Consider the following 57671-nt stretch of genomic DNA (forward strand, 5'->3'; position numbering starts at 1 on the left):
GGCGGCGGAGTAGTCCGGCTCGGGGTTCATCGCGTCCGAGCCGTCCAGATGCTCGGACGTCGGGAAACGGACGTCCAGAACATCCAACGCCGTGATACGGGCGGACGGGGGCAGGGCTGAGGGCATGGGGGCAACTCCTGTGAGGGCACCGAGCGTGGTCGGGCAGGTGACGAGAACGCGGGTCGTCCGGTCGGCGGAGGCAGACGCGGGGGTCTACTCCTGGACCTTGCCGCCGGTGATGCGGGAGATGGTGAGGGCGACCAGGATGATCAGGCCGTTGAGGGCGCCGATCCACTGCGCGGGCACGCCGGCGAGGGTGAGGACGTTCTGGATCATGAAGAGCAGCAGGATGCCGCTGAAGGCCCCGAACATGGTGCCCTTGCCGCCGTTGAGGCTGATCCCGCCGATCACGGCGGCCGCGAAGACGGTGAAGATGTAGCCGTTGCCCTGCGCGGAGGCGACGGACGCGAGCCGCCCGGAGAGCAGCAGTCCGGCGAGGGCGGCGAGCAGGCTTCCGGTGACGATGACGATCCACAGCACCCGGTCGGTGCGGATGCCTGCGGCCTTGGCGGCGTCGACGTTGCCGCCGATGGCGTACAGCGAGCGGCCGAAGCTGGTCCAGCCGAGGACGACGACGGCGACGGCGAACAGGACCAGGCAGAGCCAGATGGAGGCGGGCATCCCGAACCACTGGGCGGTGCCGAGGTAGAGCATCGACTCCGGCAGCTGGAAGAAGGTCTGGCCGCCGGAGATACCGGTGAGGACACCGCGCAGCACGATCAGCATGCCGAGGGTGACGATGAAGCCGTTGAGGCCGAAGCGGATGATCAGCAGGGCGTTGATCACGCCCACGAGCACGCCCACGGCGAGTGTGACCGGGATCGACCAGGCGCCGGGGAGGAGCCCGAGGCCGTGCCCGGCACCGGTCGGCACGACCAGCCACGCCGCCACCCCGGGCGCGAGGCCCATGGTGGACTCCAGTGAGAGGTCCATCTTCTTGACGATCAGGACCATCGTCTGGGCGAGGACCAGCAGGGCGATCTCGGACATGGTCTGCAGGACGTTCATGAGGTTGTCGGCCTGCAGGAAGACCGGGTTGACGATCTGTCCGACGATCGCGATGGCGATGATGGCCGGCACCAGGGCGAGGTCGCGCAGCCGGGCCAGGGGGATCCTCCCGCCCAGCAGGGCGGTCCGCTTCGCGGCCGGTTCCGTGGCGTCGGGCGCGGCGGTTCCCGACGTGTCCGCGAGGACGGTTTCAGGCATTGAGGTCCACTCCTTCCATCGCGGCCACCAGGTCGTGGTCGTGCCAGCCGCGGGCGATCTCCGAAGTCACACGGCCCTGGAACATCACCAGGACCCGGTCGCACATGCGCAGGTCGTCGAGTTCGTCGGAGGCGATGAGCACTCCGGTGCCGGTCTCCGCGGTCTCCTCGACCTTGCCGAGGAGGAACTCCTTGGACCGCACGTCGACGCCGGCGGTCGGGTTGATCAGGACCAGCAGCCGGGGATCGTCGGCCAGGGCGCGGGCCATGACGACCTTCTGCTGATTGCCTCCGGAGAGCCCGGAGACGGGCAGTTCGGGGCCGGGTGTCTTGATCGCGAGGTTCTCGATCATGCCCTCGGCCAGGCCGTCCCGTCGGCGGCCGCTGATGAATCCGCGTCGGCCGAGCCGCTGCGGTACGGACAGCGTCGCGTTGTCCGCGATCGACATCTCCGGCACGAACCCTTGGTGGTGCCGGTCCTGCGGGACGAAGCCGGCGCCGGCCGCGAGGGCGCTCGGCACGCTGCCCGGGCGGGGCCTCAGGCCGGCGATCTCGACCGCACCGGCATCGGCCGCCCGCAGCCCCACGACCGTCTCGGCCACCTCGGTGCGTCCGCTGCCCGCGGCTCCGGCGAGCCCGACGATCTCTCCCGCGCCCACCATGAACGTGACGCCGTCGTAGGCGCCGTCACTGCTCAGCTCATCGACGCTCAGAGCGGAAGGGGCCGTGACGTCGACGGAGCCGGCCCGCTGCTCCCGCTCCGCGGCCGCGGCCTCGCCGGTCATGGCGGCCACGAGTTCGGTGCGGGGGAGCCGCGCCACCGGGACGGTCACGATGTGCCGGGCGTCCCGGAACACGGTGACCGTGTCGCAGATGTCGTACACCTCTTGCAGGTGATGGCTGATGAACAGGAAGGTGACGCCCTGGCGTTGCAGGTCGCGGACGCGGTCGAAGAGCCGGTTGATGGCCGCGCCGTCGAGCTGGGCGGTCGGTTCGTCGAGGATGATGAACCGGGCGCCGAAGGACAGGGCGCGGGCGATCTCGACGAACTGCCGCTGCTCCACGTTCAGATCGCCGGCCGGTGTCTGCGGGTCCACGTCCACCGACCATGTCGACAGCAGATCCCGTGCCCGGGCGCGCACGCCCTGCCAGCTGATCAGCCGGTGACGGCCGTGATCGTGCCGGTTCAGGAAGAGGTTCTCGGCGACGGTCAGCGTGGGAATGATCGTCGACTTCTGGTAGACGCAGGCCACCCGTCGGCGCCAGGCGTCGCGGTCCGTGAGCCGGGGGGCCGGCTCGCCGCCGAAGGTGACCGTCCCCTCGTCGGGGGCCTGGAGTCCGGTCAGGACGGACACCAGGGTGGACTTGCCGGCGCCGTTGCGGCCGACGAGTGCGTGGGTCTCGCCGGGCCTGATGGTGATCCGGGCGCCGTTCAGGGCGACCGTCGGACCGTACCGTTTGACTATGCCCGTCGCCTCGACGACGGGCGGGCCCGCCGGGGCCCGTCCGTCGTTCGCCGGGACGGATGCGGGGGTGGGTGTTCGCTCCCCGTCTCTCATCTCAACCGCCTTGTGTACGTGGGTCGTCGAGCTGTCGGGCGGAGCCTCAGCCGAGGTTGTTGCCCCACAGGGACGAGTCGTCGCTCTTGAGGCTCGGCACGCCGCCGTAGGTGCCGCCGTCCGCCGTCACGAGCGGGGCGGAGAGCTGGTCCTCCAGCAGGCCGTCGCGCACCTGGACGATGGTGCTGTCGTGGTCGGTCTTGCCGGGCTTGAACGTCTTCCCGTCGATCGCGGCCTTGAGGTAGTACAGGGCGTACTTGGAGTAGAGGTCCGCGGGCTGGGAGACCGTGGCGTCGATCTTGCCGTCGGCTATGGACCTGAGCTCCTCCGGGATGCCGTCGTTGGACACGACGAAGACGTGCTTCTTGTCCTTGGGGTCGACCAGCAGGCCCTTCTGCTTCAGCACCTGGAGCGTGCCGGACAGGGCGAAACTGGACTGCATGTAGACGCCCTTGATGTCCGGGTGCTGGGTCAGCCGTGTCTGGAGCTTCTGCGCGGCGACGGCGCCGTCCCAGTTGGTGGCCTCACCGAAGACCTTGATCTTGGGGAAGTCGGTCTTCATGCACTCGTTGAACGCCTCTGTACGGTCACGGCCGTTGATGGAGTCCAGTCCACCCTGCAACATCACGACCTTGCCCTTGCCGCCGAGCTTGGCGCCGAGGTACTGGCAGGCCTTCTCGCCGTACGCGCGGTTGTCGGCCCGCACCACCATGTAGACCTTGCCGGTGTCGGGACGGGTGTCGACCGTGACCACCGGGATCTTCTTGGCCTCCATCTGGGCCAGGGTGGGGGCGATGGCGGCGGTGTCCTGCGGCGCCATCGCGACGCCCTTGACGCCCTGGCTGATGAACGTCTGCGCGTTGGCGGTGAGCTTGGCGACGTCGTTCTGCGAGTTGGTGGTCTTCAGGTCCAGGTCCAGCTCCTTGGCGTACTGCGGCGTGTACTTGATGTACGAGTTCCAGAAGTCGGTGTCAGAGCGCGGGTAGTCGACCCCGACCAAGGGCGTGTCGCCCCCGGCGGTGGTCGTGGCGCCGGAGTCCGTGCTGCCGCCGCAGGCGCTGACCAGAGTCAGTGCCGAGACGGCGGCCACGGCGGAGCAGAGGGCGGTTCTGAGTCTCATGAGTTCCTCGCGCTGATCCGGTGGGCGACGGCTGTCGCTCCCGACGGGGCGGTGTCGCACCATCACGATTGATGGGATGTATGTATACGGCCCTCCTGGCGATCCTGTCTAGCCTTCCAGGGTTTTCGCTGTAGTTCGCTGGCGAGGTGGTACTTCGTTACATGCTGTGGCGGTCCGGTCACCGAAAAGCATCCCATCAATGCCGGAGATGTGAGGATTGTCGGCTCGAAGAGGTGCCGCACAGCCTCCTGTGCGTCAAGACATGCCATGTTTGATGGGGGAGGAAAGGTGAAGAGGCGTCATCAATCGTCATATAAGGGATGCCAAAGTGCAGTTTTCATCCCTGCAAAGCTGTTGACATCAGAGGCGAACGTGACCGAACTTCATCCGAGCGGGTGCGCAGGTCACCGCACGGACGCCGACTGCTTCCGCTGAGCAGTCCGGCGACGACACACAGAACGACGACGGAGGTCCCCGCCATGCCAAGACCGATCAACAGACGCGCGTTCCTGGCGTGCGCCACAGGTGTCGCGGCCGCCGCCGTCGCGGGTGGTCTCCTCGGCTCCGGAAGCGCCTACGCGGCCCCGGCCACCTACACACCCTCATGGGACTCGGTCGACCAGCACCCGCCGGCCCCCGAGTGGTTCAAGGACGCCAAGTTCGGCATCTACTTCCACTGGGGTGTGTTCAGCGTGCCCGCGTTCGAGAGCGAGTGGTACCCGCGCCACATGTACCAGAACAACAGCACGGCGAAACAACACCACGTCGCCACGTACGGCAACCCGTCCTCGTGGCCGTACCACAACTTCATCAACGGGGCGAACGATCTGGCGGGCAACCACGCGGAGTTCGCACCGAAACTGAAGTCGGCCGGCGGCAACTTCGACCCCGACGAATGGGCACAGCTCTTCGTCGACGCCGGCGCGAAATTCGCCGGACCCGTCGCCGAGCACCACGACGGCTACTCGATGTGGGACAGCCAGGTCAACGAGTGGAACTCCGTCGACAAGGGCCCGCACCTGGACCTGCTGGAGCTGTTCACCGACGCCATCCGCGCCAGGAACCTCAAGCTCCTCGTGGCCATGCACCACGCCTACAACTACACGGGCTTCTTCGAGTTCGCGCCGGCGCAGTCCGACCCGAGCCTGAAGAAGCTCTACGGGCAACTGGGTTCAGCGCAGGAGAACCAGCTCTGGTACGACAAGCTCAAGGAGGTCGTCGACCGGGCCCGACCGGACATCCTGTGGCAGGACTTCAGACTGGACCACGTCGACGAGACCCAGCGCCTGAACTTCCTGTCGTACTACTACAACCAGGCCAACAGCTGGGGCAAGGAGGTCGTCGCCACCTACAAGGACGGCTTCAACAGCCACGGCGCGGTCTTCGACTACGAGCGGGGCGGACCGTCCGACCTCACCGCGCCCTACTGGCTGACGGACGACAGCATCTCCAGCAGCAGTTGGTGCTACACCGAGGGCATCGGCTACTACAGCGTCAAGCAGATGGTGCACTCGTTCATCGACCGGATCAGCAAGAACGGCAACGTCCTGCTCAACATCGCCCCGAAGGCCGACGGCACCATCCCCCAGGCCCAGCGCGACATCCTCCTCGGCATCGGCGACCACCTCGGGCGCTTCGGCGAGTCGATCTACTCGACGCGGGCGTGGACGGCGTACGGCGAGGGTCCGACGAAGATGGGCGGCGGCGCCTTCGTCCAGCCGACGACGGGTACGGCGCAGGACATCCGCTTCACCCGCAACAAGGCGAACACCGTCCTGTACGCCACCGTCCTCGGCTGGCCCGGCAGCTCACTCGAGATCAAGACCCTCAACTCCGGCCGGATCAACCTCGGTTCGCTGACCTCGGTGAAGCTGCTCGACTCCACGGCCGGTACCTACATCAGCCTCGCGAACCCCACACAGAACGCGTCGGGGCTGCAGGTGACCCTGCCCTCCTCGGCACCCTTCTCCGCCCACGCGTACGTGCTGAAGCTCAGCTTCTCCGGCGAGATACCCGGCCTCAAGCCCCTCGCCGGTGCCGTCGCCTACACGAACGTCGGCTACGCGGGTGACGCCGCGGTGCTCGCCCTCGGCAGCTACACGGCCGACCAGCTGACCCAGGCCGGGGTGCCCCCGCTCAGCGTGTCCTCGCTCAGGGTGGCTCCGGGGCACCAGGTCATCGGCTACTCCGCGGACGACTTCGGCGGCACCTCGTGGACGTTCGGCGCCGACAACAGCGATCTGCGCAACACCGGCAACAACGACAGGATCACCTCGCTGAAGGTGGTCCTCAACCCCTCGGCCTGGCTGCGCATCACCAATGTCACCAACGGCCTCGCCCTGGACAGCGGGGGCAACGTCGCCGGCGGCTCCAACCTCAAGCAGTGGACCTGGGACGGCAGTAACAACCTGCAGTGGCACGCGATCGACCTCGGCAACGGCTACTACAAGGTGGAGAACCGCGCCAACGGCATGGTCGCCGACGGCTGGGGCGCCACCACCAACGGCAGCGCGTGCAGGCAGCTGGAGTGGAACGGTCACACCAACCAGCAGTGGAAGATCACCTACCGTGGCGACGGCCGCTACTCCCTCACCAACCGCACCACGGGCATGGCACTGGACGGCGGGGGCGCCGTCGCCTCCGGGTCCAACGCCAAGCAGTGGCGCTTCGACAACAGCACCAACCTGCTGTGGACGTTCACCGCACTGTGACGCCTCCCGGTGCGGCGGCCCCCTGCTCCACCCAGCCGCCGCACCGGCCCTGCCCTTGACCGGGACCGGGGCCGCGCCGGCACACACCTGTAGCCTGCTGCCAGCTGTGTGCCGGGGGAGGGCGAGGGAGTCGGCGTGGTGAGCATCCTGTCCGTGGCCCTGGGGGCTGGTATCGGCCTCCTGGGGGTCGTGTTCGGGGCTTGGTTCACCGCGCGTCGGCAGGACCGCATGTGGTTGCGTGAACAGAAGCTGAAGGCCGGGATCGGCTTCAACACCGCCGTCGTCCAGCTCGTCGACCACCTCCGGGAGACACGGCTCAGCGACGACGGCGCCGGGGCCGACGAACTGGCGGGCCGGATGCAGGAAGCCCGGTCAGCCCTCTACCTCCTGTGCGCCGAGGACACCGTCGACCTCGCCGACGCCCTCGCCCGCCGGGTCTGGAACTCCCGGCCCAGCGAGGGCCGTGCCGATCGCAGGACCGAGCACAGGGAGACGGAGGAACTCCTGCGCCGCTTCACCCGACAGCTTCGGCAAGAGATCGCCAGGACATGACCGACCGGCTCCTGACCATGGCCGCCGAGCGATCTCCTGAACCCCGGGTCTTCGGCACCGGCCCGAGCCCCGGCCGACCTGCCCGGCCGGGGGCCCGGGCACCCCGCCTACCAGGAGGCCAATGAACCGTCCGTGTTGCGCCAGACCGGGTTGCGCCAACGGTGGCCGCGTTCGGCGGCCGCCCGGACCGCGTCCTCGTCGATGGTGATGCCGAGGCCGGGTGCGGTGGGCCGGTCGATGTAGCCGTCGCGGAACGTGAACGGCGTCGTGTCGGCGAGGTAGTCCAGCAGTCCGCTGCTGTCCCCGTAGCCGATGCCCAATGCCTGTTCCTGGATGAGGAAGTTGGGGATCGCGAAGTCGAGCTGAAGACTGGCCGCGAGGGCGATCGGGCCGAGCGGGCAGTGCGGTGCCACCATGACGTCGTACGCCTCGGCCATCGCGGCGATCCGGCGGCTCTCGGAGATGCCGCCTGCGTGGCTGATGTCGGGCTGGGCCACGGCGATGCCGTCGGAGAGCACCGAGCGGAAGTCCCAGCGGGAGTACAGCCGTTCGCCCGTGGCGATGGGGATCGAGGTGGAGCGCACCACGGCGCCGAGGTCCTGGGAGAACTCCGGGAGCACGGGCTCCTCGACGAAGAGCGGCAGGAGGGGTTCGAGGTGGGGCAGCACGCGGCGGGACATCGCCCCGCTGAACCGGCCGTGGAAGTCCAGCGCCAGGTCGCGCTCCGGTCCGATGGCCTCGCGGACCGCGGCCACTCCGTCCACGATGGCGTTGATCGCGGCGGGGGGCGCGAGCGGCTCCAGCTGGCCGCAGGGGTTGAGCTTGACCGCCGTCATGCCCTTGGCGACCTGCTCGGCGGCCGACTCGGCCAGTTCCTCCGGGGTCTCGCCGCCGACCCAGCCGTAGACGCGGACCCGGTCGCGCACATGGCCGCCGAGGAGCTGATGGACCGGGACGCCGTGCGTCTTGCCCGCGATGTCCCACAACGCCTGGTCGATTCCGGCCAGGGCGCTGTTCAGGACGACTCCGCCGCGATAGAAGCCGCTCTTGGCGAGCACCTGCCAGTGCTCCTCGATGCGGGCGGGGTCCTGGCCGAGCAGGTAGTCGAACATCTCCTCGACGCAGCGGGCGACCGTGTGGGCCTTGCCCTCGACTATGGGCTCGCCCCAGCCGGAGATTCCCTCGTCGGTGTCGATGCGCAGGAAGAGCCAGCGAGGTTCGACGAGGAAGAGTTCGAATCCAGTGATCTTCATGGGGTGGACCTCCGGGTCCTGTGCTGTGTACGGCCCGGTGCGGGGCCGAGGCGCGGGGCGTGGTGGATGAGCGGGGTGTGGTGGACAGAGGGTGGGGCGGTAGGTGGTGGGGGCGTGCGTGGTGAGGGGGTACATGGATGGGGCGTTGCGGGGTGGCCGAGTGCGGGCGCGGGGGATCGACGCCCGTGGACACGGGAGTGCCGAGTCCGGCGGCAGGGTCGGGCTACTCCTGGGAGCTGATGCTGCGGCCGCCGTCCACGAGGAGGTTCTGGCCGGTGATGAAGGAGGCGTCGTCGGAGGCGAGGAAGGCCACGGCTGCCGCGATGTCCTCGGGGGCACCGAGCCTGCCGGCCGGTGTGCGCGCGATGGTCTGTGTCTTGTACTCCTGGGGTGTGTGGGCCCACAGCGCGGTCACCACGGCTCCGGGCAGGACGGAGTTGAACCTGATCAGCCCCCCGTACTCGACGGCCAACTGGCGTACGAGGGCGTCGATCCCGCCCTTGGCGGCCGCGTAGGCGGGGAAGCCCTTGAAGCCGAGGGCCGCGTGCACGGACGAGGTGATGACCACCGCGCCCGAGGCCGTCCCGAGGAGCGGCACCCCGGCTCGGACGCCGTAGAACACCGAGTCGAGGCAGAGCCGCAGCTGGTCGTGCCAGGAGTCGTCGTCGAGTTCGTGTGCCGCTCCGGGCACATTGCGCCCCACATTGAGGTGGAGCACGTCGAGGCGCCCGGTCCAGGACTCGGCCGCGGCGATGGCCGTGGCCCACTGACCCGGAGAGGTCACGTCGAGGGGCCGGTCCTGTGCCCGCCCACCGCCGGCGCGGATGTCCTCGGTCACGCGCCGGGCGGCCTCGGCGTCCACGTCGGTGACGAGGACGGACGCGCCCTCGGCGGCCAGCCGTCGGGCGGTGGCCGCCCCGATGCCGGAGCCGGCGCCGGTGAGCAGGGCCGTACGGCCGCTGAAACGGGCCGGTGCGGCGGCGACGGTCATGGTGTCTCTCCTGGTTCTGCCGGTCCGGCCGTGGAGCCGCGCAGCACCAGCCGCGGCTCGGTGGGCACGACGACGTCTCCCACCGGTCTGTTCTCGATGGTGGCCACCAAGGAGTCCACGGCAGCGGTCCCCAGCTCGTACAGCGGCATCGCGACGGTGGTCAGCGGGGGATGGAGGTGCGCGGCCACGGGCAGGTCGTCGTTGCCGACCACGGAGACGTCCTCCGGGATCCGCAGGCCGAGGTTCCTGATGGCGGCCATGGCGCCTATCGCCTGTGCGAGGGAGCTGGTGTAGACGGCGGTGACCGGCGGGCGCGCACTGCCGGCGGCGGGACGCAGCAGCTCCCGCGCGGCGGCGCCGCCCCCGTCCTCGGTGAAGTCCCCGGACGCGATCGGGGCCGCGTCCAGCCCCAAGGCGTCGGCGTGGCGCCGGAACGCCGCCTTGCGGACCTCGCTGGGGGTGATCCCGGGGGGACCCGCTATGTGGCCGATCCTGCGGTGACCGAGGCCGTGCAGGTGGTCGAGCGCGGTCACGCTCGAACGCGCTACGTCCATGGTGACGTTGCGGCCGGACCCCTCCACGGAGCGGTTGAGGAACACGTGGGGGACCGGGCTGTGGCTGAGGGTCTCCAGCAGGGGGTGGCCGGGGCGGGCCGAGGCGATGAGCAGCCCGTCGACCCTGCCCTCCTGCACCAGGTCGTTGAAGGAGTCGTCGGCCTCCTGCCCGTCGAAGTCCTCCGCCAGCAGGGAGAGGTAGCCCAGCTCGCGGGCACGTTGGTAGGCGCCGCGGGCGATGGTGACGTACGTGGGGTTGGCGAGGGCGGGGATCAGCAGGGCCAGCGCGTGGGTGCTGGCGCCGGCCAGGGCCCGGGCCCCGGAGTGGGGGCGGTAGCCGAGTGCCTCGGCGGCCTCGTGGACACGGCGGCGCGTCTCGGGCCGTACGGACAGGTCCTGTCGGCCGTTGAGCACCTTGGACACGGTGGCCTTGGAGACCCCGGCCGCGTGTGCCACATCCACGAGCCTGGCCCTGACGGGTTGTTCCGGCACGTGTTCCCCCTCTCCGGTGGGTATCGCCCTGCTCCGCTGCCGCGGACCGAGGGTGACTCGATACAACCTCTTGACACCTTCTGGCGACGCAACCTAACGTTCGCGAAAGTTTCAGTCAACCGGTTTCCTCAGACGGAAATAAGCGATAAGTCTGAGCAGAGCCCCAGGAACCGGTCATATCGCCACAGCTAGATGTCGGCCATGTTGACGTGCAGTCAACTGAGCCGAGGAGCCGTCCCCGGGCTCACCGCGGACGCGACCACCGTCGCGCCGGCGGTTCCCCGGCACCGGTCCCGCGCACCCGTCCACGCAGACGGTCGCGCCCGGTCCGGGCATCTCGCGCCACCACCGAGCGAGCCGGTGATCCGCCGGACGCCGTGCCCCGTTCGTCTCTCGCGGCAACCCCACGCGCCGCCTCGGCCCCGCAGTACGTTCCCGCAGCCGCCGTACGTCCCGCACCCGCGTACGTCACGCACGAAAGGCCCATTAGCATGCCCATGTCAAGGTCGACCTCTCTCGACAGACGGAGCTTCCTCGCCGTCTCCGCCGGCACCGCGCTCGCCGCGACCGGTCTGTCCGCCTGCGCCGGCTCTGTCAGCAACGGCACGAACGGATCCGGCGGCGGCAAGACGACGCTCACCGTGATGACGGTGGACAACGAGTGGGACAAGAAGGGCCTCAAGGCCGCCGAAGAGGCGCTGGGGATGAACCTCAACGTCATCATCTGGGACGCCACCAAGCTCAACGCCATGCTGGCCGCGAAGAACCCGCCGGACGTGGTCCGCGGCTTCGGCGCCACCGAGACCCCCTACTTCGCCGCCCGCGGCCTGATGACGGACCTCGACCCGTACTTCGCCAAGAGTTCGGTGCTCCAGCCCTCCGACCTCGACCCGGTCAACGACGTGTGGCGCTACGACGGCAAGAAGCAGGGCGCCGGACCGCGCTACGGCATGGCCAAGGACTACTCCCAGGACTCCATGTTCTGGTACCGCTCCGACCTCTTCGAGGCCGCCAAGCTGGACGCCCCGAGCGAGACGAAGCCGATCTCCTACGACGAGTGGCTCGACCTGGGCGAGAAGCTGGTCAAGCGCCGCCTCGGCAAGGTCAAGGTGTACGGCCTGAACGCCACCGGCATGGGCGTCTTCCCGCAGCTCATGGGCATGACCGCCTCCGCCGGCGGCAGCCTCTTCGCCGAGGACCTCGCCACCGTGGACTTCTCCTCCCCGGAGGCGCTGAAGGCCCTGCGGTGGTACCTGGACTACGCGAAGGCGGACATAGGTCCGAGCGTCGTCAACCCCAACCCGGACGGCTGGGACGGCCCCACCTACCAGGCCAACCGGATGGCGATGAGCTGCAACGGCTACTGGTTCGGCGGACTGATCGGCGGCGACCCCAAGCTCGCCGGCGTCTCCCGCTTCGCGCCCGCCCCGCAGCTCGGCGCCAACCGCGTCAGCTCCTGCTTCGGCGCCACCGGCTTCTGGATCCCCAGGGACGCCAAGAACAAGGACGCCGCCTGGAAGTTCTTCGAGTGGTACTTCGGAGGCAAGCCCGCCCAGGACCGGGCGGCCAGCGGCTGGGGCATACCGTCCCTGAAGTCGCTGCGGGCGAAGATGCCGCAGACCACCGACTTCCAGAAGCAGGCCTTCGCGGTGCAGGAACAGGAACTGCCGCACTTCTCCGTCATCGGCTTCACCCCCTACGCCCAGCAGGCCGCCCTGGAAGGCGTGCTGAACAAGGTGCTGCCGGGCGCCGTGAAGGCCGGGACCTCCGCCGGCAAGGTCGCCGACCAGCTCACCTCCCGTATGAACGAGCAGCTCGCCCAGGGCAAGGAGCTCGTGGGGTGAGCACCGAACAGATCACCGCGCCGGGCGCGCCGTCCCCCTCCGGGGAGACGGCCGCCCGGCCCGGGCCCCGCACCGGCGCGCACGCCGGTCGCGGACCCCGCTCGCTGACCACCCGCCGCGCCTGGTCCTTCTATGTGTTCGCAGGCCCCTGGTTGCTGGGATTCCTCGCCCTGACGGCCTTCCCGCTCGGGTACGCCCTGTGGCTGAGCCTGACCAACTCCGACGGTCTGTCGAACAACTCCCGCTTCGTCGGTCTGGACAACTACCGTCAGGTCCTCTCCGACCCGGAGACGCTGTCCTCCCTGGCCCGCACCGGCGTCTTCACCGCGATCACCGTGCCGCTCACCATCGTGGCCGGCATCCTGCTCGCGGTGCTGGTCAACCAGCCGATCCGGGCCCGCGGCTTGTTCCGCACCCTGCTGTACCTGCCGGCGATCGTCCCGCCGGTCGGCGCCGCCCTCACCTTCAAGCTGATCTTCGACCGGGACTCGGGCGCGGCCAACGGAGCCCTGGACGCCCTGAACATCGACGGCGTGAGCTGGCTGATGGACCCCTACGCACGCTGGGTCCTGGTCACCCTGACCCTGTGGGGCGCGGGCAACTGCATGATCATCTCGCTGGCGGGGCTCCAGGACATCCCCAAGGAGATGCACGAGGCCGCCCGAGTGGACGGCGCGAACGCCTGGCAGTCCTTCACCAGGATCACCCTGCCGCTGCTCTCCCCGGTGCTGTTCTTCCAGGTCATCACCGGCATCATCGCCGCCGTACAGAGCTTCCTGCCGCTGCTGATCTCCCTCGACCCCACTCCCCGGGGCGTCTCGGCCGTACCCGAGGGCAACTCCCTGTTCATGATCCAGGTGTTCGCCCAGTACTTCGCCAACGGCCGGTACGGATACGCCTCCGCGATGCTCTGGGTGCTCTTCCTGATCATCGTCGCGGTGACGTTCCTCGTCTTCAGACTCAGTAGGGGCGCGGTGTTCTACTCCGTCGCCCCGGAGGCGGCCAAGCCGTCCAAGCCGCGCACGATCGGAGGCAAGTGATGGTGTTCCCCCGCAGAAGTGCCGTATACATGCTGCTGGTCGGTGCCCTCGTCTTCTTCCTCGGCCCGTTCGGCTGGCTGCTGAACACCGCCCTGAAGGCCCCATCCGAACTGCGCGCGCTGCCCGTCCACTGGTGGCCGCACCACCCCAGCCTGAGCAACTTCCAAGAAGCGCTGACCCATTTCGACTACCTCGGCTACGCCCGCAACTCCCTGACGATCGCCACGCTCTACGCCGTGCTGGTCACCCTGGCCTCCGCATGGGCGGGCTACGGATTCGCCCGCCTCGACGCGCCCGGCAAGCGGGTGATCTTCTCCGTGCTGCTGTCGACGATGATGCTGCCGCAGGTCCTCACCCTCATCCCGACCTACCTGCTGTTCGCCAAGGCCCATCTGACCAACACCTACATGCCGTGGGTGCTGTGGGGCCTGTGCGGAGCGCCGTACCTGATCTTCCTCTTCCGGCAGTTCTTCTCGAACATGCCCAAGGAACTGGAGGAGGCCGCGATCGTCGACGGCTGCGGGCAGATCCGCATCTTCTGGCGGATCTTCCTGCCGCAGTCCTGGCCCGTCATCGCCACCAGCCTGATCCTGTCCTTCAGCTGGACCTGGGGCGACTGGATCGCGCCCGCCCTGCTGCTGGACGACGCCCACACCACCCTCGCGGTCAAACTCGCCTACGGCTATGTCAACCAGCAGGGCGCACAGCTGGGGAACCTGGTCGCCGCGGGCGCGGTGATCTACGTCGTCCCGGTGCTGGCGTTGTTCCTCATCGTGCAGCGGGGCTTCGTCGCCGGCGTCGCCACCTCCGGACTCAAGTGACCTTCGCACGTTCGCCAACTCGCTTTCGCCCAAAGGAACTTCGCATGACGCACACCAAGGGAATCCCCATGTGCCCCGCGGCGGTGGGGTCATGACGGAGCGCCCCGCACTCACCCCGCAGCTCGGCCGGACACGGGTCATGGCCATCCTCAGGTCGGCCGACGCCTCTGGACTGCCCGCCGTGGCTCGCGCCCTCGCCGCCGGTGGCGTCACCTGCCTGGAGGTCACCCTCACCACCGCCGGAGCGCTCGACGCGCTGGCCCGCATCCGGGCGGAACTCGGCCCCGACGTCGCGGTCGGCGCCGGCACCGTGATCACCGGCGACCAGGCCAGGGACGCCCTGGCGGCGGGAGCGGAGTTCCTGGTCGCCCCGGTCGTCGACACCGACGTCGTCCGGAACGCGGCCGACCGGGGTGTCGCCTGCTACCCGGGGGCCTGGACGCCGACCGAGGTGGCACAGGCGTGGCGGGCCGGCGCCGCCGCCGTCAAGCTGTTCCCCGCCGCCACGGGCGGCCCCGCGCATCTTCGCCGGCTGCGGGCCCCCCTGACGGACATCCCCCTGGTCGCCGTCGGCGGCGTCGGCATCGACCAGGCGCGGGACTACCTGGACGCGGGCGCCTGCGCGGTCGGCATCGGCTCCCCGCTGCTGCGCGGCGCGGACCGGGACCCGACTCCGCGGGCACTGGACGCCCTCACCGAGAGGGCGAGGACCCTGCTGGAGGCGGTACGGGCCGAGGAGGCAAGAACGTGAACACCTCCTCACCCCCGCCCGGCGAGCCCTACCTCGTCACCCTCGGCGACGTGCTCGCCGTCATGGCGGCCGGGAGCCCCGGCCCGTTCGCGCTCGGCACGGCACTGCGCCTGGGAATCGCCGGCGCGGAGTCCAACGTCGCCGTCGGTGTCAGCCGCCTCGGCGGATCCGCGACCTGGATCGGCCGGGTGGGCGACGACGAACTGGGCGACCTCGTCCTGCGCGAACTTCGGGCCGAAGGGGTCACCACCGTCGCCGCGCGCGACGCGGCTCCCACCGCCCTGCTGCTGAAGGAACGCCGTACCTCCACCCACAGCCGTACGCGCTACTACCGCACCCACACGGCCGGCTCCCGGCTCACCGCCGACGACGTCCCCGAGTACGTCGTCGCGGGGGCGGCGGTCCTCCACATCACCGGCATCACCCCGGCACTCGGGGAGGGCCCCGCCCAGGCCGTGCACCGGGCCGTGGACATCGCCGCCGACGCCGGCGTGACCATCTCCCTGGACGTCAACTTCCGCTCGCTGCTGTGGAACGAGGCCGAGGCCCGGCACGCCCTGCTGCCCCTGCTGCGCAGGAGCGACCTGGTCTTCGCCGGACCGCACGAGGCCGCTCTCGTGGTGCCCGGTGCGGACGGACCGGAGGAACTCGCCCGGGGCATCTGCGACCTCGGACCCGCCGCGGCCGTGATCAAGGTCGGTGCCGACGGGGCGTACGCCCTCATCGACGGAAAGCCCCACCGGCAGCCCGCCGTGGCGGTCCAGGTCCACGACTCGGTGGGCGCGGGAGACGCGTTCGCCGCCGGATACCTCGCCGAACTGCTCGCGGGAGAGCCCCCGGAGCGGCGCCTGCGGACGGCCGCCCTGCTCGGCGCCTTCGCGGTGAGCACCGCCGGCGACTGGGAGGGCCTGCCCCGGCGCTCCGAACTGGGACTGCTCGACCACCACGACGACATCGTCCGCTGACGGCTTCGTCCGCCGCACCCCATATCCGCCGACACCTCCATCCGCCCCGGCACAGCGACTTCCAGGACCACCCATGCCCACGACCAGCCCCTCCACCGGCGCGTTCGCCCTCCTCACCGGCTCCTACACACCGGACTCCGGCGGGGACGGCCCCGGACTCGCCGCGCTGCTCCTCGACCCCGCCACCGGCCGCACCACCTACGACGACCTGGTGAAGCCGCTGCCTGTCAGCGGGGCCTCCTTCCTGGCAGCGCACCCCTCGCTCGACGTCGTCTACAGCACCAACGAGACCGAGGCGGGAACCGTCAGCGCCGTCGCCCGCGACGGCGACGGCGCCCTCTCCCCGCTGGGAGACCCCATGAGCAGCGGCGGGGCGAACCCCTGCCACCTCACCGTCCACCCGGACGGAGAGTGGCTGCTGACCGCGAACTACGGCAGCGACACCGCGCCGGGCACCGTCGCGGTGCACAGGATCGGACCGGACGGACGCCTGCTGGAGCCGACCGACCTCGTCGTCCACCAGGGCTCGGGCCCCGTCACCGGACGCCAGGAGGGCAGCCACGCCCATCAGGTACTCGTCGACCCGGCGGGCCGTTTCGTGCTGGCCACCGACCTGGGGGCGGACGCGGTGTTCACCTACCGGCTGAGCACCCTCACCGGAACCCTTGAGCGGATCGCGGTGAATCCGACGGGCGCGGGAACCGGCCCCCGCCACCTCGCCTTCGCCCCCGGCGGCGACCTGGTGTTCAGCGCCGACGAGCTGTCCTCGACCGTCACCTGCCACCGCTACGACGCCACCGACGGCACCCTGACGGCCCTCTCCGCCACTCCCGCCACAGCCCACGACGTCGCCAACCAGCCCGCCGGCATCGTCGCCTCCCCCTGCGGCCGCTTCGTGTGGGTGACCAACCGGGGTGCGGACACGGTCGCCGCCTTCCGCGTCACCGGCACCACCCTGGAACCGCTCGGCGAGGTCCCCGCCGGCGGCACATGGCCCCGCGGCCTGACCCTCGCGGCCGGTCACCTGCTCGTCGCCAACCAGCACAGCGGCACGTTCGCCGCCCTGCGGATCCAGGACGACGGCACCCTCACCCGCCCCCACCCGCCGCTCCCGGCACCCTCGGTGGTCTGCGCACTGGCGCTCTGACCTCCCTGCTCCTCCGCCCCCTCCCGTCCTCCCTCCTCTCACATCCGAAAGGCAGTCATGTCCGAGCCCGGCACCACGCCCGCCGCCCGCTTCCCCCTCGATCAGGCCTTCGCGGTCGGCAGCGTCAACCCACGTCTGTACGGATCCTTCGTCGAGCACATGGGCCGCTGCGTCTACACCGGCATCTACGAGCCAGGCCACCCCGCAGCCGACGCCGACGGCCTGCGCCAGGACGTCCTGGAACTGGTCCGGGAGCTCGGCGTCACCACCGTCCGCTACCCCGGCGGCAACTTCGTCTCCGGCTACCGCTGGGAGGACAGCGTGGGCCCGCGCGAGGAGCGCCCGGCCCGGCTGGACCTGGCCTGGAAGTCCACCGAGACCAACGAGTTCGGCCTCGGCGAGTTCATGGACTTCTGCGGCAAGACCGGCATGGAGCCCATGATGGCCGTCAACCTCGGCACGCGGGGCGTCGAGGACGCGGTACGGCTGCTGGAGTACGCGAACCACCCCGGCGGCACCGAGCTGTCCGACCGTCGCGCCGACCACGGCGACAAGGAGCCGTACGGCATCCGGATGTGGTGCCTGGGCAACGAGATGGACGGCCCCTGGCAGACCGGGCACAAGACCCCCGAGGAGTACGGCCGCCTCGCCGCCGAGACAGCCCGCGCCATGCGGCAGGTCGACCCCGAGCTGGAACTGGTCGCCTGCGGCAGCTCCAGCTCCGCCATGCCGACCTTCGCCTCCTGGGAGGCGACCGTCCTCCAGGCCGCCTACGACCTCGTGGACTACGTCTCCCTGCACGCCTACTACGAGGAGATCGACGGCGACCGCGACTCCTTCCTGGCGTCCGCCGTGGACATGGAGCACTTCATCGAGTCGGTCGTCGCCACCTGCGACCACGTCCGCGCCCGCCTCAAGGCGGACAAGCGCATCAACCTCTCCTTCGACGAGTGGAACGTCTGGTACCAGAAGCGGCCCAACCCGCACCACGTCGAGGAGTGGCAGCAGGCGCCGCGCCTGCTGGAGGACGTCTACACCGTCACCGACGCCGTGGTCTTCGGCTCGCTGCTCATCGCCCTGCTGCGGCACGCCGACCGGGTCACCTCGGCCTCCCTCGCGCAGCTCGTCAACGTCATCGCGCCGATCATGACCGAGCCCGGCGGACCGGCGTGGCGGCAGACCACGTTCTACCCCTTCGCCCAGGCGTCGGCATACGGACGCGGCCGGGTGCTGCGCGTCGAGGTGGACAGCCCGACGTACCCGACGGCCCGCTTCGGCGACGTACCACTGCTGCACGCCACCGCGGTGATCGACGACGAGACGGGCGCCGTCACCGTCTTCGCGGTCAACCGCGGCCGGACGGAGGCCCTGCCGCTCGCGATCGATCTGCGCGGCGTCGACGCCCACACCCTCGTGGAGCACCTCGTGCTGGCGGACAGCGACCCGGAGGCCACCAACACCGCGGACCGGCCCGACCGCGTCACCCCGCACACCGCCACCGGCACCACCGTCACCGACGGCGTCCTGCACGCCGAACTCGAACCGCTGTCCTGGAACATGATCCGCCTGACGCCCCGTCAGGACTGAGGGGAGAAACCGATGACAGCCATTGCCCGCCCCCTGTTCCGCGACCCCGTTCACGACGGCGCGACCGACCCCACCCTCATCTTCAACCGGCACGCCGGCGAGTGGTGGATGTTCTACACGAGCCGACGCGCCGACGCGCCGCCGATGAACGACGTGAGCTGGGTGCACGGGAGCGACATCGGGATCGCGTCCTCCGCGGACGGCGGAGCCACCTGGCTGTACCGGGGCGTCGCCGACGGGCTCGACATCGAGCCCGGCCGCCACACGTACTGGGCGCCGGAGATCGTCGACGACGGCACCGAGTACCACATGTTCGTCAGCGTGATCCGCGGTGTGCCGACCCGGTGGGCGGGCCATGCGCGCGTCATCCGTCACTACACGAGCCACGACCTCTTCGCGTGGACCTACCGCTCCACGCTGTCGCTCTCCTCCGAGAGGGTGATCGACGCCTGCGTCCTGCGGCTCCCCACCGGCGGCTACCGCATGTGGTACAAGGACGAGGCCGATCACGCGCACACCTATGCGGCGGACAGCGACGACCTCGCGCGGTGGTCCGTCCGGGGACCCGCCGTCGAGTGCTCCGAGCACGAGGGCCCGAACGTCTTCGAACTCGGCGGCAGCCACTGGATGCTCGTCGACGAGTGGCGGGGACTGCGGGTCCTCCACTCACGGGACCTGGAGACCTGGGAACCGCGAGGACTCGTCCTCGACCGTTCCGGGCAGGGCCCCGACGACGGGGGACACGGCTACCACGCCGATGTCGTCACCAGTGAACTCGGCGCCTACGTCTTCTACTTCACGCACCCCGGGCGCTCCGACGACGGCACCGCACGCCACGGGGACGACGACCGCCGGAGCTCGATCCAGGTCGCCCGGCTGAGGGTGAGCGGAGAGACCCTCGTGTGCGACCGCGACGAAGCCCTTCAGGCCCCCGTCCTTCCGCTCGAAGGGCCGGTCCGGTGACCGGCATCCGACACGCGGCGATGGGAGCCCGCCGCACACCGGTGATCCCGTTCGTCGCCGCGCTCCTGCTCGTCCCCGTGCTCCTGCTCGTGACCGCGTGCCAGGCCGACGAACAACCGGCCGGCTCCGGGGTGACCCTGCTAGACGGCAACCGGATCGAGGTCTCCGGACCGACCCTCGTAGCCGCCCTCCCCGTCGACGACCAGGGAGACGTCGTCGCCGCGCACGCGCGGAGCCAGATCCCGTCGCTCAAGAGCGTGGCGCAGCAGTACCCCGGCGTCCGGGTCCTCATCTCCGACTCCGACGGTCACACGACCAACGGCGCGCTCAACAACTTCGCGGCGAACTGGGCCATCCCGCCCGGACTCGTCGTCGCCGCGGACTCGGCCTCGGCCGGCACCCGGCTGTCCAAGGACGGACAGCTCCACACACTCCTGATCGGCGCCGACGGACACGTGGCCGCCGATTGGGTGAACCAGCCCGCTCCGACGCAGGCGATCGTCGCCGCGCTCCGCACGAGCACGGCGAGCCCCACCACCCATCCCGACAATGTTGTGCGGGGAGAAGCACCATGAGACATGTCATCGACATAAGACGGTTCATCGCAGGCCTGGTCGTCACCATGCTGCTCGCCTGCGCCGCGGTCGTGCTCACGCCGGCCGTGCAGGCCCAGGCGGCGGGCACCTCCTACTACGTGGACTGCTCGGCGGCGGCGAACGGGACCGGCACCTCCGGCTCGCCGTGGAACTCGCTGGCCGGCCCCAATGCGAAGACCTTCGCGCCGGGGGACCAACTGCTGCTGAAGAGAGGGACGACCTGCACCGGCACCCTGCACCCGCTGGGCTCGGGCAGCGCGGCAGACGGGTCGATCTCCATCGACGCCTACGGCACCGGCGCCCTGCCGATCCTCGCCGGAGGCGGCGGCACGGACGCGATCTACCTCCACAACCAGGAGTACTGGGAGATCTCCAACCTGGAGGTGACCAACACCGGTGCCGTGAAGGGCGCGAACGCGCGGCGCGGTGTCTACGTGGTGCTCGAGAACTACGGCACCGGCAACCACTACAAGGTCAGCAACCTCAACATCCACGACGTGAACGGCAACAACTCGAAGGAGGTCGACGGCAGCGCCGGCATCCTCTTCGCCGTTCTCGGGACCACGACACCCAGCTCCTTCAACGACGTCGTCATCGACGGCAACACGGTCGCCGACATCGCCCGCAGCGGCATCAACATGTCGAGCACCTGGCTGTGCCGGCCGTCCATCGGCTGCAACAACCCCGCCTGGACCCCCTGGACGGGTGTCGTCGTCCGGAACAACACCGTCCATGACACCGACGGCGACGGCATCGTCGTGCAGATGTCGAAGGACGCCCTCATCGAGCACAACGTCGTCTACAACGCGGCGAAGGCCCCCAACGCGGCGAACGCCGGCATCTGGGCCTGGGACTCCGACGGGACCGTGATCCAGTACAACGAGGCCTACGGGACCAAGAAGCTCACCGGGAACCCCGACGGCCAGGGCTTCGACGTCGACTACGGGCAGGACGGCACGATCGTCCAGTACAACTACAGCCACGACAACGAGGGCGGGTTCCTCCTCTTCTGCGGCTGCGGCGGCGGGTCACGCCTCAGCAGCAACGCCGTGGCCCGCTACAACGTCAGCGAGGACGACCGGCTCCGCGTCGTCAACATGCTCGGGTCCCAGGACTCGATGTTCTACAACAACACCATCTACGTGCCCTCCGGATCCACCGCGAACATCTTCGAGGTCACCGGCGCCTGGAACGACCTGACGCTCGCCAACAACCTCATCTACAACCTGGGCAGCGGCGGCTACGTCTACACCAGCGGCCAGCCCGCCTCGAACTTCTCCTGGCGGAACAACCTCTTCTACGGCAACCATCCCTCCAGTGAGCCGACCGGCAACGGGAACATCACCGGCGATCCCCTGCTGACCTCGCCCGGCAGCGGCGGCACGGGCATCAACAGCGTCGCGGGCTACCAGATCAGCTCGTCGTCGTCCCCGGCCGTCGGCGCGGGAGTCGTCATCCCCGACAACGGCGGCAAGGACTACTGGGGCTCGACCGTTCCCGAGGTCTGCGCCCCCGACATCGGCGCCGACCAGTTCAGTACGCCGTCCGACACGACCTGCCTCGCGAACGAGAACCTCGGCTTCGAGAAGGGCTCGCTCACGGCGTGGAGCGCGTGGAACTCTGCCTCGGTGGTGAACTCGGGCGCCCACAGCGGGACCTACGCGGTCCGGGTCGGACCGTCGCCCGCCTCCGTGGAGAACTACGTCCCCGTGGCGCCCCGTACGACGTACCGGGTGTCGGGCTGGGTGAAGTCCGCCGTCGCCGGTGAGGTCATGAACGTGGGCGTCAAGAACACCGGCGGCCTCGAAACCGTGGCGAGCGCCAGCGGCACCGGATGGACCTTCGTCTCCGCCGACTTCACGACCGGGGCGGCGAACGGTACCGTGCGCCTGTACTGCTACAAGAGCTCGGGCAGCGGGAACGGTTACTGCGACGATCTCGCCGTCACCCCCGTCAAGAACCACGTGATCAACGGCAACTTCGAGTCCGGTCACACCGTGCCCTGGCGCAACGGTGACTTCTCGCTCTCGGGCACGTCGTCCAACGGCAACGCCGCCGGACTGACGAACGCGTCCCTGAGCAGCGGTTCCCTTTGGCAACTGATCTACACCCTCAAGCCGAACACCACCTACCGGCTGAGCGGCGCGATCGCTAGTCAGACCGCCGGAACCACTACGGCACTGGAGGCCAAGCTCTACAACGGCTCCGCCGTCACGAGTGCCTCGACCACGTCCAGCACCTACTCGAAGCAGTCGACGACCTTCACGACAGGGGCAGGCGTGACCACCGCCCGCGTCTACTGCCACCTCGTCTCCGGAACCGGCGACGGCTACTGCGACGAGGTCACTCTGACCGAACAGTGATCGACGACCCCGGCGGCCGGTGACACCGGCCACGGCAACCAGTGAGCGTGGGCCTCCCGCACGGACCCCGTCCGTGCGGGAGGCCCACGCTCTCCGCCTGATTCCCCACCCCAGTCCGCGCACGCGACTCACTCAGGGAGAGATGTACCGATCATGGAAATGTCACCACGTCAGGAACAGCCCGACCCGCACGGAACCGCCCGCCCGGGGACGCTGTCCCGGCGGGGAATCCTCAGGGGAGCGGCGGTCACCGTGGGGGCCGCCTCGCTGGGCCTCGTCGGCACGGGACAGGCCCACGCGGCCGACGCCACCATGACCGCCACCTCGCCGAACGGCAGCAACAAGATCACGGTGTCTCTGGTCGGCGGAGCGCTCACCTGGTCGGTCAAGCGCGCCGGCACGACGGTCGTCGACACCTCGGTGCTCGGACTCGCGATGAGCGACGGCACCACGCTGGGCACCGCGAACACCGTGATGACCAACTACCAGCACTGGACCAAGGACAGCACCTGGACCACGGTGTACGGGCGCAACGCGACGATCCGCGACCACTACCAGGAAATGCGCTGGAACCTTCAGGACAGCGGCAGCGGCCTCGCCTTCGGCATCCAGATACGCGCCTACGACACCGGGGTCGCACTGCGCCACACGCTGCTCGGCACGGGCAAGGCCATCATCTCCGACGAGCTGACCAGCTTCGTGTTCCCCGCCGGCACCCTGGTCCACAGCGCCCGGGACGAGAACGCGTACAGCGTGGTCGCACCGGACGCGATCCCGTCCACCGGCACGTCCGGCACGGACGTCGGCCCGCTGACCGACATGCCGCTGCTGGTCACCCTGCCCGGTGGGCTGCGCGCCGTCGTCTGTGAGTCCTCCCGGGTGAACTACCCCCGAGGGATGCTCACTTCGGTCTCCGGGCAGAGCAACACCCTGAAGACGTACCTGATGAAGAAGACCGCCCGGGGCAGCGGCACCGTACAGACCACCACGACCGTCACCACACCGTTCGCCACGCCGTGGCGGGTGCTCGTCCTCGGATCCTCCGACGCCGACCTGGTCGACAACGCCGAACTGGTCCTCAACCTGGCCCCGGCCAACGCCCTGACGGACACGACGTGGATCCGGCCCGGCAAGGTGTTCCGCTGCAACCTCACCACCGCCGCCGGGATCGCCGGCGTGGACTTCGCCGTCGCCCGCAACCTGGAGTACATCGAGTACGACGCGGGATGGTACGGGCCGGAGTTCACCACCACCGACGCGACCACCGCGATCGCGGACATCGACCTGCCCATGGTGATCGACCACGCGACGACGAACGGCGTCGGCGTCTTCCTCTACGTCAACCGGCTGGCCCTGACCGACCCCGACACCTTGTTCGCCCTCTACAAGAACTGGGGCGTCGCCGGTATCAAGCTCGGCTTCATCAACGACGGCACCCAGGCCATGACCAACCAGATCATCACCTGGGCCAAGACCGCCGCCAAGTACAACCTGTTGATCGACATGCACGACGACGTGCGGCCGTTCGGCTACGAGCGCACCTACCCCAACTGGATCAGCCTGGAGGGAGTCCGCGGCAACGAGCAGTTCCCCACGGCCACCCACAATGTGACCCTGCCCTTCGCCCGCAACGTGGGCGGACCGATGGACTACACCATCTGCTACGGGCAGTCCCGCAACCTGACGACCAACAACCACCAGATGGCGATGGCGGCGGTGTACTACCAGCCGCTCAACTTCCTCTACTGGTACTCCACCCCGTCGTCGTACGCCACCACCGCCAACTGGCCCGGACTGGCGTGGTTCGACGCCGTCCCCGCCACCTGGGACGAGAGCACCACCCTCACCGGTTCGATCGGCGAGTACATCGCGGTCGCCCGCCGCAGCGGCACCACCTGGTTCCTCGGCGCGATGACCAACGAGACCGCCCGCACCCTGTCGGTCCCGCTGGACTTCCTCGACAGCGGCGTCACCTACACCGCCACCGTATACGCCGACGGAACCGCGGGAACGGTCCCGCGCGCCACGCCCACGGTGGTCAGCACGAGGAGCGTGACCTCCTCGACGATCCTCAGCATGGCGATGACCAGCGCGGGAGGTCAGGCGGTCATCCTCAGACCCAGCTGACGCCGTAGAACGATTCAGTCGCGCGGCGGGGCCCGTTCACGCACGGAACATTTCGAGCGCAGATTCGCCAGTCCCATTGACGTGCTCTTGGCCGAAACTTATCTTCTGTCGAAGTTACGCACAGTGATCGAAATTTCGAACGTATGGTCAATCGATCAGGGCACCCGTAGCACGACAGGAGACGCACATGGCCAGGCTCATCGGCCGGCTCGCGGCGATAGTGATCGCCGCCTGCCTACTCTTCACGTCCCAAGCCTTGACCGCACCCGAGCGGGCCGCCGCCGCCGACCCCGGCTACCTGATGGTGCACTTCACGGGGGAGGGGTCGACCAACCAGCAGATGTACCTCTCGCACAGCACCGACGGCGTGAACTGGAACGACCTCAACGGCGGCGGCATGGTCCTGCGCTCCCCGGTCGGCACGAAGGGGGTGCGCGACCCCGCCCTGGTGAGATCCCCTGACGGGAGCAAGTACTGGATCATCGCGACCGACCTGTGCATCGACTGCGGGCAGACGTGGAGCCAGTCCATCAACAACGGCAGCCGCAACCTCGTGGTGTGGGAGTCGACCGACCTGACCACCTGGTCCCAGCCGTGGCTGCTCAACGTCGCCGGAGCGATCCCCGACGGCCGCAACGCATGGGCACCGGAGGCGATCTGGAACCCCGACACCAACGACTACGTCCTGTACTGGGCGACGAACGTGCCCCTCAACGGCGCGACGAAGCACCGCATCTACTACGCCCGCACCACGGACTTCCGTACGATCACCACTCCGCAGACCTACATCGAGCGTCCCGGCTCCCAGGAGATCATCGACACCCAGATCATCGAGGTGCCCTCCGGTGTCGGCAACTACCGCTATGTCCGGGCCTCCGGTGACGGCCAGATCACCCTCGAAGGCAGCAACTCGATCCTGGGTACGTGGACCAATCTCGGCAACCTCTCCGGCATCGGCCTCACCGGCTCCATGGTCGAGGGCCCGATGTGGATGAAGTTCAACGGCACCAACAAGTGGGCCCTCTACCTCGACCAGTACGCCTCCGGCGGCGGATACATGCCGGTCCTGACGACCGACCCGTCCAACCCCGCCGCCTACCAGAAGCAGACGTCGGGCAGCTACAACATGGGCGGCACGAAGAAGCGCCACGGCTGGATCCTGAACCTGACGGCCGCCGAGGAGAGCCGCGTCCTCGCCCGCTGGCCCAACACCGCTGTCAACCGGCTCCAGTCGTACAACTTCCAGGACCGGTACGTGCGTCACACCAACTTCGACGTGCGCATCGACCCGAACGTCAGCCCCGTCGACGACTCCCGGTTCCGGATGCGCACCGGACTGGCGGGCACCGGCACCGTCTCCTTCGAGTCGGTGAACTTCCCCGGCTACTTCCTGCGGCATTCCGGATTCGATTTCCAGCTGGCCTACAACGACGGCACCAGCGCGTTCGCCGCTGACGCCACGTTCCGCCAGGTCGCCGGACTCGCCGACGCGACATGGTCGTCGTTCCAGTCCTACAACTACCCCGACCGGTACATCCGCCACTACGCCTATCAACTCAGGCTCGACCCGATCACCACGGCGACGGGGCGCAGCGACGCCACCTTCCGCCTGACGAGCTGACGCGACCCGACAGGGATGCCGGCGACCGCCCACCCGCCACCGCCCCTCGGCCGGAGGCGGCGCCGGCGTCCCACCCGCGAATGGATTCCTGAGTGTTCGACATTTCGGACTTCGTCCACGAGCTGTTCTCTTCACGGGATGTGAACCCATGCACAGCGTGAGACCTCACGGTCGCCGAAGATTCCGGCTGGGCGCCCTGGCCGCCACCGCCGCGGCCTCGCTCCTGATGGGTGTCGTCGGCCCGGCGTCCCCGGCCCAGGCGGCGGACATCACCGACGGCCTGGCCCTCTGGTACAAACTCGACGCCACCTCGGGCACCGTGGCCGCGGACGCCTCGGGCAACGGCCGCGACGGAACCGTCAACGGCACCGCGAGCTGGGCGGGCGCCGGAGAGGGGCTCACCTTCAACGGCTCCGACACCTACATCAAGGTGCCGGACAACATCATGAGCGGCATGAACTCGATCACCGTCGCGATGGACGTGCGGATCGACGCGACCCAGGCCACCCCGTACTTCCTCTACGGCTTCGGCAACACCACCAACGGCGCCGGCAACGGGTACCTGTTCAGCACCGGCAACTCGCTGCGGACCGCCATCGCCCCCGGGAACTTCTCCACCGAGCAGAACACCTCGACCTCGGCCGCGCTGCCGCGCTCGGTCTGGAAGCACGTCACCTACACCCAGACCGGCACCACAGGCGTCCTCTACCAGGACGGTGTGGAGGTGGCCCGCAACACCTCGGTCACCATCACCCCCGGCTCCCTCGGATCCGGCACCACCACAGCCAACTACATCGGCAAGTCGCTCTACTCCAGCGACAAGCTCTTCAAGGGCAGGATCCGCGACTTCCGGGTCTACAACCGTGCGCTGGCCCCCGGTGAGGTACTCGAAGTCAGCGGCAACACCACGGGCATCGCGAAGGTCACCCTCCCCGCGCTGAAGACCGACGCCCTCATCGACGACGCCAACAGCACCATCACGCTGCCGGTGAAGGAGGGCACGGACCTCACCACGCTCGCCCCGCAGTTCACCCTCGCGCAAGACGCGTCCATCAGCCCCGCCTCCGGCACCCCGCGCGACTTCACCCAGCCCGTCACCTACGAGGTGACCGGCTCCGACGGCGCCAAGCGCACCTGGACCGTCACGGCGCAGATCATGAGGAGCCCGGTCCTCCCGGGACTCACCGCCGACCCGAACATCGTCCGGTTCGGCGACACCTACTACATCTACCCGACCACCGACGGCTTCGCGGGCTGGAGCGGCACGAAGTTCAAGGCGTACTCCTCCAAGGACCTGGTCCACTGGACGGACCACGGCGTCATCCTGGACCTCGGTCCCGACGTCAGCTGGGCCGACGGCCGAGCGTGGGCGCCGGCGATGACCGCGAAGAACGGGAAGTACTACTTCTACTACTCCGCCGACGCGAACATCGGAGTGGCGGTCTCCGACTCGCCCACCGGCCCGTTCACGGATCCCCTGGGCAAGCCGCTGATCGCGAGCGGCGCCTTCACCGGCCAGATGATCGACCCGGCGGTCTTCACCGACGACGACGGCCAGTCCTACCTCTACTGGGGCAACGGCCGGGCGTACGTCGTCCCGCTGGGCGACGACATGATCTCCTTCGACGCCTCGAAGGTCACCGACATCACCACCAGCGGCTTCCGCGAGGGTTCCTTCGTCGTCAAGCGCAACGGCACCTACTACTTCATGTGGTCGGAGAACGACACACGTGACGAGAACTACCGGGTCGCCTACGCCACCGGCTCCTCGCCCACCGGTCCCTGGACCAAGCGGAGTGTGATCCTGGAGAAGGACCTCACGCTCGGCATCAAGGGCCCCGGCCACCACTCCGTGATCCAGGTGCCGAACACCGACGACTGGTACATCGTCTACCACCGCTTCGCCATCCCCGGCGGAGACGGCACCCACCGCGAAACCACCCTCGACAAGATGGAGTTCGACTCGGGCGGCCTGATCAAGAAGGTCGTACCCACCCTGAGCAGCGTCGAGCCGGTCACCAACGGAACCTCCCTGCCGACGAACACCACCCGCTCGCTCCGGTCCGTCAACTTCCCCGGCCGCTACGCCGTCGTACGGTCCGACAGCCTCGGCTACCTCGACCCGGTGACGTCCTCCAGCACCACGGCGGTCAAGCAGAGCGCCACCTTCACCGTCATCCCGGGTCTGGCCGACGCCAACTGCTACTCCTTCCGCGACTCCTCCGGCCGCTACCTGCGGCACAAGGACTTCCGGGTCCGCTTCGACGCCGGCAACGGCACCACGCTCTTCAACAAGGACGCCACCTACTGCGCCCGGCCAGGTTCGACGTCCGGCTCGGTGAGCCTGGAGTCGTACAACTACCCCGGCCGCTACCTCCGCCACTACAACTACGAGCTGCGCATCGACGCCTACCAGGACACCGCCACCTTCCGCGCAGACAGTTCCTTCACGGCGGTCAGCCCGCTGACCTGATCGCACTCCCTCGATCGACGGACGACCCGCACGGCACCGCCGTGCGGGTCACCGCACGTCAGCACGCCTACGCCACCGCGCTCGCCTTCCGGTGACCGCGTGCCGAGCCGTGGGCGAAGGCGTTTTCATGGACCTCAGCGGCCGTCGGCGGCCGAACGAGGAGAGGGAGAAACCGGAATGGCAATTCAGCGGATGGACAACGTCGGCATCGTCGTCGAGGACATGGACGCCGCCGTCGCGTTCTTCGCGGAACTCGGTATGGAGCTGGAGGGCAGGGGACAGGTCGAGGGCCCCTTCGCCGACCGGTGCACCGGACTCGACGGTGTCCGCTGTGACATCGCGATGCTCCGGACCCCGGACGGTCACAGCCGGCTCGAACTGGCGAAGTACCGCAGCCCCGAGGCGATCAGCGCCGGACCGCACGACCGGCCGCACAACATCGTGGGCACGCACCGCGTCATGTTCGCCGTCGACGACCTGGAGGACACCGTGGCCCGCCTGCGCCCCCACGGCGCCGAACTCGTCGGCGGGATCGCCCGCTTCGAGGACAGCTATCTGCTCTGCTACGTCCGCGGCCCGGAGGGCATCATCGTCGGACTGGCCGAGCGACTGAGCTGAGCGGCACCGAACCCACCACGCACAGCGGCGCGGCACGGGGCACCGTGCTTCGCCTGCGGTTTATCCCCTGTCGTCCGGGAACCGTTCATGCATGATGACGGGATGAACCACAGTGACCAGCGCTTCCACGTCATCGTGCTGTCGAACTTCGCGAAGGGCTTCGACAAGTACGCCTTCGCCTACGGCAAGGCGGGCATCCCGGAGAGCACCTATCCCGACCGGTTCCACCTGCTGACCCGCGCGGAGCTGGGGATCGGCATCGGCAAGGCACGACGCCTCCTGGAGCGTCTGGCCCTACCGGGCGACCGGCTGCTGGTGCTGGAAACCACGGTGGACCCCGACACGCTGGTGCCCAACACGGCCACCGGCCTCGGCATGGAACTGCACGAGGCACGCATCCGTTTGTCGGCGGTCCACGAACTCGACCAAGCAGGCGACGAGTTCACCCTGCGCCCCACCACCGTCGAGGACGCGATGGCGGCCTCTCTGCACCTGCACCGTGCGGACCTGCGTCGCTACGCCGACACACGACCGCGCTCGGTCTCGCTCCTGCCGGTCGCCTCCGCCTGCCAGGCCCGCTGTTCGTTCTGCTTCTCCTCGGCCTCGATCTCCAGCGACCAGGCGCCGGCGCGGGTCCCGTGGGACGCGGTCGCCCACTGGCTGGAGCGCGCACGCTCGGCGGGCGCCGAGCGTGCGGTGATCACCGGCGGTGGGGAGCCCACGCTCATACCGTTCGAACAGCAGCTGCGACTGGTGTCCGCCTGCTCGGCGGCCTTCCCGAAGGTCGTCCTGATCACCAACGCGCACACCCTCGCCAAGGGCCCGCACGCCGACCGGGCCGACCGCCTCGCGGCTCTGGGCGCCGCGGGCCTGAGTGTGCTGGCCGTCTCCCGTCACCATCAGGACGACGACGCCAACGAGCGGCTCATGATGCTGCGCACGCCGGTGAACTCAGTGATCGACACCTGGCGCACGGGACGCGACCGCTGGCCGGGGCTGCGGATGCGGCTGATCTGCGTGCTCCAGCACGGGGGCGTCGCCGACGCGGCCGATGTCGCCGACTACCTCTCGTGGGCCGCGGCTCTCGGTGTCGAGGAGGTCTGCTTCAAGGAGCTCTACGTCTCGACCAGCACGGAGTCGCTCTACTTCGACCGCGCCGCCAACGTCTGGAGCCGGGAGCACCAGGTGTCACTGTCCGTCGTCACCGGGTTCGCCGAACGGCACGGCTTCGCCCTCGCGGACCGCCTGCCCTGGGGCGCACCGGTCTACCACGGCACCTGGGACGACCGCCCGATACGGATCGCCGCCTACACCGAGCCCAGCCTGCTCTGGGAACGCACCAACGGGATCGCACGCAGCTGGAACGTCATGGCCGACGGACGGTGCTACGCCTCCCTGGAGGACCGGGCCAGCGAGATCGTGCCGGAAGGCGCGACGGCATGAGGTACGACGATTTCCAGGACTTCCGCCGACGGCAACTCGGCGCGTCCGCACCGCTGTTGGACGCCGCCGAGACCAACGTGTACCGGGCGCTCGCCGCGCTGCGACCGGAGCCCCCGACCGACATCCGCACGGTGCACCGATGCGATCTCGCCCGAGCCTGGCTGCGGCGCTTCGACCTGCCGGAGGAATGGTCCGGCCGCGCCATGGTCTGCCGAGGCGTCCGGCACGGACTGGGGACGGTGTTCGACTGGCTGCGCACCGCGCAAGCGCGGTTGTGGTTGCCCCGCGACGTGTACCCGGTGTACTTCGAGCTGGCCCGCGCCGCCGGTCTGGAGCCCGAGTCCTACCCGACGCTACCGGCACCGGCGCTGCCCGGGGCCCCGGCGGACCACCGGCCCGAGTACCTGCTGCTCGCCAACCCCAGCAAGCCGCTCGGCCGGTACCTGACCGACGCCGAGTGCGCCGCGGTGGTCGCGTGGTTGAGCGCGTCACCACACCGCCGTGTGCTGATCGACAGCGTCTACGACCTGGGGGCCCCGTTCGCCGCCGGCACACGGCGACTGCTGGACACCGGTCGTACGGTCCTGCTGCATTCGGTCACCAAGGGATGGCTGTGGCCACGGACATTCGGCGTGGTCCTCCTGGGCCCGGCACAGGCAGAGCTGACGGACCTGACGGACCTGGCCGAGGCGTTCCGCGCGGACCCTCCGACACCGCCCCAACTGAGGCTGGCAGAAAGCCTGTTGACCGAACACGGCGACGCGCCCGAGCGGGTCGTCGACGAACTGGCCGTACGGGCTGAGCGCTTGTTCGCGCAGTTGCCGGACGAAGTGCTCAAGTCGATTCCCACGGCGAGCCGAACCAGCCCCGGCAACTACTTCTTCCCGGCCGAAGTACCGGCGGAGACACTCCGGCACGAGTACGGGGTGCTCGCCCTGCCGGTCGGTGTGTTCGGGGAGAGCGCTTGGCCCGGCTCCATCCTGACCAGCCTCGCGGACGCCTTCGGCCCGACCCCGACAGCGGCACACTGACATCACCTCCGCCGGCAGATCGAAACCGCCGGGGGGTCACGTCGTGCCGCGGACGTCCAAGGTCGGTGTCAGGACGATAGGAGGTGGCAGTTCGCCCGCGAGGAGTCGGTCGACCTGGTGGATGGCCAGTGCGCCCAGCCGCCGCTTGTCGAGGTGGAGGGTGGTCAGTGGCGGATCGATCAGATCGACGACGCTCAGCCCGTCGTAGCCGACCAGCGCGCAGTCGTCCGGCACGCGGACGCCGAGCCGGCGGGCGGCCCGGAGCGCGCCGATGGCCACCAGGTCGTTGAAGGCGACCACGGCGGTGAGATCCGGGTGCGCGGCGTGCAGCGCCTCGAACGCGGTGGCGCCCCCGGCCGGGGACTGCTCGCCCATGACGATCCAGTCCTCGTCGACGGGCAGCGCGTGTTCGTCGACGAGTTCGAGGAAGGCACGGCGCCGGACCATCGGGGCGCTCGCGCACTCGCAGTCGATCAGGCCGATCCGGCGGTGGCCCCGGTCGACGAGGTGCCGCATCCCGGCCCGGACTCCGGTCGCGGTGTCGACGTGGACCAACGCGTGCTGCGACGAGTCCAGCCCCCGATCGACCACCACCAGCGGCACGTTGCCCACGTACGGCTCCAGCTCCGCGTCGGGATGGCTGATGTAGCCGACGAGAGCGTCGACCTGCTGGCCGAGTGAGCGGACCAGGTCCAGCTCCCGGGACCGGTCGTTCTCGGCGCTGGCCACGAGCACCTGCCACTCGCGTTCGTCCGCGGCCGCGATCACCCCTGCCACGAACTCCGGGAAGAAGGGGTTGACCACGTCGGGAACGATGAGCCCGACGGACACGACGTCCGGGCTGACGAGCCCTCGGCCGAACCGGCTGGGCCGGTACCGCAACTGCCTGGCGACTTCGAGCACCCGCTGCTGCGTCGCCGGGTCGATCTCCCCCTTGCCGTTGATGGCGCGGGACACGGTCTGATGGGACACGCCCGCCGCCTGGGCGACATCGCGGAGCGTGACGCGCTTGCCGGCCCGCGCCCGCCGCGCCCGCTGGTCTTCCGTTTCCCGCTGTCCGGCCACTCTCTGCCCACTCACTTCTGATCCTGTGCCGCCGTATGGGCAAGTCAATCAGGTTCACCGACCGACAACGCCATCCCAGCCCGGTACCACCGCGAGAGCGGACGGCGCCGGACTGGGGGTGGCCGGTTCGGGAGCCGTTCGGTGGCGGGCGTTGACGGGATCCATCCTCCTGGGCAAGAATCTCGTTACCGGTCACGTTAACGGTAACGGCGAGAACGAGGGAGGAACACAGTGGCTTCGACGAGGGGCCCTCTGCCGCACGAGCCCCACCCGATGTTCTGCGGCGTGTTCGGCGCCTGGCATGCGAAGGCGGGCGTCTTCTCGGCACTGCCGGACGCGCCCGAGGAGCCGGACGATCCGCTGCCGTGGTGGCGCCGACTGGGAACCCGGTCGCGAAAGCCGAGCGACAATGGACCGTCGCTCAGTCGGCCGACGACGCGCCTGCGGAGCTGTCCTGCTCCCGGCGGGGAGGGCCGAAGCTGAACACATCGGCCCCCCGGCACCAAGTCATCGGTGCCGTCGACGCACGGGGCCGCGCGGAACCCGTCAGCTCCGGCGCCGTCAGGACGTCAGGACGTCAGGCCGAGTTGCGTGAGCAGTTCGAAGGAGTCGTAGTACAAGCGGTATTCGCTGACGCGACCCTCGCGCAGGCGCCGGAATTCTGCCAGCCCCATCCCATTGGACCGTCCCGTCGGGGGAATCGCGCCGCCGTCGGGTTGGGCGAGAGCCGGGTGTGGGTGCCGGTGACCTCGATCTCCCTGGCGACCTCTTCCCGGGCGGTCATGATGCGGTGCGGCCGGTGTACGAAGTCGAGGTAGGCGGCGAAGAACCCGGCCGCACAGGAGGCCGGCATCCCGGGCGGGGTCGTCAACGTCGTCACCGGTGGCCGTGAGACCGGTGCGCACCTGGTCGCTCACCCCGACGTCGACACCGTGCCTTCACCGGGGCCACCGAAGCCGGACGGGTCATCGGCGAGGTGTGCGTGCGGCTGCTGCGGCCCGCCACACTCGAACTCGGTGGCAAGAGCGCGGCCATCGTGCTGGACGACGCCGACCTCGGCCAGGCGGTACGCGGGCTCGCCGGGGCCTGCCTGCTCAACAGCGGACAGACCTGTTACACCAACTCCCGCATCCTCGCGCCCCGCAGCCGCTACTCCGAGGTCGACGACGTCGCCGCCCTCGCGACCTCCCTGCGGGTGGGAGACCCGTCCGACCCGGCCACCCGGTTGGGCCCGCTCACCTCGGCCCGACAGCGCGACCGCGTCGAGTCGTACATCGACGCCGGCCGGGCCGGCGGGCCTGGAGCGGGGTTGGTTCGTCGAGCCGACGGTCTTCGCCGACGTGGACAACTCCGCCGTCGTCGCCCGCGAGGAGATCTCCGGCCCGGTTCTGGTGGTCGTGCCGTACGGCGGCGACGTCGACCAGGCCGTGGCGATCGCCCGCAGGATGCGCACCGGCACGGTCGGGGCGAACTTCTACAACATCGATTTCGGCGCACCCTTCCGGGGGCGTCAAGGCCAGCGGACTGGGGCGTGAACGGGGCCCCGAGGGGTTGACGGCGTACGTCGAGTACAAGTCCGTCCATCTGCGCCGCTGAGCGTCTGGCTTCGCCGCCCTGATGGGGCCGGCTGACGGATCCGACGGGCCCCGTGGCGATGCGGGTGTCAGGGCTTGAGCACCGCCAGTACATCGTCGAGCGAAACGTTGGTGGGGTCGCTCATGTCGGCGCCGTCGAACGTCTGCCAGATGTAGGACACCGTCCCGTCCTCCCGCAGTGGGTGCAAGTCGGCCAGGTTCGGATCGTCACGGAAACTGTTGAACGCTTCTTCGGAGTCCCATTCGACGACGAACAGAACCTGCCGTGGCGCGAGGTCACCGGCTACGTTGTCCCGGAAACGGCCGAACGTCACCATTCGACCACCGTATTGCGGGGCCACTTCGGGCAGGCGGCTGAAATACGCAAGGTATTTCTCCGCGTCCACCACGTCGAACATGTTCAGGGCGTAAAACTTCCTCTTCTGTGCATTCTCGCTCATTTTGCCTATGTCCTCTTCGATCTCGGGAAACGGGTATCCGGGAAAACCGATCGGTTTCCATCATCGTAAACCGATCGGTTTTCTCTCGCAAGTCCGAGCCGTGGCACGCCGGCCTCGCCGGCGCTCGGAGTGAACTCGCGCAGCTTGTTGCTCGCGGGCCGGATGTCGGCCCGGCCATAAGGAAGCGCTTCGACGCATGACCTCTCGAATCCACACACATTCCATGCGGTTTGGGCCGTTCCCCCCGTCGGAAGCTTGCGTTAGGCTCCCGCAGCGCGTCGAAGCGCTTCGACGGTCGATGCCTTCGACGTGAGGAAAGGCCTTTCGACTCAATGGAGAGTTCTATGCCGAATTCAGCCGGTTTCACTCGCCGCCAGGTCATGACGACCTCCGCGGCCCTCGCCGTCGCGGCGTTGTCCATGCCGACGGCCGCCCAGGCCGCTGCCCGGCCGACCGGCTCCGCCGCGTCGCCGTCCGCGCTGGACGTGGTCGCGAAGATGCAGCCCGGCTGGAATCTGGGCAACAGCTTCGAGGCCATCGGCGCCGACGAGACGGCGTGGGGCAACCCGCGCGTGACCCAGGCGTTCTTCCGCAGATTGAAGGCACAGGGCTTCAAGAGCGTCCGGATCCCGGTGACCTGGGGCCAGCACGAGGGCCCGGCTCCGACCTACACCCTCGACCCGGTGTTCCTGGCCAGGCTCAAGCAGGTGGTCGACTGGGCCCTGGCCGATGGTTTCTACGTTCTGATCAACATGCACGGCGACGCGTGGCAGTGGGTGCCGGACATGCCGGCCCGGCATGACGCGGTCCTGGCCCAGTACACGGCCACCTGGCGGCAGATCGCGGCCGCCTTCCGGGACGAGCCGCGCCGACTGCTCTTCGAGAGCATCAACGAGCCCTTCTTCAACGGCAGCTCCGGCGACGAGCAGAACGCCGTCCTGATGAACGAGCTCAACACGACCTTCCACTCCGTCGTGCGCGCGACCGGCGGAGGCAATGCCGACCGGCTGCTGGTGATGCCGACCCTGGGGGACACCCCGGATCAGCCCAAGATCGACACCCTGCTCGCCACCTTCGCCGCGCTCGACGACCCGAACCTCGTGGCCTCGATCCACTACTACAGCTTCTGGCCCTTCAGCGTGAACCTCGCCGGCTACACGACCTTCAACGCGGCCACCCAGCAGGACCTGACCGACACGTTCGACCTGCTGCACAGGTCCTTCGTCGCCAAGGGGATCCCGGTCGTCGTCGGTGAGTACGGGCTGCTCGGCTGGGACTCCGGCCCCGGCACGGTCGAACAGGGCGAGACGCTCAAGTACCTCGAGTATCTCGGCCACTACGCGCGGTACCGGGGCCTGACCACGATGCTGTGGGACAACGGCAGCCGCTTCAACCGCCGCACCATGCAGTGGAACGACCCCAGCCTCTATGCGCAGATACGTTCCAGCTGGACCGAGCGCTCCGGGACCGCGTCCACCGATCAGCTCTTCGTGCTCAAGGGCAGGACCCCGACGGACGCGACGATCACCCTGAACCCCAACGGCACCAGGCTGATGAGGATCGATGCCGGCGGCCGCCCCCTGGTCCGGGGCGTGGACTACACCGTCAGCGGCAACACGCTGACGATCGCGGCGGCGACGCTCAGCCGGCTGACCGCGCCGCAGGAGCACGGCACGAACGCCGTCCTCTCCCTCCGGTTCACGGACGGAGTTCCGTGGGTCGTCAACGTCATCACCTATGAGAAGCCGGTGCTGACGAGCGCGACGGGTACGACGACCTCGCTGGTGATACCCACCGCGTTCAACGGCGACAAGCTGGCGACCATGGAAGCCGTCTACGCCGACGGCACCCCCGCCGGTCCACAGTCCTGGACGACGTACAAGCAGTTCAACGTGGCCTTCGCACCGGACTACACCGCAGGCACGATCACCTTGCCGACCGCGTTCTTCGGCGAAGTGACTGACGGCTCCGCCGTGACCCTCACCTTCCACTTCTGGAGCGGGGCGGTCCTGACGTACAAGCTGACCAGGTCCGGAACCGCGGTCACGGGTACCTCCGCCTGACAACGGTCCATCGGCAGTGGGAGGAGGAAGGGGCTGCCCTTGCGTCCGTACGGGCCGCGGGCGCGGAGCCAGGCGAGGTGGTGGTCGGCGGAGCGGGACGTCTTGTCGGCGCCGCCCGTGACCGGCTGCCGCCCGCGTGGTCCGCGCCGGGAACAGACGTTGGGTGTCAGATCTCCGACGAGTCGCCCCACCGCTCCTCCCTCGCCGCAACTCGCGCGGAGCTGGGGCGACTTGGCGCGGACTGCCCGGCCGACGACCTCATGCCCCACCCTCCTCCACTCTCTCTAAGGTCGGCCCGGCGAGGTCGACATGGAGGCCGCGTCGGCGCAACTCCAGCAGTGGTTAGCCGTCTGCGCGTCCCGACTCCATGGCGCGATCAGAGGGCGATCAGTCCGGCCGTCGTCTCCTCGAAGCCGCATGCATCGAAGTAGAACGCGCGCAGGTGCTCCTCGTAGTCGACGTGCAGCCACTCGCACTTGGCGTCGCGGGCTCGCTCGGCCGCCGTCGCGACGAGCGTGGTTCCGACCCCTGTCGACCGGACGCGCGGGGCGACCACCGTGTCCAGGACGAAGGCGTGCACGCCGCCGTCCCAGGCGACGTTGACGAAGCCGATCAGAGAGCCGTTTTCCCATGCGCAGACCCAGCCGAGGCTGTGGCGTTCCAGTCGTCCTCGCCAGTCGGTCTTCGCGACCGGGTGTCCGAAGCCGTCGGCATGCAGCGCGTTGAGGGAGCCGTTGTCGAAGTCGCCCCGCCACTCGTACGTGATCGTCACGTGGCGATCGTATGCGCGCGTCGCCCGGCGCTGTGTCCGCGCAGACTCGGAGAGCGGGGCCCGCCGTCGCCGCGTAGATGTGAGAACGGCTGGTTTGCCCTCCCGCCCTGTTGCCCGCGGCGTATCCCCGCTATTGGCTGTGTCCGGCCCGTGTTGCCAGGGGCCAAGGCGCTTGTGGAGGGGGAACGATGCGTTGTGGGAGACGGGCCGCGTTGTGGGCGGTCCTGGTCGGTAGCTGTGTGGCCGTGCTGCCCGTGACCGGGGCGGCGGCGGCCGGTGAGGGGCCCCGGCCCCGGACGGAGCGGATCAGCGTCACGGCTGAGGGTTCTCAGGCAAACGACTACTCGGACGTGGGCGGAATCAGCGCCAACGGCGGATACGTCGCTTTCGACTCCTCGGCGACCAATCTGGTGGCCGGTGACACCAACGGATTTTCCGACATCTTCGTGAAGGATCTGCGGACCGGCACGATCGAGCGGGTCAACGTGGCCGACGACGGCACCCAGGCCGACAACGAGACCACGACGTACTCGTTGAGCGCGAACGGCCGCTACGTCGCCTTCACTTCCTACGCCGACAACCTCGCGCCCGGCGACACCCCTGACGCCCAGGACGTCTTCGTCCACGATCGCCTGACGGGGCGGACCGAGCTCCTGGTGGAGGCCGGGACCACCTGGGCGCAGACGTACGAGCCGTCCATCAGCGCCAACGGCCGCTATGTGGCCTTCACTTCCAGCAGGAGCGACCTGGTGGAGGGGGACACCAACGACCGCGGGGACGTCTTCGTCCGCGACCGCTGGAGGAAGACCACCGAGCGGATCAGTGTGGCCGACGACGGGTCGCAGACGAGCGGATTCTCGGAAGGCGCGGCGATCAGCTGGGACGGCACCCGAATCGCTTTCCGAACCCAGTTCTTGCTCGACGGCGGAGAGGAGGAGGGGACCCGGCCCGAGGCCCTTGGGACCTCCGGTACCTCCGGGACCTCCGAGGCCTCCGAGGCCTCCGGGATCTCCCAGACCTCCGCGACCTCCGAGGTCAAACGGCCGCAGGCCTTCCTCTTCTACGTGCGTGACACCCGGACCGGCCGGACCGTCCAGGCGGCACACACCCGCGACGGCGTCTCCGTGGCCGTCCGAGGCGAGATCGGGCTGAGCCCGGACGGTCGCTACGCCCTCTACGCCAGCGAATGGGGAGGGATCGTGCCGGATGACACCAACGACAAGCGAGACGTCTTCGCCAAGGACCTGAGCACCGGAGCCACCCGGCGCCTCACCCTCGCCCAAGACGGGTCGGAGCCGAACGACCACTCGGCGGGCCAGGTCAACCAGCGCGGGCCCGCGCTCAGCGCCGACAACCGGCGGGTGGTGTTCACTTCGTCCGCCGGCAATCTCGTGCCGGGCGACACGAACGGCGATGCCGACGCCTTTGTGCGCGATCTCGTCACGGGCGAGGTACAGCGGCTGAACGTCACGCGGGACGGAGCGCAGAGCGACACGGCTCAGCGCTCCTCGCCCTTGGTCGACGCCTTCGGGCGGACCGTCGCTTTCGGTTCGGCGGAGAACGACCTCGTGCCCGGCGACACCAACGAGACGGGCGACGTCTTCGTCCGCCGCCTCGCGTAGGACGCGGGTAGGGCGTACCGGCGCCGCCCGTCAGCGGCCGTACATGACGACCGAACCTCCGGTAGGGGGTGCGGGTGTGCGACCGGTCTACGGCTCGAGGACGTGGCGCAGGTAGGTGTGTGGGTCGGCGAGGTAGCGGCGCCAGTGGTCCACGATGGCGAGTTCCTGCCAGGGGGTTCTCCGTATGCCGTGGTCGCCGACCTCGATGATGTCCGCGCCCGGGAGGGCGGTCAGCAAGGGGGAGTGGGTGGCGCAGATGACCTGGCCGCCATCCTTGGCCAACCGGTCGATGTGACCGATCAGTTCGAGACAGGAGGAGAAGGAGAGGGCCGCCTCCGGTTCGTCGAGGACATAGAGCCCGGGGTGCAGGAACTTCCCGCGCAGCGCCGCGAGAAAGCCCTCGCCATGACTGACCGAGTCCGGCGAGAACCCTTCTCTGTCCAGGGCATCCATCGCGGTCTCGGCCCGAAGGAAGAAGCCTTGGCGGGCCGACCAACTGGTCATCATGCGACGCCCGCGCGGGGCCGCGTCGAACTTCATCCGCTCGCCGAGCTCCGACTTGCCCCGGGGGGAGGCGTACCGCCAGTCGTGGGAGCCGCCGTAGGAGTCCAGACCGAACGCTTCGGCGAGCGCCTCGACCAGGGTCGACTTGCCCGACCCGTTCTCACCGACCACGAACGTCACCGGTGCCGTGAACCGTAGCCCCTCGTCGAGCAACTGGCGGACGCAGGGCACCGACCAGGGCCAGGTGTCCTCGTCGTGCGGGGAGAGATGGGCATACGCGCGTTCGACAATCACGCGACCAGTCTCCCTCAGGGCAGGACTCGGAAGCGGGAGCGCGCGCGGCCCTCGATGCTCGCCGGCGCTCTGCTGCCCAGTTGCGCGCGCTCGCACACGACCGGTCGAGGAGGGGCCGTACGCGCATATCTCGCGGCGCCTGGCTGACCTGACCGACCTGACCGACCTGACCGATCAGGTCGATCCGTCCGACGTGACCACCCGCGCCCATCGACGGACAGCGGGCAGGCGGATCGAGGCGTTCCTCAGTCGCGGTTCTCCCAGAAGAGTCTCTCGTCCCGGTCCGGATCGGTGACGATGCGGCAGCTGGCGTCGAGCCACATCGTGGCTCGGTCGGTCAGGGTGTAGGCGGGCCATCTCGGCACGTCCGCCGCCGTGGGCCGGCCCGTGTGGGCGAAGCCCGCCCACAGCTCGCTCATGTGCCGTGCGGTCGCCAGCCGTTCCGGTGATTGGTCCACGCCGAGGACGGAGTCGACGTTCTTGTCGGTGTTGGCGAACTTGAGGTTGATGTCCGAAGCGTGCGGTGAGCCGATGGGGAAGTCGGTACCGGGCACCAGGGTCGGGCTCGGGTAGGCGAGTTGGTACATGAACACGGGCGCGGCACGCTGCGCGCGTTTGGCTTCCGCGATCTTGATCGAGTCGCGCCAGATGGGCGAGGTGGTGATCGCGAAGTAGAGCTGCGCCGGCGTCGCGCCGGGCCGCGAGGCCTGGAAGGTCCGGATGATCCGGTCAAGCTCGGCGCCCTGATACGTGCTGCTCAGCCTGGAGCGTAGTCCGGCCTCGTCGATGCTGAAGATGTCGCGCGGCCCGAACAGGCTGAAGAACACCGACTCGTCGCGGCAGGTGCCGCAGATCAGCGGCTTGTCCGCCGAGAAGGGCGCGGCGCCGTCGGCGAAGGCGTGCCGGGGGATGACGGTGCCGTCGACGAAGGCGCCGAAGCCGGGGCGAGGCCCCGGGTCGCCCCACGGCGGGGCACCGTTCGAGGCTTCCGACTGCTGGATCTCGAGCAGCCTGGTGGCCGGTAGGTCGTGGAGCCGGAGGATGTCCCTCTCAGTCAACCCCAGCAGATCCAGCGTCCGCCGAGCCCGGGCGTTGGCGCCGTCGCGAGTGGGGAAGCGCAGGGGCGCGGCGCTTTCGATCGAGGCCTTGTGGAACAGGGGCGCGGCGGCCGGCATGGTGCAGACGGCGGCGGTCTTGGCGTCGCCGCCGCTCTCGCCCCAGACCATGATGTTGCCGGGGTCGCCACCGAAGTCCTCGATGTTCTCGCTGGTCCAGCGCAGCGCGGCGAGAATGTCCAGCATCCCCTGGTTGGCCGCGTACTCGGGGCCTGCGAGATCACCCAGGAACAGGTGGCCCAGCAGCCCCAGTCGGTGGTTGGACTCGACCACCACCACGTCGTAGAGCTGCGCCAGGTGGGTGCCGTCCTGCCCGGTGGCGGAGCCGGAGCCGATCATGTAGCCGCCGCCGTGGTTGTAGAACATCACCGGCCGCCGACGGCCGTCTGCGGCGGGGGTCCAGATGTTGAGGTAGAGGCAGTCTTCGGAGGGAGCCGGCATCCGGCCGTTGCCGCCCGGCCCCATCTCGCCGCCCGCCACCTGGAACGCGGGATGGGGAAAGCTCACCGTGTCGCGTACGTCGGACCATTTCGTAGGCGGCTTCGGGGCCTTGAAGCGGAGTTCGCCGAGCGGCGGCGCGGCGTAGGGCACGCCGAGGAACTTGGCGATGCCGTCCTCGCGCCTCCCGCGCACCTTCCCGTACCGGGTCGCCGCGACGACCGTGCCCCCGACGGGCCGTGCCTGTGCGGGAAGGGACGTGCTCAACGCGGCAACTGCGGACAGCGAACCGCCGAGCATCGCCCTGCGGTTCATTTCCGAGTCCTCCATCAGACTCCTCCTCGGGAGAGCGCAGCAAGGTCAAACGGCCAGATAGCCGCCGTCGACCGGGACGATCGCGCCATTGATGTACGAGGCGGCGGGGGAGCACAGGAAGGCGATGGCTGTCGCGATCTCTTGAGGTCGGCCGAATCGTCCGAGGGGGACTCGTGCCAGCACCGCCTGTGAGGCTTCCTGGTCGTCGAGCACACCGCGGGCAAGTGGGGTGGTCACGAAGCCGGGTGCCACCGCGTTCACCCGGATGCCGTCCCCGGCGTACTCGGCCGCCAGGGACCGGGTCAGCTGGGAGACTCCGCCCTTGCTGGCACTGTAGGCGGGCCGGTCGCGGCTGCCGAAGAAGGAGAACATCGACGAGACGGTGACGACACTGCCGCCCCGGCGGGCGAGCAGCGGCCGCGCCGCCTGACAGGCGACCAGGGTGGAGGTGAGGTTGACCTCCAGTACCTGGTCCCACCGCGCGAGGCCGTATTCGTCGCGGTCGGCGCTGATGCCGGCGCAGGTGACGAGGTGGTCGAGACGGTCGTACGCCGTGATCCGCCGGGTGAGGGCATCCCGGTCCGTCACGTCCTGCTGAACGACGCGTACCCGCTCGTGGCGGGGCAGCTCGGCGTCGTCGGTCGGCGGCAGGCCGAGGGCGTACACCTCGGCCCCCAGGTCGGCGAGCACGTCGGCGGTGGCCGCGCCGATGCCGGAGGTTCCACCGGTCACCAGGACGCTCTGGCCGGCGAACGTGTCGGCGGCGAGCAGGGGGGTCATCTTTGTTGTTCCGTTCGGTCGGAGGGCGGGTGGGGGACCAGTGCTCCGGGGCGGTGCGAGGCGGGACGGACCAGGATCTTGACCTGGTCGCCGGGGCCGTCGAGCAGTGCCTCGAAGCCGGCCGGTACGAGGTCGGCGAGGGCGATGGTCGACGTGACGACCGCGGTCAGGTCCAGGCCCTGCTCGGCGACGAGCCGGATGAGTTCCGGATAGGTGTCGCGGTAGCCGACGCTGGCGACGATCGACTGTTCGTTGTTGACGAGTGCGAAGGCGTCCAGGGACACCTCCTGGGCGAGGCCGACGAGGACGACCCGGCCGCCACGCCGGGTCGCGGTCAGGCAGGTGTGCAGGGCGCTCTGGGACCCGACCACCTCGAACGCGGTGTCGACGCCCTCCCCGCCGGTCAGCTCCAGGATCCGCTCCCCGGTGCCCGCTTCCCGGCCGTCGACCAGGTCGGTGGCGCCGAGGTCGCCCGCGAGTCGCAGGCGGGTGGGGGACACGTCGACGGCGACGATCCGGCGCACTCCACGTGCCGCGGCCAACAGGACGCAGAGCAGGCCGACCGGCCCCAGACCGACGACGGCGACGGTCTCGGGCGTGGCCCCGGCGCGCCGCAGCGCGTGCAGGGCGACCGAGGCCGGTTCGAAGAGCGCCGCCTGTTCCAGTGACACGGCCTCGGGGAGGCGGTGCGCCATATAGGCGGGGACGGCGGCGTACTCGGCCATCCCGCCGTCGCCCATCAGCCCGGCGAAGCCGAAGTCGCGGCAGATGTTGTACTCGCCGGCCCGGCACCGGGGGCAGGTCCCGCACCGGTAGTTCGGTTCGACGGCCACGCGGTCGCCGACGGCGAGGCCGGTCACCGACGGCCCGAGGGCCGCCACCGTCCCACAGAACTCGTGGCCGAGGACGAGCGGGGCCGTGGAGCCGGAGGCCGGGTGAGGCCCGGTGACCGGGATGGCGTGCGGCCCGTCGGCGTACTCGTGCAGGTCGCTGCCGCAGATGCCGCAGTAGGCCACCTCGATGAGCACCTCCCCGGGCCGGGCTCGGGGGACGTCCACCTCGGCGATGCGGACGTCCTTGGCTCCGTACCAGACGGCGGCCTTCATACGGCGGTCCGGGCCCGGAACCCGGGCCCTCGTCCGGCGGCGCCCGGCGACACCGTGTTACGGGCGGAGGCCGCTGTCACCGCCACGCGGGTCGAGGTCACCGGAACAGCGAGTCGACGTAGTCCGCGCCGATGCCGACCTTGTCGTAGTGGGCGCGGCACAGCTCGATGTAGTCGTGGACGTCGAAGTAGCCGTCGGGCCGGCCGTTCTCGTCCAGCCAGATCAGGGGCCCCTTGACGATGAAGAACGCCTTCATCGGCTCGTTGCTCTCGTAGGCCACGAGGGTGTGTCCCTCGCCAGGCGCCTCGTAGACGAAGTCTCCGGCGCGCGCGGTCCAGGGCCGCTCCAGGTATCCCCACTTGCCGGAGAGCGTGTAGGCGAACACCTCGTGCGGGTGGTAGTGCCGGTTGACGAGTCCGGCCTCCTTGGCGCGCAGGATGTCGGCCCAGGAGTTGTCCTTGACGTTGATCCACAGCGGGCGCGAGCCGACGGTCTCGCTCAGCGGCGCGTAGTACCGGTCGTCGTCGGTGGCCACCTGCGACAGATACACCTCCGGCAGCGCGTCCGGCTTCAACGAGTTCTGGATCGGCTTCAGCCCCTTCCAGAATTCGGACCTGGCTTCCTCCGGCATGCCTGCCTCCCTTTCGTCGTGGGTGGCCGACAGTGAACCCGAGAACCAGGGGCCGGGTCTTTCCTCCGGCAGACATCACCGATTGCCTGTTCGGGACATCCCCGCCGAGAGCTTGCCCCGGCCCCTCCCTCGTACCGGTCAAGCCGCGAGATGCGGCGGAACCGCCAGATCCCCGTGGGAGAACAGACGCGCCAAGGCGGCTGGATCGTCCTTGGCGCAGGCGTCGGCGACCTCATCGATCAGCTGGTCGTAGTCGGTGCCGGTTCTGCCTTCGTAGGCGGCGGTCATACGGCCCCACTCGTCCCAGTTGAGTGTCTCCTGCTTGCAGAGCGCGGCGAGGTCACGGACGGCGTTGCCGCTGATCTCGGCCGGTCCCCAGGCATGTTCGGTGCCGGCCACACCGAACAGGGCCGGGTCGATCGAGCCAGCGCGGTAGCGGAGCCACGCCTCGCCCCCGGTGAGGAACTCGTCCGGAGCGAGGTCGTCCGGACGGTCGACGTAGCCCTGGCCGAGATGCTCGGTGTCGACACGCACCCAGCGGCCGTCGTGGTCGTCCCGGTACTCGGTGATCCAGTGATCGACGCCGCGGCCTGTGAGGAAGTAGGTGCCGAAACCGCAGCGGGCCCGGGAGGCGATACCCCGTGCCCGCAGGATCGCGCAGGCGATCGTGGCGAAGTGACGGCAGGTGCCGACCACCCGTGTCTCGGGCGTTCGGGGCTGGTGAAGCGGGGCGGGGTCCAGAGCGGTCAACGCACTGATCAGCTCGCTGACCGGCCGGATGTTCTTCTCCGCGATCCGGCTCTCGGAAATCCCCGACGCCGCGGCGTCCGCGGGCTGGATGACCAGACCCTGTACGGCGGCACAGATACCGGCCGGATCCTCCGGCAGCCCTTCGAGGAGCCGGAGCTGGGCCGACTCCAGGCTTGTGAAGGGCCCCGGTCGAGCGTAGTCGAACACGTCATTGGCCATGACGGTGCAGCGTACGGGCCGGGACTGACACCGGGACAGGGCTCAGCCGTCGCCGAGGCCTCCGAGGCAATGAACGAGGCGCTGTGCTGAGGAACGTGCCGACGCACGGAGCCCTTGCGTTCGTGTCACGTACGGCTGGAAGTGCACAACCGATCGCCCTGGTATGGCTGGAAGACCACTGGAAGACGCTGAAAGACCGCCGTGAAGGTGTCATGAATCCGGCTACGGTCGGGCGCATGGATCGACTCTCCGAAATCGCCTTCCTCCTGCCCACGACGCCGGAATCGAGAGACTTCCTCGGCGGGCTGCGCTCGCTGCTGGCCGAAGTGGAGTACGCCGACTTCGCTGGGTCCACGGACACGGCGGGCGAGGTGGGTGGGGCGGTTGACCGGCTGACCCTCACCCCGCCACGCCCCGTCGGCGCCCTCCCGGTGACAACCTTTCAGCTGGCTGACGTAGCCGCGCCCGAAGTCGTGTTGGACACAGGCCACCGCATAGGTGTCCGTCGCGGTGACACGTCCGGTGCACAGCCCTTTTCTGTCGGCGTCACGATGGCCGACCTGACCCGGCGGCTGGCCGGGCACGTCGAGCGGGTCGACCACACGGGCGTGAACCTGCCCGCTTGCGCCACCTCACCCCGGCAATGGGAGGACCTCGTGGGCGCACTGGCCTCGGCATCCACCATGTACCGCTATCCCACCGGCGAGGCATGGCCGTTCGTCATCCCCTCCACATCGGAAGAGTTCCTCGGCGACATCCACGACTTCGTCGTCGGTCGCGAGCCGCGGTTCGAGCTGGTCCATGACCAGGGGACGACGCAGACGCAGTGGCAGTTCGCGCTGTGGACCGATCTGCCCCGCAGCCAACTGGAGCTGCTGTTTCCCGAGCCCGAAGGGATGGCGTTCCCCGGCCTCGACGAGATCTTCCGTACCGTCCCGGTCCGTCACTCCTGGCCGGGGCTCGGCATCCGATTCGACCTGTGCTACCGCATCGACGAGCACCCCTCCGACTGGGAGACCGGCGAATGGCTCGTCACCGAAGGCGGCCGTATCCGCTGACTTCGGCTCCTGGACACCGGTGACACCGGAGTGCGGAACCGGCAGGCGATGACGCATGGCCGGCGGTTCCCCGGGACGGGTACGACACGTACCGTTCGGCGCGTCCGCTGGGGTTCGGCTCGACGCATTCGTCGGTGGCGGCAACGACGAAAGTGAATGGCTGACGCCGCTGCAACGCGGTTACTGTGCGCGCATGTCGTACCGACTCGACGCTGTCATAGGTGACTTCGACCGCTTGCGGAGCTGGGCGGACGGAGTGACGGGAGCCGTGGTCGCCCCGCTCGCGCAGCGCCTGGGGCTGCTGCCGCTTTCCGCCGGGCTCCGCGGAGACCTGCCGCGCATACTGCGCGACCTCTCACAGAGCGGGCCGATGGCGCATGTGGAAGCGGACTTCTGGGGCGGCGACGGAGAGCAGACCGCCACCGTGTGGCGGGCTGGTGCACAGGAATGGGGGCCGGCGCATACCTCTGAGTTCAGCGGTTCGCGGGAGGACTGGCCCATCAACGCGGCGCTCGCCCGGCTCGGCGCGGCGCCGGCCGGTCCCGGCGCTCCGGACTACCGCGATCTGTTCATGGAAGTGGGCCTGGGCCAAGGACGGGACGAGGAGGACTGGCGGCGGGCCGCCGCTGAGTCCCGCGATGCGACCGACTACGACGAGTGGTACGCGAGCGAGCAGGCCCGACGCGAGTCCGCGGAGCGCGCGGCGGCCGAGCGGGCCGCCACTCAGCGGCTGCCCGACATCCCGGTGCCCCTCAACGGCAGGGAAATCAGCATCCTGCTCGGCATACCGCCGGGCCGCAGGATCGGGGCAGCCATCCGCCACCTCCAGCACATGCACGTCGACCGCGGGCGCCCGGTGTCCCGCGAGGAGGCCGAAGCCGCACTGCGGACCTGGGCAGCCCAGCCAGAGGTCTGACGCCCCCGCCACCACGGAAGGGCGGGCCGCCCGGCCCCTCCGCCTCTCGACAAGACGGGCGGCCGGCCCGGCGGCCTACGCTCCGTCAGCCAGGCCCACAACTGGCGACGTTCATGGCTGGACCCTGCCGAAGGCTGCCGTGATACTTTCGTGCCGCCGTGCATGACCGCGCAGCCAGGGAGGTGAGACCGATCAATACCGTGACACGTCGGGTCTCCCTTCCTCGCATGGCCTAGGGAGCACCCGCGATCCATCCTGAAAGGCTGGAATCGCTATGCACTTCACTTCTGAGATGCTCCGCGACTGCGTCCGCGAACAGCTCTTCGTCATCGACGACATTCCGGGCGTCCTGTGGACGCCGGGCAATGCCGCCGGTACCCGTCCCCTCATCGTGATGGGCCACGGTGGCGGCCAGCACAAGAAAGCACCCGACATCCTGAATCTTGCCCGCCGTTTCGTGACGGAGGCCGGGTTCGCTGTGGTGGCCGTCGACGTGCCGAACCATGGGGAGCGGCCCGCGGACGAGAAGTACCATCGCATCGCAGCCGAGAACCAGGCGCGTGTGGAGGCCGGGGAGGAGCCGGCGCCGCTCATCGCCGCTTTCCAGGCCCTCGTGGCCCGCCAGACCGTTCCGGAGTGGCGCGGGGTCCTGGACGCGGTCCAGCAGCTCGATGACGTCGGTGCCGGCCCCGTGGGCTACTGGGGAGTCTCGCTGGGATGCGGGCTCGGCGTCCCCTTCGTCGCTGCCGAACCCCGCATCCACGCAGCCGTGTTGGGCCTGGGCGGCGCTTTGGCCTCGGGTGCGGACGCGGCACGGATCACGATTCCGGTGGAGTTCTTGGTGCAGTGGGACGATGAGCGCGTGCCGCGAGAGCAGAGCCTGGCGCTGTTCGACGCCTTCGCCTCGGCCGACAAGACGCTCCACGCGAACCCCGGCAAACACGGGGAGATGCCCGCGCACGAGCTGGACAGTTCGCTGACGTTCTTCGCCCGCCACCTCACCTGAAACCAGCAGCCCTGCGGCGACCGGCACGCGCTGATCACCCCATCGAGTCGCCGTCAACACGTCTCCGGCGTGCACCTGGAGATCGCAGGGCAGACGGTATGCCCACATGAATCGTCCCCGGCTGAGCCTCGGTTCGAGCCGGTCCCAGGCTCGCCGGTCTTCCATGCGGGACACAAAACGTCCATCGTCGCGAGAATGCGCCTCCGAAAGGGCCCCGCAGTCCAAGCGCGTTGACGGACTGTCCGTCCACGCGCCCGAATGTCGCACATCGCCCGAGATTGCGCACGACTTCCAGCGGGCGCATGGTGGAAACAGAGTGGCTGTGACGGTAAGCCGCGCAATGTCCGGGAAGGTGCGCATCTTCCAGGCGGGTTCTCTGTCGGCGCCGGCCATGAGGTAGATGGATTCCCCGGCTTCTCCTCGCTGATCAAACTCGGTGCCAGAGCCCAGGTTCGACGTGGGCCGGCACCATCCCGGAGCCATCACCAAGATGTCCCTGCGTTTCGCGAAAAGTGGTTCAGTCGAAAAGCGGTTCAGTCGGACAGCGGCGAACAGTGCCGCAGTAAACATGAAGGGAGGGAAGGCTATGTCTGCATTGGCACCCTTCCCAGGAGCGACCTTCTTCCACAAGGGACAGCGCAGTCCCGTGATCAGCGCGATGGGCAAACGGCTCGTGGCGGAAGGATGCGGGAAGTACCAGTCCGGTCCTGGTCCCGAGTGGACCGTTGCCGATCAACAGTCGTACGCCGCATGGCAGCGCAAGCTCAAGTTCCAGGGGGCCGATGCCAACGGCATTCCGGGCAAGACCTCGTGGGACCGACTCCGCGTCCCGACAGCGCCCGCTCCTTCTCCCCCTGGTGCTCGCGTCGCGTCCCCCGTGCAGGGAAAGGGCGTCACCACCCCCTACCGGAAGAAGGGGCCCCACTGGAGCCTGGGTTACCACACCGGTGCGGACTACGCCGCTCCGGAGGGCACACCGTGTGTCGCGGTGCGCAGCGGTTCGATCGTCCGAAGCGGGAAGGACAGCAGTTTCGGCCTCTTTCTCGTGCTTCGCGCCGGCGGATCCGACTTCTGGTACTGCCACCTGTCCGAGCGAACGGTGAACAGCGGTTCCGTGAAAGCTGGGCAGAAGATCGGAGAAGTCGGCTCCACCGGCAACGCCACCGGCCCTCACCTCCACTTCGAGAAGCGTCCGGCCGGCGGCGGCTTCGGATCCGACGTGCGTCCCGACTGGTAGTTCTCAGACGCAGTCCGGTCCTCGTTCGCCTGCGAAGCGACCGATGATGCCCATGCACTTCACTACCGCCCTTGAGAGGGCTGCTCAAGGTGCGCCAGGGGCGAAATGGCGTGTGCCGCCCGCGATGCCTACGCTGGTATCAGAGGCAATGTGGCACGAAGGGTCGCCGACGTGAGAGCAATGTCGGCGCAACGAGTTCGTACGGACCGTGCCGCTCACCGGATCAGGTGGGGAAGATGCGCTCTCACAAACTTGGCTCCGCCGCGAGGCGCGCGCTGTCGGATGTCGGCGAGGCGGTCGACTCCACCCCCTTCCAGGTGCTCATCCGGGTGAAAGGCGAACCCGGTGAAGAACAGCGACGGCAGATCGCCGACGCCGGCGCACGGGTCGGTATGGCTGCGGGCGATGTCCTGACCGCGACGGTCGCCCCCGGCGACATCGGGCGCCTGACGGAGGTCGACTGTGTCGATTACGTGGAGCTGTCCGAACCCCTCCACCCCGAGACGGGCACCCGACCACGGAAATCTTGATCGCCTGATCGTTGTCGCCTGTCCTGCGAGGACTGGAGGGCTGGCGATGTTCGCCAGAGAGAAGGATGCTCATGCTCGACTCACGGCTGAAGTTCCTGCAGTCCCGGGCCGAGGACGGCCCGGCTGAGCTGGTGGGCCTGGAGGCCACCGGCCGTTTCGCGCTCACGACCGAAGGGGTGAGGACCCCTCGTGTGCGTGTACTGGTGCGCATGGCGGAGGGGCACGGCGCCGACGACCTGGCAGAGCTGTCGCAGCACATGGGACTGACGGTACACATCCGGGCCGGCGATGTGGTCGGCGGCGAGATCGGCATCGACCGTCTCACGGAGCTCGACGAGTCGGAAGCGGTCAGCTACGTCGAAGCGTCCCGACCCACTCTCACGGAGCTGGACGCCGCCGTGCCCGAGACCCATGCCGACAAGGTGCACACCGGACCACCCGGACTGCGTGGCGCCGGTGTGATCGTGGGTGTGGTCGACAGCGGCATCGACTGGCGCCACGGCTGCTTCCGGGACCCGACCGGGAAGACCCGCATCCTGCGCATCTGGGACCAGAACCTCACTCCTGAAGCGGGGGAAGCCTCACCGGCGCCGTTCGGCCATGGAGTGGAATACCAACGTTCCGCGATCGACGACGCATTGAGCTCCCCGAACCCGTTGGGCATGGTGCGGCACATGGACGACAGCGTCGGCCACGGCACCCATGTGGCCGGCATCGCCGCCGGTGACGGGTCATCGGCCGGGAACGGCCAACCGGAGTTCACCTTTGTCGGCGTCGCCCCCGAGGCGGAGCTGGTGGTGGTGGCCAACCGGGTCACGACCGAAGCCCTGGGCGATTCCATGGGTACGCTCGAGGCCGTCGGCTACGTCTTCAAGGTCGCCGAGACCCTCGGGCGTCCGGCAGTCGTCAACATCAGCCAGGGCGACAATCTGGGACCGCACGACGGGTCCAGCCTGCTGGAACGCGGCATCGACAACCTGCTCGACACTCCGGGGCGTGCGCTGGTGAAGTCCGCGGGCAACGCGGCGAACGCCGGCGTACACGCGACGGGGCAGGTGACGGAGGGGGACAGCGACGTCGTCTCGTTCCTGGTACCTGTCGGCGACGACACACCGGACACGCTGGACATCTGGTACTCCGGCGCCGACCGTATCTCCCTGCGGATCACACCCCCCAACGGAACGGCGAGCGTCGAGATCGACCCCGGCACCACCAGTACGGAGGTGGATCTCTCCGGTGGCAACAAGGCCTTCGTCGACTCCGTCGTGCACCACTCCCTGAACGGCGACAACCGGATCTACGTGCAGTTGAGCCCGGGAAGCCAGACAGCGATCCGGCCCGGCACCTGGAGCCTGACGCTCATCGGCCAGACCGTTGCCGACAGCGGCCGCTGGCACGCCTGGATGGAGAGGGGGCGGACCGTTCCCCAGTTCATCGGTGCGCACCGCAACGACGAGACCACCATCTCCGTGCCCGGGACCAGTCGGAAGGTCGTCACCGCCGCCTCCTACATCACCAAAGGCGCGGGACAGGGGAACCTTTCCACCTTCTCCAGCCGGGGTCCCACCCGCGACGGCCGCCACGCACCGACGCTCGCCGCACCGGGCCAGGCCATCACCTCGGCGCTGGTAGGAGCCGCAGGATCGAGCCAGTACCAGCCCATGTCCGGTACGAGCATGGCCGCACCGCATCTCACCGGGGTGTGCGCCCTCATGTTCCAGTCGAGTCCCACGCTGACCCAGGACGACCTCGTCCTGCTCCTGACCAGCTCGGCCCGGCTGGACCCGTTCACCGGCGGGGCACCCGGCGACGACTGGGGAGCGGGCAAGGTGGACGCCGCAGCGGCGGTCGACGCCATCCCTTGACCCAGAGCCGGCCGTCGGCGGTGAGGCCGACGATGTGCAGCCCTTCGGATGTCTGGCCGAGACTGGGATGCCAGCCATAATGCCCCGGGGCTCATGGCCCCGGGGCATTCGCGGGCGCGGTCCACCGTCAGACCGCCGGGTCTCGGCGCAATCTCACACGAAGGCGCTCTGCCCGGTGATCGACTTGCCCACGATCAGGGTGTTCATCTCGCGGGTGCCCTCGAAGGAGTAGATCGCCTCGGCGTCGGCGAAGAACCGGAAGATGTCGTGGTCCAGGAGGATGCCGTTGCCGCCGAAGATCTCCCGGCTCCAGCCCACGACCTCTCGCATGCGCGAGGTGACGAACGCCTTGGCCAGGGAGGAGTGTTCGTCGCGGTAGATACCGGCGTCCTGGAGGCGGGCGAGCTGCGCGAGCATCGCCCAGGAGGCGGTGACATTGCCGAGGCTCTTGACCAGGAGGTCCTGCACGAGCTGGAAGCCACCGATGGGACGGCCGAACTGCTCGCGCTCCCGGGCGTAGTCCAGGGCCAGTTCGTAGGCGCCGATCATGACGCCGAGCGCCTGCCAGGCCACCCCGGCGCGGGTCGCGCGCAGGATCTCGGCGACGTCGCGGAAGGAGTCGATGCGCTGGAGGCGGTTGCCCTCCGGGACGCGGACGTCGGTCAGGGTGATCTCGGCGTTCTCGACGATGCGGAAGGCGACCTTGTGTTCGATCTTCGACGGGGCGAAACCGGGGGTGCCCTTCTCGACGACGAAGCCCTTGACGTGGTTGTCGTCGACGTCCCGCGCCCACACGACGACGTAGTCGGCGAAGGTGGCGTTGCCGATCCACTTCTTGGCGCCGTTCAGGACCCAGCTGTCGCCCTCGCGCCGGGCGGTGGTGCGCATGCCGCCGGCGACGTCGGAGCCGCCGAGGGGCTCGGTCATCGCGAAGGCACCGATCTTGTCCATCGCGGCCATCGCCGGCAGCCAGCGGTCGCGCTGCTCCTGGTCGCCGCCGGAGTGGATGGAGTACATGGCCAGGCCGTTGTGGACGCCGAAGAAGGTCGACACCGAGGCGTCGGTACGGGCCAACTCCAGGGCTAGCATGCCCGACAGGAGGTTGCTCGTGGCGGGCTTGTGCTCGCCGTAGCCCTCGTAGGGCAGGCCGGCCAGGCCGCTGTCGCGGAAGAGGCCGATGAGCTGCGTGGGGAACTCGCCCTTGGCCCAGCTGTCGTTCACCAGAGGCTTGACCTCGTCGCGCATGAGGGCCCGGGCCTTGAGAAGGATCTTGCGCTCGTCGTCCGGGAGCAGCGACTCGAAGTGGTAGAAGTCGGCGGTCAGTTCGTCGGCGATCGGACCGGGGGCCGTGGGCTGTGTGGTGGTGGTCATCTCAGTTCTCCTCCTTCGAAGTGGTAGTCCGGGCCGCGCCGTCCAGCGCGTCCAGGACCGCCAGTTGCTTGCGGTCGCGCGTCTCGGCGAGTTCCGAGTACGTGGAGGAGCCGTAAGCCTTCTCGACGGCTTCGATGAGCCGTTCCTGTTGGTCGGGGGTCTGCGCGGGGCGGCGGCCGGGGTCGTCTTCCAGGGCCCGCATCGAGGCGCCGATGTGTGCGACGAGGTGCCGGTAGCCGCCGGGTCCTCCGCCGAGGTGGGCGCCGAGGAACGGGCCGACCGTGGCCCAGCGCGGGCCCAGCGAGTTGGTCACGACACGGTCCAGGTCCTCGGGGGTCACCAGGCCCTGCTCGACGAGGTGAACCGCCTCGCGGCTGAGCGCGTTCTGCAGGCGGTTGCCGACGAAGCCAGGGATCTCCTTGCGCTCGACGACCGGGGTGCGGCCGAGGAAGGTGTAGAAGTCCAGGGCGGTCTGTACGGCGTCCTCGCCGGTGCGTTCGCCGGGGACGACCTCGACCAGGGGGAGCAGGTGCGGCGGGTTGAAGGGGTGGCCGATCAGGAGGCGGGCGGCGTCCTCGTCGGCCAGCTCACCTGTGAACGCCGTGGCGGGGATCGCCGACGAGGAGCTGAGCAGCAGCGCGTGCCTGGGCGCCTCACGTACGACGGCGGCGAACAAGTCCTGCTTGAATGCGACGCGTTCGGGTCCGTTCTCCTGGACGACGTCCGCGTCCCGGACCGCCTCCGTCACGTCGGCCGCCAGGTGCACCCGGTCGGCGAGACCGCGCACGTCCAGGCCACGGGCGGCCAGATGCGGGGCGTACCGCGCCAGGGCGTCGGCGACGGCCTCGGCGAGGTCCTCGCGCGGGTCGCTCACCCGCACGGTCAGGCCGTGTGCGGCGAACAGGGCCGTCCAGGACAGTCCGATGGTTCCGGCGCCGATGACGGCGGCCCTCCGGAAGGCGGGCGTGCGGGAGGCAGGGGTGCGGAAGGCGGGCGTGCGGGTCATGACGCGACTCCCTTCAGGTAGTCGTGGACCGGCTCCACGCGGTTGAGCGTCAGGTCGGTGAGGATGTGGCCGGCGGAGACGATCTCCAGCACCGGCAGGTCCGCCAGCGGCGCGAGCACATGCTGGAACAACTGGAGCCGGGCGGGGCCGGTCCAGGCCCCCTTGACCGTGAGATCGGTGATGCGCGTCCGGACGAGTTCCTGCACGCGCGGCAGGCCGTCGTAACCGGGGACGGTCTTGAGCATGAAGGTCGGTACGGAGATCTGCGCCTCGGCCTCGCGCGGGTCCAGTTCATGGTGCTTGTAGCCCATGGTGGCCGTGGCGACCCGCAGCGAGCCGTGATCGAGGGTGCCGACGAGTGCGCCGGAGTCGACGAAGAGCGCCGGGGAGCCGATGACCTTCGGGTAGGCGGAGACCTCGCGGCCGGAGGCGGTGGCCGGGAAGTTGTCGAGATACATGGCGTGCAGGTACTCGCCCCGCTCGCCCTCGAAGCTGACGGGGATCGCCTGGCCGGCCTCCGTGTAGGGGCCGAAGCCGCTGACGTCGCCCATCTTCATCACCTCGAACCGGACGAGCGGCTCGTCGATCCGCAGGGGTTCGGGGACGACGGCCCGCAGGGCGTCGGGGTCGGTGCGGTAGACGATGTTGAGGTACTCGCGGTCGGTGAACCGCGGGACCATCGGCGCGTACGCCGGGCGGGTGAGCGGGGTGGTGAGGTGCTGTCGTACGTCCTCGGTCCTCATGCCGACCTCACCGTCCCGTCCAGCGCGGCGAACGGCGCTCGGCGAAGGCCGTCATGCCTTCGCGTACGTCGTCCGAGGCCATCAGGGTCTTCATCTCGCCGCGCTGGAAAGCGAAGGCCTCGGCGTCCGGGGCACCGTCGGCGGCGCGGACGACGCGCTTGACGGCGGCCAGCGCCAACGGGGCGTTCGTGGCGAGCTGTTCGGCCAGTCGCAGGGCCTCGGCGACGGCTTGTCCCTTGCCGACCACCCGGTTGGCCAGGCCCAGCTCCCCTGCGCGGCGCCCTTCGACGGGCTCGCCGGTCAGGAGCAGCTCCATCGCCAGGTGGTGCGGGATGCGCTTGGGCAGCCGGATCACTCCGCCGCCCGCCGCGATCAGGCCGCGCCTGACCTCGGGCAGTCCGAACCGGGAGTCCTCGGCGGCGACGATCAGATCGCAGGCCAGGGCGAGTTCGAAGCCGCCGCCCATGGCGAAGCCCTCCACGGCGGCGATGAGGGGCTTGGTCAGCTCGGCTTCCGTCAGGCCGCCGAAGCCGCGGCCCTCCACCGCGGGTGATTCCCCGCGCAGCGCGGCCTTGAGGTCCATGCCGGCGCTGAAGGTGCCGCCCTCGCCGGTCAGGACGCCGGCCCGCAGTTCCGGGTCGGCCTCCAACTCGTCGAGGACAGCGGTCAGTTCGGCGGCGACAGCGGAGTTGACGGCGTTGCGGGCCTCGGGGCGGTCGAGGGTGATGAGCAGAGTGGAGCCGATGCGTTCGGTGCGGACGACGGGAGTGACAGGGGTGTTCATCGGGGTGTTCATGGAGGTCTACCTGTCCGGTCAGCGGGTGGTGGCGGCGAGTTCGGCGAGGACGTCCTCGGTGTCCTGGCCCGCGACCGGGGCCAGGCGGCGGATCGAGCCGGGGGTGGCGGAGAACCGCACCGGGATGCCGATGGTGCGGACCGTGCCCTCGGTGGGGTGCTCGACGGTGTCGAGGAGATGGCCGTCCTGGACGTACGGGTCCTCGTGCGCGCGGTCCAGCTCCAGCACCGGAGCCATGGGGATGCTGTGCTTGGCGCACACCTCGGCCCACTCCTCGGTGGTGAGTTCCGGGGCGCACATGGCGACCAGCTGGGCCAGATCCTCCTGGTCGGCGCCGTCGATGGCCTCCCCGCCCACGCGCGGGTCCTCGGCGAGGTCCGGGCGTCCGGCGGCGGTGAAGAAGTCCCGGTAGTTGCGCGGGTTGTAGGGGATGACGCAGGCGAGGCCGTCCTTGGTGCGCACCGCCCGGTGCCCCTTGAGCATCGACAGACGGAAGCCGGTGGGGCCCGTCTCGGGCACATGGGTGTGGCCCGCGAGATGCTCGACCATGTTGAACGCGATCATGGTGTCGGTCATCGGGATCTCGACGAGCTGCCCCTGACCGGTCCTGTCGCGGTGCAGCAGAGCGGCGAGCACGCTGTAGGCGATGGTCAGCGAGGAGACCTTGTCGCCGATGATCGTCGGCAGGTAGACGGGCTCGCCCAACGCCCGGTCGGCGATGTCGACCAGGCCGGACGCGGCCTGCACGCTCTCGTCGTAGGCGGCGTTGCCGGCGCGGTCCGAGTCGCTGCGGAAGCCCTGGGCGTGCGCGTAGACGAGTGCGGGATTGCGGGCGGCGATGTCGTCGTAGGACAGGCCGAGGCGGTGCAGCGCGCCGGGGCGCATGTTGGTGATCAGCACGTCCGCCGTGTCGATCAGTTCGAGCGCCCGCTCGCGGTCGGCGTCGTCCTTGAGGTTGAGGGAGACGCTGCGCTTGTTGCGGTTGACGTTGAGGTTCAGCGGGGTCATGCCCGGCGTGGTGCGGTAGTCGCCGACGCGGACGGTGTCGGCGGGCGACTCGATCTTGATCACGTCGGCGCCGAGGTCCCCGAGGATCTGGGCGGCGTAGGGACCCATCACCACGGTCGACAGGTCGATCACGCGGGTGCCCGCCAAGGGGCCGGTGAAGGTGACGGTGTCTGCGAGGTCCGTCATGGCTTTCTCTCACTCCTTGCTTCGTCACGATGTCCGTGTATCTGCCAACTAAGTTACTTCGGAAGGCGTCGGAAATGAAGCTGAGGGAGTGACCGATAGACGAAAGACGGTATGACCGCAGCGGTCATACCGTCTTTCTCGGGGAATGGGTGGAGTTTATGAATGGAGAGGCTCGGCGAACACCTCGCGGACCGTGTGTACGACTTCTTGCAGGTCGCCGCTCTCTCCTCGATCCTTGCGCCAGAGCAGACCGGTCTCCAGGCGCGGATGGAAATCGGTGATCGGCAGGATCGCCACATTGTCCAGATGGAAATTCCTGACCGGACTCCTGTCGTCCAGCATGGAAATAGAGA

The 57671-nt window shown here is 69.2% G+C and carries 45 protein-coding genes and 5 pseudogenes (1 of these 50 running past the window's edge); 29 read left to right on the top strand and 21 right to left on the bottom strand.

Translation table 11 applies throughout. From position 1 onward, the window contains the following. Positions 1–213 precede the first annotated feature (213 nt). The 3 genes from HW837_RS40975 to HW837_RS40985 are packed head-to-tail and all read right to left on the bottom strand — an operon-like array spanning position 214 to position 3944. The gene (locus tag HW837_RS40975) at positions 214–1266 is read right to left on the bottom strand and encodes an ABC transporter permease (protein ID WP_045562221.1); all 1053 of its coding nucleotides are present in this window, start codon (positions 1264–1266) and stop codon (positions 214–216) included. After that, on the bottom strand, positions 1259–2824 hold the full coding sequence (locus tag HW837_RS40980; RefSeq protein ID WP_193381799.1) for a sugar ABC transporter ATP-binding protein: 1566 nt from the start codon (positions 2822–2824) through the stop codon (positions 1259–1261). Before HW837_RS40980 ends, HW837_RS40975 begins: the two co-directional genes overlap by 8 nt. A gap of 46 nt (positions 2825–2870) precedes the next feature. Then, positions 2871–3944, bottom strand: a complete 1074-nt coding sequence (locus HW837_RS40985; RefSeq protein ID WP_193381798.1) for a sugar ABC transporter substrate-binding protein — start codon at positions 3942–3944, stop codon at positions 2871–2873. Between the two features lie 479 nt (positions 3945–4423). Between HW837_RS40985 and HW837_RS40990 the strand changes: the two genes are divergently transcribed. Both HW837_RS40990 and HW837_RS40995 read left to right on the top strand, forming a co-directional pair. Continuing rightward, positions 4424–6655 carry an alpha-L-fucosidase gene (locus HW837_RS40990; RefSeq protein ID WP_045562218.1) on the top strand — a complete coding sequence of 744 codons (2232 nt, stop codon included), beginning with the start codon at positions 4424–4426 and terminating at the stop codon, positions 6653–6655. 135 nt (positions 6656–6790) lie between these two features. Then, complete coding sequence (locus HW837_RS40995) at positions 6791–7207, top strand: hypothetical protein (RefSeq protein WP_045562217.1); 417 nt, start codon at positions 6791–6793, stop codon at positions 7205–7207. Positions 7208–7314: 107 nt separating this feature from the next. Here the strand turns inward: HW837_RS40995 and dgoD are convergent, their stop codons facing one another. The 3 genes from dgoD to HW837_RS41010 all read right to left on the bottom strand — a co-directional run bounded on the left by dgoD (position 7315) and on the right by HW837_RS41010 (position 10497). After that, positions 7315–8460: a galactonate dehydratase gene (gene dgoD, locus HW837_RS41000; RefSeq protein WP_193381797.1), complete on the bottom strand. Its 1146-nt coding sequence runs from the start codon at positions 8458–8460 to the stop codon at positions 7315–7317. A 223-nt stretch (positions 8461–8683) separates the two neighbouring features. Next, positions 8684–9451 carry an SDR family NAD(P)-dependent oxidoreductase gene (locus HW837_RS41005; RefSeq protein WP_045562215.1) on the bottom strand — a complete coding sequence of 256 codons (768 nt, stop codon included), beginning with the start codon at positions 9449–9451 and terminating at the stop codon, positions 8684–8686. Continuing rightward, positions 9448–10497, bottom strand: a complete 1050-nt coding sequence (locus HW837_RS41010) for a LacI family DNA-binding transcriptional regulator (RefSeq protein WP_045562214.1) — start codon at positions 10495–10497, stop codon at positions 9448–9450. The genes HW837_RS41005 and HW837_RS41010 overlap by 4 nt, the downstream gene beginning before the upstream one ends. Before the next feature lie 497 nt (positions 10498–10994). Between HW837_RS41010 and HW837_RS41015 the strand changes: the two genes are divergently transcribed. The 17 genes and pseudogenes from HW837_RS41015 to HW837_RS41090 all read left to right on the top strand — a co-directional run bounded on the left by HW837_RS41015 (position 10995) and on the right by HW837_RS41090 (position 31887). After that, positions 10995–12341, top strand: coding sequence for an extracellular solute-binding protein (locus HW837_RS41015; RefSeq protein WP_313895658.1), 1347 nt, complete (start codon positions 10995–10997; stop codon positions 12339–12341). Beyond that, entirely contained in the window at positions 12338–13381 is a 1044-nt protein-coding gene (locus tag HW837_RS41020) for a carbohydrate ABC transporter permease (RefSeq protein WP_193381796.1), read from the top strand. The genes HW837_RS41015 and HW837_RS41020 overlap by 4 nt, the downstream gene beginning before the upstream one ends. After that, a complete protein-coding gene (locus HW837_RS41025; protein WP_045562211.1) occupies positions 13381–14202 on the top strand; it encodes a carbohydrate ABC transporter permease in 822 nt (273 codons plus the stop codon). Before HW837_RS41020 ends, HW837_RS41025 begins: the two co-directional genes overlap by 1 nt. Positions 14203–14293: 91 nt before the next feature. Beyond that, positions 14294–14953, top strand: coding sequence for a bifunctional 4-hydroxy-2-oxoglutarate aldolase/2-dehydro-3-deoxy-phosphogluconate aldolase (locus tag HW837_RS41030; protein WP_045562210.1), 660 nt, complete (start codon positions 14294–14296; stop codon positions 14951–14953). Continuing rightward, on the top strand, positions 14950–15918 hold the full coding sequence (locus HW837_RS41035) for a sugar kinase (protein WP_313895657.1): 969 nt from the start codon (positions 14950–14952) through the stop codon (positions 15916–15918). The genes HW837_RS41030 and HW837_RS41035 overlap by 4 nt, the downstream gene beginning before the upstream one ends. Before the next feature lie 73 nt (positions 15919–15991). Then, entirely contained in the window at positions 15992–17065 is a 1074-nt protein-coding gene (locus HW837_RS41040; RefSeq protein WP_045562209.1) for a lactonase family protein, read from the top strand. A gap of 57 nt (positions 17066–17122) precedes the next feature. Further along, positions 17123–18652 (top strand): arabinosylfuranosidase ArfA, encoded by a 1530-nt coding sequence (arfA, locus tag HW837_RS41045; RefSeq protein ID WP_045562208.1) that lies wholly within the window; start codon positions 17123–17125, stop codon positions 18650–18652. A 12-nt stretch (positions 18653–18664) separates the two neighbouring features. Next, a complete protein-coding gene (locus tag HW837_RS41050; protein ID WP_045562207.1) occupies positions 18665–19615 on the top strand; it encodes a glycoside hydrolase family protein in 951 nt (316 codons plus the stop codon). Continuing rightward, on the top strand, positions 19612–20190 hold the full coding sequence (locus HW837_RS41055) for a hypothetical protein (protein ID WP_193381795.1): 579 nt from the start codon (positions 19612–19614) through the stop codon (positions 20188–20190). The genes HW837_RS41050 and HW837_RS41055 overlap by 4 nt, the downstream gene beginning before the upstream one ends. Further along, positions 20187–22574 carry a carbohydrate binding domain-containing protein gene (locus HW837_RS41060; RefSeq protein WP_193381794.1) on the top strand — a complete coding sequence of 796 codons (2388 nt, stop codon included), beginning with the start codon at positions 20187–20189 and terminating at the stop codon, positions 22572–22574. The genes HW837_RS41055 and HW837_RS41060 overlap by 4 nt, the downstream gene beginning before the upstream one ends. 159 nt (positions 22575–22733) lie before the next feature. Then, positions 22734–24701: a glycoside hydrolase family 97 protein gene (locus HW837_RS41065; protein WP_093792082.1), complete on the top strand. Its 1968-nt coding sequence runs from the start codon at positions 22734–22736 to the stop codon at positions 24699–24701. 187 nt (positions 24702–24888) lie between these two features. Continuing rightward, positions 24889–26322: a glycoside hydrolase family 43 protein gene (locus tag HW837_RS41070; RefSeq protein ID WP_045562204.1), complete on the top strand. Its 1434-nt coding sequence runs from the start codon at positions 24889–24891 to the stop codon at positions 26320–26322. A gap of 253 nt (positions 26323–26575) precedes the next feature. After that, positions 26576–28342: pseudogene (locus HW837_RS41075) on the top strand (family 43 glycosylhydrolase); the annotation flags it as partial. Between the two features lie 45 nt (positions 28343–28387). After that, positions 28388–28795 (top strand): annotated as a pseudogene (locus HW837_RS50590) (AbfB domain-containing protein); the annotation flags it as partial. Positions 28796–28972: 177 nt separating this feature from the next. Next, positions 28973–29413, top strand: coding sequence for a VOC family protein (locus tag HW837_RS41080; RefSeq protein ID WP_045562203.1), 441 nt, complete (start codon positions 28973–28975; stop codon positions 29411–29413). A 102-nt stretch (positions 29414–29515) separates the two neighbouring features. Next, positions 29516–30856, top strand: coding sequence for a radical SAM family protein (locus tag HW837_RS41085; protein ID WP_234442794.1), 1341 nt, complete (start codon positions 29516–29518; stop codon positions 30854–30856). Beyond that, positions 30853–31887: an aminotransferase class I/II-fold pyridoxal phosphate-dependent enzyme gene (locus HW837_RS41090; protein WP_045562201.1), complete on the top strand. Its 1035-nt coding sequence runs from the start codon at positions 30853–30855 to the stop codon at positions 31885–31887. The genes HW837_RS41085 and HW837_RS41090 overlap by 4 nt, the downstream gene beginning before the upstream one ends. 36 nt (positions 31888–31923) lie before the next feature. Here the strand turns inward: HW837_RS41090 and HW837_RS41095 are convergent, their stop codons facing one another. Beyond that, entirely contained in the window at positions 31924–32952 is a 1029-nt protein-coding gene (locus tag HW837_RS41095) for a LacI family DNA-binding transcriptional regulator (RefSeq protein WP_093792086.1), read from the bottom strand. A gap of 851 nt (positions 32953–33803) precedes the next feature. On the opposite strand from HW837_RS41095, the pseudogene HW837_RS41100 reads away from it, so the two are divergent. Further along, positions 33804–34487, top strand: a pseudogene (locus HW837_RS41100) (aldehyde dehydrogenase family protein). Positions 34488–34615: 128 nt separating this feature from the next. Here the strand turns inward: HW837_RS41100 and HW837_RS41105 are convergent. Next, a complete protein-coding gene (locus HW837_RS41105) occupies positions 34616–34987 on the bottom strand; it encodes a DUF1330 domain-containing protein (protein WP_193381792.1) in 372 nt (123 codons plus the stop codon). Positions 34988–35331: 344 nt separating this feature from the next. Between HW837_RS41105 and HW837_RS41110 the strand changes: the two genes are divergently transcribed. Further along, positions 35332–37050: a cellulase family glycosylhydrolase gene (locus HW837_RS41110; RefSeq protein WP_045562199.1), complete on the top strand. Its 1719-nt coding sequence runs from the start codon at positions 35332–35334 to the stop codon at positions 37048–37050. Positions 37051–37426: 376 nt separating this feature from the next. Here the strand turns inward: HW837_RS41110 and HW837_RS41115 are convergent, their stop codons facing one another. Beyond that, a complete protein-coding gene (locus tag HW837_RS41115; protein ID WP_193381791.1) occupies positions 37427–37822 on the bottom strand; it encodes a GNAT family N-acetyltransferase in 396 nt (131 codons plus the stop codon). A gap of 188 nt (positions 37823–38010) precedes the next feature. On the opposite strand from HW837_RS41115, the gene HW837_RS41120 reads away from it, so the two are divergent. Continuing rightward, a complete protein-coding gene (locus tag HW837_RS41120; protein WP_193381790.1) occupies positions 38011–39444 on the top strand; it encodes a TolB family protein in 1434 nt (477 codons plus the stop codon). 87 nt (positions 39445–39531) lie between these two features. Here HW837_RS41120 and HW837_RS41125 read toward each other — a convergent pair whose 3' ends face one another. The 6 genes from HW837_RS41125 to HW837_RS41150 form a co-directional block, all read right to left on the bottom strand. Then, positions 39532–40242 carry an AAA family ATPase gene (locus tag HW837_RS41125; protein WP_193381789.1) on the bottom strand — a complete coding sequence of 237 codons (711 nt, stop codon included), beginning with the start codon at positions 40240–40242 and terminating at the stop codon, positions 39532–39534. A 245-nt stretch (positions 40243–40487) separates the two neighbouring features. Further along, the gene (locus HW837_RS41130) at positions 40488–42125 is read right to left on the bottom strand and encodes a carboxylesterase/lipase family protein (protein WP_193381788.1); all 1638 of its coding nucleotides are present in this window, start codon (positions 42123–42125) and stop codon (positions 40488–40490) included. A gap of 30 nt (positions 42126–42155) precedes the next feature. Then, complete coding sequence (locus tag HW837_RS41135) at positions 42156–42890, bottom strand: SDR family NAD(P)-dependent oxidoreductase (RefSeq protein ID WP_193381787.1); 735 nt, start codon at positions 42888–42890, stop codon at positions 42156–42158. Continuing rightward, a complete protein-coding gene (locus HW837_RS41140) occupies positions 42887–43996 on the bottom strand; it encodes a 2,3-butanediol dehydrogenase (RefSeq protein ID WP_093792092.1) in 1110 nt (369 codons plus the stop codon). The genes HW837_RS41135 and HW837_RS41140 overlap by 4 nt, the downstream gene beginning before the upstream one ends. Positions 43997–44093: 97 nt before the next feature. Beyond that, positions 44094–44627, bottom strand: a complete 534-nt coding sequence (locus tag HW837_RS41145; RefSeq protein ID WP_045562193.1) for a 2,4'-dihydroxyacetophenone dioxygenase family protein — start codon at positions 44625–44627, stop codon at positions 44094–44096. 138 nt (positions 44628–44765) lie between these two features. Then, positions 44766–45596, bottom strand: coding sequence for a transglutaminase-like domain-containing protein (locus HW837_RS41150; RefSeq protein WP_045562192.1), 831 nt, complete (start codon positions 45594–45596; stop codon positions 44766–44768). An 83-nt stretch (positions 45597–45679) separates the two neighbouring features. On the opposite strand from HW837_RS41150, the gene HW837_RS41155 reads away from it, so the two are divergent. The 7 genes and pseudogenes from HW837_RS41155 (at position 45680) to HW837_RS41180 (ending at position 52208) form a co-directional block, all read left to right on the top strand. Continuing rightward, positions 45680–46654: a hypothetical protein gene (locus tag HW837_RS41155; RefSeq protein ID WP_313895655.1), complete on the top strand. Its 975-nt coding sequence runs from the start codon at positions 45680–45682 to the stop codon at positions 46652–46654. Between the two features lie 193 nt (positions 46655–46847). Beyond that, complete coding sequence (locus tag HW837_RS41160; protein ID WP_193381786.1) at positions 46848–47570, top strand: hypothetical protein; 723 nt, start codon at positions 46848–46850, stop codon at positions 47568–47570. A gap of 274 nt (positions 47571–47844) precedes the next feature. Continuing rightward, positions 47845–48576, top strand: a complete 732-nt coding sequence (locus tag HW837_RS41165; RefSeq protein WP_045562189.1) for a dienelactone hydrolase family protein — start codon at positions 47845–47847, stop codon at positions 48574–48576. A gap of 592 nt (positions 48577–49168) precedes the next feature. Beyond that, positions 49169–49408, top strand: a pseudogene (locus tag HW837_RS49255) (peptidoglycan-binding protein); the annotation flags it as partial. Between the two features lie 117 nt (positions 49409–49525). After that, positions 49526–49813: pseudogene (locus HW837_RS49260) on the top strand (M23 family metallopeptidase); the annotation flags it as partial. Positions 49814–50049: 236 nt separating this feature from the next. Further along, complete coding sequence (locus HW837_RS41175) at positions 50050–50343, top strand: hypothetical protein (RefSeq protein WP_143110772.1); 294 nt, start codon at positions 50050–50052, stop codon at positions 50341–50343. A gap of 71 nt (positions 50344–50414) precedes the next feature. After that, entirely contained in the window at positions 50415–52208 is a 1794-nt protein-coding gene (locus tag HW837_RS41180; protein WP_159040965.1) for a S8 family peptidase, read from the top strand. 153 nt (positions 52209–52361) lie between these two features. On the opposite strand, the gene HW837_RS41185 is transcribed toward HW837_RS41180, so the two are convergent. From HW837_RS41185 to HW837_RS41210, 6 genes are all read right to left on the bottom strand, one after another. Beyond that, the gene (locus HW837_RS41185) at positions 52362–53579 is read right to left on the bottom strand and encodes an acyl-CoA dehydrogenase family protein (protein WP_045562185.1); all 1218 of its coding nucleotides are present in this window, start codon (positions 53577–53579) and stop codon (positions 52362–52364) included. A gap of 1 nt (position 53580) precedes the next feature. Beyond that, entirely contained in the window at positions 53581–54585 is a 1005-nt protein-coding gene (locus HW837_RS41190) for a 3-hydroxyacyl-CoA dehydrogenase NAD-binding domain-containing protein (protein ID WP_193382716.1), read from the bottom strand. Then, positions 54582–55328 (bottom strand): acetoacetate decarboxylase, encoded by a 747-nt coding sequence (locus HW837_RS41195; RefSeq protein WP_045562183.1) that lies wholly within the window; start codon positions 55326–55328, stop codon positions 54582–54584. Before HW837_RS41195 ends, HW837_RS41190 begins: the two co-directional genes overlap by 4 nt. A 7-nt stretch (positions 55329–55335) precedes the next feature. Then, positions 55336–56112, bottom strand: a complete 777-nt coding sequence (locus HW837_RS41200) for a crotonase/enoyl-CoA hydratase family protein (RefSeq protein WP_193382718.1) — start codon at positions 56110–56112, stop codon at positions 55336–55338. 30 nt (positions 56113–56142) lie between these two features. Next, positions 56143–57318 (bottom strand): CaiB/BaiF CoA transferase family protein, encoded by a 1176-nt coding sequence (locus HW837_RS41205; RefSeq protein ID WP_045562181.1) that lies wholly within the window; start codon positions 57316–57318, stop codon positions 56143–56145. Positions 57319–57474: 156 nt separating this feature from the next. Beyond that, a protein-coding gene (locus HW837_RS41210; RefSeq protein ID WP_045562235.1) for a LysR family transcriptional regulator crosses the window boundary here: on the bottom strand, positions 57475–57671 show its final stretch. Its footprint extends 715 nt past the window's final position; only the last 197 of its 912 coding nucleotides appear in the window; its start codon lies off the right edge, out of view — the gene reads right to left on this strand; the stop codon is at positions 57475–57477.

This window comes from Streptomyces caniscabiei (assembly GCF_014930365.1).
GTDB classification, from domain to species: Bacteria; Actinomycetota; Actinomycetes; order Streptomycetales; family Streptomycetaceae; genus Streptomyces; species Streptomyces caniscabiei.

Coding starts and splice junctions, on each gene's coding strand:
- HW837_RS40975 (WP_045562221.1), bottom strand. CDS start 1,266: ATGCCTGAAACCGTCCTCGCGGACACGTCGGGAACCGCCGCGCCCGAC.
- HW837_RS40980 (WP_193381799.1), bottom strand. CDS start 2,824: ATGAGAGACGGGGAGCGAACACCCACCCCCGCATCCGTCCCGGCGAAC.
- HW837_RS40985 (WP_193381798.1), bottom strand. CDS start 3,944: ATGAGACTCAGAACCGCCCTCTGCTCCGCCGTGGCCGCCGTCTCGGCA.
- HW837_RS40990 (WP_045562218.1), top strand. CDS start 4,424: ATGCCAAGACCGATCAACAGACGCGCGTTCCTGGCGTGCGCCACAGGT.
- dgoD (WP_193381797.1), bottom strand. CDS start 8,460: ATGAAGATCACTGGATTCGAACTCTTCCTCGTCGAACCTCGCTGGCTC.
- HW837_RS41005 (WP_045562215.1), bottom strand. CDS start 9,451: ATGACCGTCGCCGCCGCACCGGCCCGTTTCAGCGGCCGTACGGCCCTG.
- HW837_RS41015 (WP_313895658.1), top strand. CDS start 10,995: ATGTCAAGGTCGACCTCTCTCGACAGACGGAGCTTCCTCGCCGTCTCC.
- HW837_RS41025 (WP_045562211.1), top strand. CDS start 13,381: ATGGTGTTCCCCCGCAGAAGTGCCGTATACATGCTGCTGGTCGGTGCC.
- HW837_RS41030 (WP_045562210.1), top strand. CDS start 14,294: ATGACGGAGCGCCCCGCACTCACCCCGCAGCTCGGCCGGACACGGGTC.
- HW837_RS41040 (WP_045562209.1), top strand. CDS start 15,992: ATGCCCACGACCAGCCCCTCCACCGGCGCGTTCGCCCTCCTCACCGGC.
- arfA (WP_045562208.1), top strand. CDS start 17,123: ATGTCCGAGCCCGGCACCACGCCCGCCGCCCGCTTCCCCCTCGATCAG.
- HW837_RS41050 (WP_045562207.1), top strand. CDS start 18,665: ATGACAGCCATTGCCCGCCCCCTGTTCCGCGACCCCGTTCACGACGGC.
- HW837_RS41060 (WP_193381794.1), top strand. CDS start 20,187: ATGAGACATGTCATCGACATAAGACGGTTCATCGCAGGCCTGGTCGTC.
- HW837_RS41065 (WP_093792082.1), top strand. CDS start 22,734: ATGTCACCACGTCAGGAACAGCCCGACCCGCACGGAACCGCCCGCCCG.
- HW837_RS41070 (WP_045562204.1), top strand. CDS start 24,889: ATGGCCAGGCTCATCGGCCGGCTCGCGGCGATAGTGATCGCCGCCTGC.
- HW837_RS41080 (WP_045562203.1), top strand. CDS start 28,973: ATGGCAATTCAGCGGATGGACAACGTCGGCATCGTCGTCGAGGACATG.
- HW837_RS41085 (WP_234442794.1), top strand. CDS start 29,516: ATGAACCACAGTGACCAGCGCTTCCACGTCATCGTGCTGTCGAACTTC.
- HW837_RS41090 (WP_045562201.1), top strand. CDS start 30,853: ATGAGGTACGACGATTTCCAGGACTTCCGCCGACGGCAACTCGGCGCG.
- HW837_RS41105 (WP_193381792.1), bottom strand. CDS start 34,987: ATGAGCGAGAATGCACAGAAGAGGAAGTTTTACGCCCTGAACATGTTC.
- HW837_RS41110 (WP_045562199.1), top strand. CDS start 35,332: ATGCCGAATTCAGCCGGTTTCACTCGCCGCCAGGTCATGACGACCTCC.
- HW837_RS41120 (WP_193381790.1), top strand. CDS start 38,011: ATGCGTTGTGGGAGACGGGCCGCGTTGTGGGCGGTCCTGGTCGGTAGC.
- HW837_RS41130 (WP_193381788.1), bottom strand. CDS start 42,125: ATGGAGGACTCGGAAATGAACCGCAGGGCGATGCTCGGCGGTTCGCTG.
- HW837_RS41135 (WP_193381787.1), bottom strand. CDS start 42,890: ATGACCCCCCTGCTCGCCGCCGACACGTTCGCCGGCCAGAGCGTCCTG.
- HW837_RS41140 (WP_093792092.1), bottom strand. CDS start 43,996: ATGAAGGCCGCCGTCTGGTACGGAGCCAAGGACGTCCGCATCGCCGAG.
- HW837_RS41145 (WP_045562193.1), bottom strand. CDS start 44,627: ATGCCGGAGGAAGCCAGGTCCGAATTCTGGAAGGGGCTGAAGCCGATC.
- HW837_RS41150 (WP_045562192.1), bottom strand. CDS start 45,596: ATGGCCAATGACGTGTTCGACTACGCTCGACCGGGGCCCTTCACAAGC.
- HW837_RS41160 (WP_193381786.1), top strand. CDS start 46,848: ATGTCGTACCGACTCGACGCTGTCATAGGTGACTTCGACCGCTTGCGG.
- HW837_RS41165 (WP_045562189.1), top strand. CDS start 47,845: ATGCACTTCACTTCTGAGATGCTCCGCGACTGCGTCCGCGAACAGCTC.
- HW837_RS41175 (WP_143110772.1), top strand. CDS start 50,050: ATGCGCTCTCACAAACTTGGCTCCGCCGCGAGGCGCGCGCTGTCGGAT.
- HW837_RS41180 (WP_159040965.1), top strand. CDS start 50,415: ATGCTCGACTCACGGCTGAAGTTCCTGCAGTCCCGGGCCGAGGACGGC.
- HW837_RS41185 (WP_045562185.1), bottom strand. CDS start 53,579: ATGACCACCACCACACAGCCCACGGCCCCCGGTCCGATCGCCGACGAA.
- HW837_RS41190 (WP_193382716.1), bottom strand. CDS start 54,585: ATGACCCGCACGCCCGCCTTCCGCACCCCTGCCTCCCGCACGCCCGCC.
- HW837_RS41195 (WP_045562183.1), bottom strand. CDS start 55,328: ATGAGGACCGAGGACGTACGACAGCACCTCACCACCCCGCTCACCCGC.
- HW837_RS41200 (WP_193382718.1), bottom strand. CDS start 56,112: ATGAACACCCCTGTCACTCCCGTCGTCCGCACCGAACGCATCGGCTCC.
- HW837_RS41205 (WP_045562181.1), bottom strand. CDS start 57,318: ATGACGGACCTCGCAGACACCGTCACCTTCACCGGCCCCTTGGCGGGC.